At 34.2% G+C, this 57671-nt stretch carries 53 protein-coding genes and 1 tRNA gene (1 of these 54 running past the window's edge); 30 read left to right on the top strand and 24 right to left on the bottom strand.

The window, feature by feature from the left end; genetic code table 11:
- The 8 genes from IJQ68_RS03060 to IJQ68_RS03025 form a co-directional block, all read left to right on the top strand.
- Positions 1-1150, top strand: partial view of an undecaprenyl-phosphate glucose phosphotransferase gene (locus IJQ68_RS03060; protein ID WP_292796800.1) — the 3' portion only. It extends 254 nt beyond the left edge of the window; 1150 of the gene's 1404 nt are visible here — the last part of the coding sequence; its start codon lies off the left edge, out of view; the stop codon is at positions 1148-1150.
- 148 nt (positions 1151-1298) lie between these two features.
- Positions 1299-3914, top strand: a complete 2616-nt coding sequence (locus tag IJQ68_RS03055; RefSeq protein WP_292796797.1) for an OB-fold nucleic acid binding domain-containing protein — start codon at positions 1299-1301, stop codon at positions 3912-3914.
- A 21-nt stretch (positions 3915-3935) separates the two neighbouring features.
- Positions 3936-4871 carry a DNA repair and recombination protein RadA gene (gene radA / locus IJQ68_RS03050; protein WP_292796794.1) on the top strand — a complete coding sequence of 312 codons (936 nt, stop codon included), beginning with the start codon at positions 3936-3938 and terminating at the stop codon, positions 4869-4871.
- Positions 4872-4931: 60 nt separating this feature from the next.
- Positions 4932-5837, top strand: coding sequence for an AEC family transporter (locus tag IJQ68_RS03045; protein WP_292796791.1), 906 nt, complete (start codon positions 4932-4934; stop codon positions 5835-5837).
- A 255-nt stretch (positions 5838-6092) separates the two neighbouring features.
- Positions 6093-8081, top strand: coding sequence for a CoB--CoM heterodisulfide reductase iron-sulfur subunit A family protein (locus IJQ68_RS03040; protein WP_292796789.1), 1989 nt, complete (start codon positions 6093-6095; stop codon positions 8079-8081).
- Positions 8082-8215: 134 nt separating this feature from the next.
- Entirely contained in the window at positions 8216-9376 is a 1161-nt protein-coding gene (locus tag IJQ68_RS03035; RefSeq protein ID WP_292796786.1) for an MFS transporter, read from the top strand.
- 84 nt (positions 9377-9460) lie between these two features.
- Positions 9461-10729 (top strand): serine hydroxymethyltransferase, encoded by a 1269-nt coding sequence (glyA, locus tag IJQ68_RS03030; RefSeq protein ID WP_292796783.1) that lies wholly within the window; start codon positions 9461-9463, stop codon positions 10727-10729.
- Positions 10730-10735: 6 nt separating this feature from the next.
- Positions 10736-11428, top strand: a complete 693-nt coding sequence (locus IJQ68_RS03025; protein ID WP_292796780.1) for a dihydromethanopterin reductase (acceptor) — start codon at positions 10736-10738, stop codon at positions 11426-11428.
- Here the strand turns inward: IJQ68_RS03025 and IJQ68_RS03020 are convergent.
- The gene (locus tag IJQ68_RS03020) at positions 11421-11714 is read right to left on the bottom strand and encodes a DUF192 domain-containing protein (RefSeq protein WP_292796777.1); all 294 of its coding nucleotides are present in this window, start codon (positions 11712-11714) and stop codon (positions 11421-11423) included. The two genes, IJQ68_RS03025 and IJQ68_RS03020, sit on opposite strands and share 8 nt — an antisense overlap.
- A 70-nt stretch (positions 11715-11784) precedes the next feature.
- Positions 11785-12450: a DsbA family protein gene (locus IJQ68_RS03015; protein ID WP_292796775.1), complete on the bottom strand. Its 666-nt coding sequence runs from the start codon at positions 12448-12450 to the stop codon at positions 11785-11787.
- Between the two features lie 161 nt (positions 12451-12611).
- On the opposite strand from IJQ68_RS03015, the gene metK reads away from it, so the two are divergent.
- The 5 genes from metK to IJQ68_RS02990 all read left to right on the top strand — a co-directional run bounded on the left by metK (position 12612) and on the right by IJQ68_RS02990 (position 21720).
- Positions 12612-13778, top strand: a complete 1167-nt coding sequence (gene metK / locus IJQ68_RS03010; RefSeq protein WP_292796772.1) for a methionine adenosyltransferase — start codon at positions 12612-12614, stop codon at positions 13776-13778.
- A 162-nt stretch (positions 13779-13940) separates the two neighbouring features.
- Positions 13941-17180 carry an isoleucine--tRNA ligase gene (gene ileS / locus IJQ68_RS03005; protein ID WP_292796770.1) on the top strand — a complete coding sequence of 1080 codons (3240 nt, stop codon included), beginning with the start codon at positions 13941-13943 and terminating at the stop codon, positions 17178-17180.
- Positions 17181-17190: 10 nt separating this feature from the next.
- Positions 17191-19329: a phosphoribosylformylglycinamidine synthase subunit PurL gene (purL, locus tag IJQ68_RS03000; RefSeq protein WP_292796768.1), complete on the top strand. Its 2139-nt coding sequence runs from the start codon at positions 17191-17193 to the stop codon at positions 19327-19329.
- A 24-nt stretch (positions 19330-19353) separates the two neighbouring features.
- On the top strand, positions 19354-20571 hold the full coding sequence (gene glp, locus IJQ68_RS02995) for a gephyrin-like molybdotransferase Glp (protein ID WP_292796766.1): 1218 nt from the start codon (positions 19354-19356) through the stop codon (positions 20569-20571).
- A 15-nt stretch (positions 20572-20586) separates the two neighbouring features.
- Positions 20587-21720, top strand: a complete 1134-nt coding sequence (locus IJQ68_RS02990) for a site-2 protease family protein (protein ID WP_292796764.1) — start codon at positions 20587-20589, stop codon at positions 21718-21720.
- Between the two features lie 208 nt (positions 21721-21928).
- Here the strand turns inward: IJQ68_RS02990 and IJQ68_RS02985 are convergent, their stop codons facing one another.
- A complete protein-coding gene (locus tag IJQ68_RS02985; protein ID WP_058740194.1) occupies positions 21929-22342 on the bottom strand; it encodes a ferritin family protein in 414 nt (137 codons plus the stop codon).
- A 20-nt stretch (positions 22343-22362) separates the two neighbouring features.
- Positions 22363-23589, bottom strand: coding sequence for an FprA family A-type flavoprotein (locus IJQ68_RS02980; protein WP_292796753.1), 1227 nt, complete (start codon positions 23587-23589; stop codon positions 22363-22365).
- 230 nt (positions 23590-23819) lie between these two features.
- Here IJQ68_RS02980 and IJQ68_RS02975 point away from each other — a divergent pair, with 230 nt between their 5' ends.
- Complete coding sequence (locus IJQ68_RS02975) at positions 23820-24578, top strand: V4R domain-containing protein (RefSeq protein ID WP_292796750.1); 759 nt, start codon at positions 23820-23822, stop codon at positions 24576-24578.
- Between the two features lie 2 nt (positions 24579-24580).
- Here IJQ68_RS02975 and cobI read toward each other — a convergent pair whose 3' ends face one another.
- Positions 24581-25282, bottom strand: a complete 702-nt coding sequence (gene cobI, locus IJQ68_RS02970; protein ID WP_292796747.1) for a precorrin-2 C(20)-methyltransferase — start codon at positions 25280-25282, stop codon at positions 24581-24583.
- 76 nt (positions 25283-25358) lie between these two features.
- On the opposite strand from cobI, the gene IJQ68_RS02965 reads away from it, so the two are divergent.
- Positions 25359-27188 (top strand): helicase C-terminal domain-containing protein, encoded by a 1830-nt coding sequence (locus IJQ68_RS02965; protein ID WP_292796744.1) that lies wholly within the window; start codon positions 25359-25361, stop codon positions 27186-27188.
- 3 nt (positions 27189-27191) lie between these two features.
- On the opposite strand, the gene IJQ68_RS02960 is transcribed toward IJQ68_RS02965, so the two are convergent.
- From IJQ68_RS02960 to hpt, 8 genes are all read right to left on the bottom strand, one after another.
- Positions 27192-27265 (bottom strand) — tRNA-Arg (locus tag IJQ68_RS02960).
- Between the two features lie 13 nt (positions 27266-27278).
- Positions 27279-28253 (bottom strand): topoisomerase IV, encoded by a 975-nt coding sequence (locus IJQ68_RS02955; protein WP_292796742.1) that lies wholly within the window; start codon positions 28251-28253, stop codon positions 27279-27281.
- A gap of 11 nt (positions 28254-28264) precedes the next feature.
- Positions 28265-28576, bottom strand: a complete 312-nt coding sequence (locus tag IJQ68_RS02950) for a transcription factor S (protein WP_292796739.1) — start codon at positions 28574-28576, stop codon at positions 28265-28267.
- Between the two features lie 81 nt (positions 28577-28657).
- Complete coding sequence (locus IJQ68_RS02945; protein WP_292796736.1) at positions 28658-29074, bottom strand: NUDIX hydrolase; 417 nt, start codon at positions 29072-29074, stop codon at positions 28658-28660.
- 36 nt (positions 29075-29110) lie between these two features.
- Positions 29111-29386, bottom strand: coding sequence for a DNA-directed RNA polymerase subunit L (locus tag IJQ68_RS02940; protein WP_292796733.1), 276 nt, complete (start codon positions 29384-29386; stop codon positions 29111-29113).
- A gap of 14 nt (positions 29387-29400) precedes the next feature.
- A complete protein-coding gene (locus tag IJQ68_RS02935) occupies positions 29401-29973 on the bottom strand; it encodes an exosome complex RNA-binding protein Csl4 (RefSeq protein WP_292796730.1) in 573 nt (190 codons plus the stop codon).
- Between the two features lie 75 nt (positions 29974-30048).
- The gene (gene dph2 / locus IJQ68_RS02930) at positions 30049-31047 is read right to left on the bottom strand and encodes a diphthamide biosynthesis enzyme Dph2 (protein ID WP_292796727.1); all 999 of its coding nucleotides are present in this window, start codon (positions 31045-31047) and stop codon (positions 30049-30051) included.
- A 1-nt stretch (position 31048) separates the two neighbouring features.
- Positions 31049-31618 (bottom strand): hypoxanthine/guanine phosphoribosyltransferase, encoded by a 570-nt coding sequence (hpt, locus tag IJQ68_RS02925; RefSeq protein ID WP_292796724.1) that lies wholly within the window; start codon positions 31616-31618, stop codon positions 31049-31051.
- A 75-nt stretch (positions 31619-31693) separates the two neighbouring features.
- On the opposite strand from hpt, the gene IJQ68_RS02920 reads away from it, so the two are divergent.
- The 8 genes from IJQ68_RS02920 (at position 31694) to IJQ68_RS02885 (ending at position 38509) form a co-directional block, all read left to right on the top strand.
- On the top strand, positions 31694-33034 hold the full coding sequence (locus IJQ68_RS02920; RefSeq protein ID WP_292796721.1) for a signal recognition particle protein Srp54: 1341 nt from the start codon (positions 31694-31696) through the stop codon (positions 33032-33034).
- A gap of 7 nt (positions 33035-33041) precedes the next feature.
- Positions 33042-34235 carry a tRNA pseudouridine(54/55) synthase Pus10 gene (locus tag IJQ68_RS02915; RefSeq protein ID WP_292796718.1) on the top strand — a complete coding sequence of 398 codons (1194 nt, stop codon included), beginning with the start codon at positions 33042-33044 and terminating at the stop codon, positions 34233-34235.
- 7 nt (positions 34236-34242) lie between these two features.
- A complete protein-coding gene (gene moaC / locus IJQ68_RS02910) occupies positions 34243-34710 on the top strand; it encodes a cyclic pyranopterin monophosphate synthase MoaC (protein ID WP_292796716.1) in 468 nt (155 codons plus the stop codon).
- 99 nt (positions 34711-34809) lie between these two features.
- Positions 34810-34971: a preprotein translocase subunit Sec61beta gene (locus IJQ68_RS02905; RefSeq protein ID WP_292796713.1), complete on the top strand. Its 162-nt coding sequence runs from the start codon at positions 34810-34812 to the stop codon at positions 34969-34971.
- A 48-nt stretch (positions 34972-35019) separates the two neighbouring features.
- Positions 35020-35844 carry an imidazole glycerol phosphate synthase subunit HisF gene (gene hisF / locus IJQ68_RS02900; protein WP_292796710.1) on the top strand — a complete coding sequence of 275 codons (825 nt, stop codon included), beginning with the start codon at positions 35020-35022 and terminating at the stop codon, positions 35842-35844.
- Positions 35841-36743, top strand: coding sequence for a DNA glycosylase (locus IJQ68_RS02895; RefSeq protein WP_292796707.1), 903 nt, complete (start codon positions 35841-35843; stop codon positions 36741-36743). Before hisF ends, IJQ68_RS02895 begins: the two co-directional genes overlap by 4 nt.
- A 33-nt stretch (positions 36744-36776) precedes the next feature.
- Complete coding sequence (locus IJQ68_RS02890) at positions 36777-37127, top strand: VOC family protein (protein ID WP_292796704.1); 351 nt, start codon at positions 36777-36779, stop codon at positions 37125-37127.
- Between the two features lie 8 nt (positions 37128-37135).
- Positions 37136-38509 carry an MFS transporter gene (locus IJQ68_RS02885; protein ID WP_292796701.1) on the top strand — a complete coding sequence of 458 codons (1374 nt, stop codon included), beginning with the start codon at positions 37136-37138 and terminating at the stop codon, positions 38507-38509.
- A gap of 14 nt (positions 38510-38523) precedes the next feature.
- Here IJQ68_RS02885 and IJQ68_RS02880 read toward each other — a convergent pair whose 3' ends face one another.
- Positions 38524-38955, bottom strand: a complete 432-nt coding sequence (locus IJQ68_RS02880) for a peptidylprolyl isomerase (protein ID WP_292796698.1) — start codon at positions 38953-38955, stop codon at positions 38524-38526.
- A 71-nt stretch (positions 38956-39026) separates the two neighbouring features.
- Between IJQ68_RS02880 and IJQ68_RS02875 the strand changes: the two genes are divergently transcribed.
- From IJQ68_RS02875 to IJQ68_RS02860, 4 genes are all read left to right on the top strand, one after another.
- A complete protein-coding gene (locus IJQ68_RS02875; RefSeq protein WP_292796695.1) occupies positions 39027-40193 on the top strand; it encodes an aspartate aminotransferase family protein in 1167 nt (388 codons plus the stop codon).
- Between the two features lie 596 nt (positions 40194-40789).
- Positions 40790-42355, top strand: coding sequence for a transglutaminase domain-containing protein (locus IJQ68_RS02870; RefSeq protein ID WP_292796692.1), 1566 nt, complete (start codon positions 40790-40792; stop codon positions 42353-42355).
- A gap of 16 nt (positions 42356-42371) precedes the next feature.
- A complete protein-coding gene (locus tag IJQ68_RS02865) occupies positions 42372-42956 on the top strand; it encodes a hypothetical protein (protein WP_292796688.1) in 585 nt (194 codons plus the stop codon).
- Positions 42957-43074: 118 nt separating this feature from the next.
- The gene (locus IJQ68_RS02860; protein WP_292796685.1) at positions 43075-44247 is read left to right on the top strand and encodes a hypothetical protein; all 1173 of its coding nucleotides are present in this window, start codon (positions 43075-43077) and stop codon (positions 44245-44247) included.
- 32 nt (positions 44248-44279) lie between these two features.
- Here the strand turns inward: IJQ68_RS02860 and IJQ68_RS02855 are convergent, their stop codons facing one another.
- A complete protein-coding gene (locus IJQ68_RS02855; RefSeq protein ID WP_292796683.1) occupies positions 44280-44684 on the bottom strand; it encodes an NUDIX domain-containing protein in 405 nt (134 codons plus the stop codon).
- Positions 44685-44822: 138 nt separating this feature from the next.
- On the opposite strand from IJQ68_RS02855, the gene lysA reads away from it, so the two are divergent.
- Together lysA and dapF are read left to right on the top strand one after the other, a co-directional pair.
- Positions 44823-46106, top strand: a complete 1284-nt coding sequence (lysA, locus tag IJQ68_RS02850) for a diaminopimelate decarboxylase (RefSeq protein ID WP_292796680.1) — start codon at positions 44823-44825, stop codon at positions 46104-46106.
- 8 nt (positions 46107-46114) lie between these two features.
- Positions 46115-46975, top strand: coding sequence for a diaminopimelate epimerase (dapF, locus tag IJQ68_RS02845; RefSeq protein ID WP_292796677.1), 861 nt, complete (start codon positions 46115-46117; stop codon positions 46973-46975).
- Positions 46976-46999: 24 nt separating this feature from the next.
- Here dapF and IJQ68_RS02840 read toward each other — a convergent pair whose 3' ends face one another.
- From IJQ68_RS02840 to polC, 9 genes are all read right to left on the bottom strand, one after another.
- Positions 47000-47581 (bottom strand): DUF6434 domain-containing protein, encoded by a 582-nt coding sequence (locus tag IJQ68_RS02840; RefSeq protein ID WP_292796675.1) that lies wholly within the window; start codon positions 47579-47581, stop codon positions 47000-47002.
- A gap of 5 nt (positions 47582-47586) precedes the next feature.
- Complete coding sequence (locus tag IJQ68_RS02835; protein WP_292796672.1) at positions 47587-48168, bottom strand: HemK2/MTQ2 family protein methyltransferase; 582 nt, start codon at positions 48166-48168, stop codon at positions 47587-47589.
- Position 48169: 1 nt separating this feature from the next.
- Positions 48170-49042 carry a 16S rRNA (adenine(1518)-N(6)/adenine(1519)-N(6))-dimethyltransferase RsmA gene (gene rsmA / locus IJQ68_RS02830; RefSeq protein ID WP_292796669.1) on the bottom strand — a complete coding sequence of 291 codons (873 nt, stop codon included), beginning with the start codon at positions 49040-49042 and terminating at the stop codon, positions 48170-48172.
- Positions 49043-49052: 10 nt separating this feature from the next.
- Entirely contained in the window at positions 49053-49682 is a 630-nt protein-coding gene (locus IJQ68_RS02825; RefSeq protein ID WP_292796666.1) for a DUF655 domain-containing protein, read from the bottom strand.
- A 113-nt stretch (positions 49683-49795) separates the two neighbouring features.
- The gene (locus tag IJQ68_RS02820) at positions 49796-50140 is read right to left on the bottom strand and encodes an RNA polymerase Rpb4 family protein (RefSeq protein WP_292796663.1); all 345 of its coding nucleotides are present in this window, start codon (positions 50138-50140) and stop codon (positions 49796-49798) included.
- Positions 50141-50145: 5 nt separating this feature from the next.
- Positions 50146-50436 carry a 50S ribosomal protein L21e gene (locus IJQ68_RS02815; RefSeq protein WP_292796661.1) on the bottom strand — a complete coding sequence of 97 codons (291 nt, stop codon included), beginning with the start codon at positions 50434-50436 and terminating at the stop codon, positions 50146-50148.
- Between the two features lie 215 nt (positions 50437-50651).
- Positions 50652-51200 (bottom strand): hypothetical protein, encoded by a 549-nt coding sequence (locus IJQ68_RS02810; RefSeq protein ID WP_292796658.1) that lies wholly within the window; start codon positions 51198-51200, stop codon positions 50652-50654.
- A gap of 118 nt (positions 51201-51318) precedes the next feature.
- Complete coding sequence (nrdD, locus tag IJQ68_RS02805; protein ID WP_292796654.1) at positions 51319-53637, bottom strand: anaerobic ribonucleoside-triphosphate reductase; 2319 nt, start codon at positions 53635-53637, stop codon at positions 51319-51321.
- Positions 53638-53846: 209 nt separating this feature from the next.
- Positions 53847-57143: a DNA polymerase II large subunit gene (gene polC / locus IJQ68_RS02800; RefSeq protein ID WP_292796651.1), complete on the bottom strand. Its 3297-nt coding sequence runs from the start codon at positions 57141-57143 to the stop codon at positions 53847-53849.
- 214 nt (positions 57144-57357) lie between these two features.
- Between polC and IJQ68_RS02795 the strand changes: the two genes are divergently transcribed.
- Positions 57358-57671, top strand: a 314-nt coding sequence (locus IJQ68_RS02795) for a hypothetical protein (RefSeq protein WP_292796648.1), incomplete at its 3' end; no start/stop codon positions are given.

The following is a 57671-nucleotide window of genomic DNA, read 5'->3' as shown; positions in this document are numbered from 1 at the left end:
TACTCAAATCATTAAAGTCAATATTGTGGCTTTTGTCGTGTTGGTTGCTATTCTGTTTGTTTTAAACCAGCCTGACTTTTCAAGAATCATGCTATTCCTTTTAGGAATAATCGCAACGATATTTGCTATTATAGAAAGGTTTGTTATCAGAAGCTTTCTTAAAAAAATCCGCAGCGATAATAGAAATATAAAACATATTCTGATTGTTGGAGATAATGATTTGGCATTCACTTTCGCACGTAAAATTAGAAACAATCCGTATTTAGGTTTTGATATTAGTGGATTTTTAGGCAGAAGTAACCGTGTGGGTATGGAAATTGAAGGAAGTAAGATTATAGGTTCATTTTCTGATTTGGATACTGTTTTGGAAAATAATGACTATGACCGTGTCGTTCTTGCAATTCCATTAAAATATTACTATAAAATTGATGAAGTTGTGGAAAGCTGTGAACGTGTCGGTATTAAGGCAGAAATCATTCCTGACTATATCAGATATTTTCCGGCTCAGCCATCAGTTGACATGATTGAAGATATTCCGATTATCAATATACGTTACGTGCCTTTGGATGACTCCTTGAACAAAGCTTTAAAATACATTTCAGACTACATTATTGCAATAATAGCCATTATTATAACTTCACCGATAATGATTATTACAGCTATTGCAATAAAACTGACCTCTAAAGGACCTATTATCTTTAAGCAGGAAAGGATAGGTCACAATGGAAAACCTTTTGAAATGTATAAATTCCGTAGTATGAGGGTTCAAAGTCCTAATGATGAAAAATCCGAATGGACCACAAAAGATGATCCTAGAAAAACTAAAGTCGGTGAAATTATCAGGAAAACCAGCATTGATGAGTTGCCTCAATTTTTCAATGTGTTGAAAGGTGACATGAGTGTAGTCGGTCCCAGACCGGAAAGACCATATTTCGTCGATGAGTTCAGAAAGGAAATTCCTAAGTATATGGTCAAGCATCAGGTTAAGCCAGGCATAACTGGTTGGGCTCAAATTCATGGTTGTAGAGGCGATACGTCTATTAAAAAACGTATAGAATATGATATTGAATATGTAGAGAATTGGCATATGGGTTTAGATTTAGGAATAATGATAAAAACTATTGTTAAGAAAAATCCAAATGCGTATTAATAATCATCCCATTTTTATCTATTTATATAATATTTAAGCTATTTTAATAGATTTTTCAAACAGCGAATACTGTTCAAATGCTCTCCCACATCACTTATATTATAAGAAATTACATAATAATAATTAACTTTCTAATGAGGGGTTTGGTATGGAAAAAGAAATTTTAGAACAATACGAAAAAGTCAAAGATATACTCTCTGAAGAAGAATTTTTAGCAGAAATGGAGGAAATACGTCCAAATTACGATGATTTACCTTTTATCAATGATGCAGACATTGCAGCAGATGTTGTAAATAATCATATTGGTGTCAAGGATATTTCATCATCTAAAAATTCCGCTGACGAAAGTGAAGACGACTCATCTTTTGAAGAAGTCGTAATGACAGATGAACTTTTAGAAAAATATGAACAGGTAAAAGATTTTCTTTCACAGGATGAATTTTTAGCTAAAATGAATGCGCTGAAAAAAGAAAATTCCGATGTATCATTTATGAATGAGGAAACTTTTGCAGATCAGATCATCGGTGAATACATTGAAAAAAAAAATGAAATTCTAACAGAAAGAGAAGAGTATTCATCAGATGACATCGGTTTACTTGAAAATGGTGACAAAGAAAAATCATTTACTGGTGTAGTAAAGATTATAAGCAATCCTAAATCTTTCAAAACACGTAAAGGAAACTCCGGAAGAGTCTGTAATGTTGAAGTAGAAGATAAAACAGGCAGTATACGTGTTGTATTATGGACTGAAAATATTAAACACCTTAAAAATATTAATGAAGGAGACATTGTCCATGTAGGTGGAGTTGACATTAAAGACGGCTATTCAGGACTTGAAGCTACAATGAGGCCAAGATCTGTTTTCGAAAAAGTTGTTGATGCAGACCCTGCTGACTATCCAGAATATGTTGAGGAAATCACTCCAATTAAAGATGTTGAAGCAGATACTACAGTTAATATTATCGCAAGAATTACCAGAATCCCACCAGTCAGATCATATACTAAAAATGAAAAAGAGGGTAAAGTCGCATCTTTAGAGCTTCAGGATGAATCAGGTACCATTTCTTACACATTATGGAATAATAATGTTGATTTAATTGAAAGCCTTGATTTGAATGATGGAGATACCGTAAAAATTCTCCAGGCACAAGTCAGAGAAAGAAATGATGAAAAATCTTTAAGCCACTGGGATGGAAGAATAATTAAAGGTGACTTCGATGTCCCTGACTTTGTTCATGAATTTTCAGAAATAGGTGATTTGGATGATGGCGATTCCGATATTGCAATCATTGGTGTAGTAACCAAAATCCAAGACATCAGAAAATTCAAAAGGAAATCTGACAATAGTGAAGGCCAATTAAGAAATTTCAATATTACTGATGATACAGGATCAATTAGGGTCACTTTATGGGGAGAAAGTGCCGATATTGAAATTAAAAAAGGTGATATTGTTAAATTAATCGGTGGAAATGTAGTTTATGATGAATATGCCGCTGAAGGACATTCAATAAACACTAATTTCTCAACCCAAATAACAGTCAATCCTAAAAACCTGTCTGATGAACAGCTATCATTATTTAACTCTATTAAAGAATCATTACAGCCTATGTCCATAGAGCAAGTATTCCTGATTGACGATGATAATGTAGACGTTGATGTTATGGGAAGAGCAATGTCTGTCGGTGATGTAAGATCTTTCGAAAGACCATCCGACGGTAGTGAAGGCCGTGTGCGTTCAGCATCAATTTCCGATGGAACTCAGGTAATTGAAATATCATTATGGGATGATAAAACCGAAATCCCAATGGATGTTGGAGACGCTTACTTATTTGAAAATGCTAGAGTCAGATTTACCATGGACTCAATCAATTTGAATATCGGATCTTCTTCCCGTGTAATCAAATTATCTGAAGATGAAGCTAAATTCCTACCGTCTTTCGAATCATTAGAAAAAATGATTTATGAATACCGTGAAATTACCGATTTGGATGAATACGATGAAAATATTTATGTTGTCGGCAGAATATTTGAAGTATTTGATGTTCGTGAATTAGAAAGAGATGACGGCAGTAAATATTTATTAAGAAATATTGAAATCGCTGATAATTCTTCAGCTGTAAGAGTTTCTTTATGGGGTGACGATGCTCAAAGAGAATTTGACGAAGGCGAAGCCATTAAGATTCAAAATCCTCGTGTAGACTATTACAATGACCAGTTGACTTTAAATGTGGGAAGAAACACTGCAATTGTAAAACCTAGTGATGAAGAGTTATTGAATTTACCTTCTCTTGAAGAACTCAAAGAGTCAATATATGTCCAAAAAGAAATAGAAGCTATTGAAGATGAAGACGTAAATGTGCGTGTCACAGGAACTCTCCAAGATCTTGTTTCAGAACGTTTGCTTATTAGAAAATGTCCAAACTGTGGAAACAACATTGGTGACATTGAAATCGATGGAGAAACCACTTGCGAGTTCTGTGGTGAAGAATTTGATGAACCAAGAACAACAATTATGATTCCAACCACATTAGTTGACGATACTGGTGAGATTGGTATCACATTCTTCGATAATCTTGTTGAAGAACTCCTTGAAATGTCTAAAGACGAAATTGTCAGCATTGTAAATGATGATCCTGGAGCTTTAGATGGAAGAATTGATGATTTAGAAGGATTAACTGTTGAAGTTATTGCAAATGTTCGTTATGATGAATATAATGAAGCCAGAAGGCTTAACCCAAGAAAAATTTTACAAAAATATTATTAAACAAATTAAGGAAGGATTATTATGGTGGAATTAGAAGATTTACCAAGTGTCGGTGAAAAAACTGCAGAAAAATTAAGAGATGCTGGTTTTGCAGATATGATGAGATTAGCTACTGCTACTCCTAAAGAATTATCAGTTAAAGCAGAAATCGGTGAAGGTGTTGCTGAAAAAGTTATTGAAGCTGCACGTAAAGCTGAAGACATAGGATTTGAAACAGCATTGGAAGTTGATGAAAGAAGAAAAGATGTAGGTCATATTTCAGTTGGAAGTAAAGGATTCAATGAATTGATTGCTGGAGGAATAGAAACTCAGGCTATCACTGAAGTGTTCGGTGAATTCGGATCCGGTAAAAGTCAAATTTCTCACGAATTAGCTGTAACAGTTCAATTACCTGAAGAATTTGGTGGCCTTGATGGTGACTGTGTTTTCGTAGATACTGAAAATACATTCCGTCCGGAAAGAATTAAACAAATCGCAAATGGTTTTGAATTGGATGTTGAAGATGTTTTACAAAGAATTCATGTTGCTCGTGCTTTCAATTCCGCTCACCAAATATTAATGGTTGACAAGATTAATGAACTCATTCAATCCGGAACTAATGTTAAATTAGTTATCGTTGATTCATTAATGGCTCATTTCAGAGCAGAATATGTTGGAAGAGAATCTTTAGCTGTAAGACAACAAAAATTAAACCAACATTTACACTCCCTTCAGCAAATTGCTAATACTTACAATGTTGCAGTTTTCATTACAAACCAAGTTCAAGCTAAACCTGATTCATTCTTCGGAAGTCCTACAAAAGCTATTGGTGGTCACGTTTTAGGACACGCTTCCACTTACAGAATTTGGCTTAAAAAAGGACTTGCAGGTAAAAGAATTGCCCGTTTAGTGGACAGTCCTCATTTACCTGAAGGCGAATGTGTATTTAAAATTACTAATGAAGGTATTGTTGACTAAATACCTTCTCTAAATTTCTTTTTCTTAAATTTTATATACTTTAACTGACTATTTATAATAATGAATGCCATAGAAATAACTATTTTGTCAATTATATTAATGATTGCTTTAGGTTATTTTCTTAAGCGAATCGATTTTTTAAGCGTTAAAGACGTTGATTCTTTAAACAACATTGTTATTAATATCTTATTGCCTTGTATGATTTTTTCTGCATTATACATTGCAGACTTATCTTTAATGTCATCTTTGGGTGTTCTTCCTTTTGTTATTTTAGCTTCATCATTTATTACGGGAATAGTCTCTTATGTCATACTTAAAAAAATGAATCTTCCAGATAAGACGTTATGGAGCGTACTGGTTGCAATAATGATTGCTAACACAGCATTTATGGGCTATCCTGTAAATATTGGTATTTATGGCAGTGAAGGTTTTTTAAGAGCTATTTTCTGTGATATTGCTACCAGTGTCATCTTTTTGATTTTATCATTTGTTTTGGTTTTAAAATTTGGGGGATCTCCAAAAATGGCAGTTAAAAAGATTGCACTTTTCCCACCCTTATGGGCAATTATTTTAGGAATTTTATTAAATCTATTAAATATTCCAATTGGGCCTGTTCTTGAAAACACTGTTGATTATTTAGGAAACGGTACTATCCCACTGATTATGTTGTCTTTAGGTATTTCTATTGATTTAAGTGGACTTAAACGTTCCAAATCAATGATTATTTTCACATCTATAATGAAATTGGCATTTTTCCCGTTAGTTGCATTTTTCATTGTTTCATGGTTAGGCTTTGTTGACCTGCAATTCAATGTTTCAATTATTGAGGCTGCAATGCCGTCAGGAATGTTATCACTGATACTTGCAATTACTTATAAATTAGACTATGAATTGACATCGGATTGTATTTTAATTGACACTGTAATTTCACTGATTAGCTTGCCCCTCATAATCATGTTATTATAGCCCAAATTTTCCAAAATTTAAATTATTTAAATTTTTGTTTTCCTAAAAATTATTGATTAGAATTTATTTTATCATAAATAATGCTTATAAATCCTTTATTTTTTAATCAATGTTATTTTTAGCAATATTTTATTTCATCATATATATACTTTACTCCCATATTTTATCAGAAACCTTTATTAATGTGTTCATACTACATATTTAATATCTAACTCTATGTTAGATAATTTCGCACACTTGTACAAGGTGAAAATTATGGCAGAAGAAATAAGAGATAATAATGAAGAATTAAGGATAGGTGTTTACGTCTGTCACTGTGGTGTTAACATCGGTGGAGTAGTAGACTGTCCTGAAGTTGCAGAATATGCAAAGACTTTACCAAACGTTGTTTATGCAACTGACTACAAATACATGTGTTCCGACCCAGGTCAAGCTATGATCCAAGAGGACATCAAAGAGAAAAACTTAAACAGAATTGTTGTTGCAGCTTGTTCCCCTCGTCTTCACGAACCTACTTTCCGTAGATGTGTAGAAGAAGCAGGATTAAACAAATTTTTATTTGAATTTGCTAACTTAAGAGAACAAGACTCCTGGGTACACATGAGCTTACCTGAAGAAGCTACTGCAAAAGCTAAAGACTTAACTCGTATGGCTGTTGCAAAAGCAAGATTACTCGAACCATTAGAAGCTACCAAAGTAGCAGTAGATAACAAAGCATTAGTTATCGGTGGTGGAGTATGTGGTATTCAAACCGCATTAGATTTAGGTGACATGGGATTCAAAACCTACATGGTAGAAAGAAACCCAACCATTGGTGGAAGAATGGGACAATTAGATAAAACTTTCCCAACTCTCGACTGTTCAATGTGTATTTTAGCACCTAAGATGGTAGACTGTGCAAAACACGAAAACATCGAATTAATTTCTTACGCAGAAGTTACTGAAGTAGACGGATACATCGGAAACTTCAAAGTTACTGTAGAGAAAAAACCTAGATACGTAGATGAAGATTTATGTACTGGTTGTGGAGCTTGTCAAGAAGCTTGTCCTATCGAAATACCTAACTACTACGACGAAGGTGTAGGTATGGTAAAAGCTGCTTACATTCCATTCCCTCAAGCTGTACCATTATGTGCAACTATTGATAAAGACTACTGTATCGAATGTAACTTATGTGTACAAGCATGTGGTCCAGACGCAATTGATCACAATCAAAAACCACAAAAAATTGACTTAGAAGTCGGTACTATTATTGCTGCTATCGGTTACGACCCATTCGACCCATCCGGAATTTACCAATACGGATACGGCCGTTACACTAACGTAATTACCGCAATGGAAATTGAAAGAATGATTAACGCATCCGGTCCTACTGGTGGACACGTTATCAAACCTTCCGACGGTATCGAACCTAAACGTATCGCATTCATCCACTGTGTCGGTTCAAGAGATGAGCAAATCGGTAAACCTTACTGTTCCAGAGTATGTTGTATGTACTCCATGAAAAACGCTCAATTATGTATTGACCACGAACCTGACACTGAAGTAACCTGTTACTACATGGATATCCGTTCATTCGGTAAAGGATACGAAGAGTTCTACAAAACTTCCCAAGAAAAATACGGAATTGAATTCGTTAGAGGTAGACCTGCACAAATCTTCGAAAATGATGATTTAACCTTAACTATCAGAGCAGAAGATACTTTACTCGGTAAAGTAACTGAATACACTTACGACATGGTTGTATTAAGTGTTGGACTTGAACACTCTGCTGGTTCAGACGAACTCAGACAAATCTTAGGTGTTTCCAAATCCGCAGACGGATTCTACATGGAAGCTCACCCTAAACTCAGACCTGTTGACACCTTAACTGACGGTGTTTACATTGCTGGTGTAGCTCAAGGTCCTAAAGATATTCCTGACTCCGTAGCACAAGGTTCCGCTGCAGCATCCAGAGCAGCTATCCCAATGGCTAAAGGTCAAGTAGAAATCGAACCTATCGTCGCACGTACTGATGAAGGTATTTGTGGTGCTTGTGAAGTTTGTGTTGAATTATGTCCATTCGGTGCTATTTCAATTGTTGGTGACTCAGGTTCCAACCACGCTGAAATTAACACTGCATTATGTAAAGGATGCGGTACCTGTGTAGGTGCATGTCCATCCGGTGCTATGGATCAACAACACTTCAAAACCGATCAAATTATGGCACAAATCAGTGCTGCTCTTGAAGACATAGGAAAATAGATTTAGAGATTTTTAATCTCTATTTCTTTTTTTACTTTTTTTTAACACTTTTTTTACAGTATTTTTTTCATGATATTAAAGTATTAATACTCATTTTAACATAACTTGTGTTATTAATTAAATAGGTATGAATTATGAAAAATAATCCTAAACTGCTACTTTATATATTAATGCTTTCATCATTGGGTATTAACACACCATTAAGCATTATAGGCATTATTTCACAAATTTCACAATATTTCAATACTTCAATTGCAATATCCGGACTATATGTTAGTTCATTTACTTTCACTATTGCGATATGCGGACTATTTGTACCTACACTATTTTCAAGGTTTGAGAGAAAGAAAACTTTCGTTTCAATTTTGGCTGTCTTTGCAGTTTCTAATTTTATAATCATATTTACAGATAATATTCTCATCGCTTCATTTTTCAGAATAATGTCTGCAGTATTCTATCCTGCATTTATTTCAATTGCATTGACAGTCTGTGAGGAAATTGCTCCTGAGGGCCAAAAACAGGATTATATCACTAAGATTCTTCTTGGAATTTCTGTCGGAAGTATTGTGGGTTTGCCAATAACAACCGCTCTCGGAACAATTTTTGGATATCAGACAGCCATGTGCTGGATTTTTGCAATCAATTTTTTAACGCTGATTCTGATAGTGTTATTTTTCCCAAAGATTGCGGGCAAAGCAACAAGCTATAAAATGTCATTTTCAAGTTTAAATTCAAAAGAATTCATTTTAGCATCTGTGGGAATTGTCATGATGCCGATTGGCGCAAGCATAGTCTATAACTATCTTCCATATTTCCTGCAGACGGTCAGCCATATCTATACCTATAAGTTGAGCATTTTCCTGTTTGTCTATGGAGTATTTTCCATTTTTGGAACATGGCTGGGTGGAAAGCTGATATCAATGAAAGATAAGCTCACATTAATTATTTTCCAGATTGTCTGTGCTTCGGTTTTTGTTGCATTGTACTTTTCAGTTGATTATCTGATTCCAGTATTGGCATTAATTTTAATTTTTGGAATATTGGATGGAATGGGATACAATTTGATTCAATATATCGAAACTTCAGTACTCTCAGATAATCTTGAGCTTGCAAACGGCATATTTTTAAGCATTTTAAACGGTGGAATCGCCATAGGAATTGCAATCGGCGGATTTCTCGTCGACGGTTTTGGAGTAATGTCCATATTTCCAGCAGGTACAGTATTTTTACTTTTGGCATTCATCCTGCTTTTTTATGTAATCTACATTTTGAAAATCAATTTGAAATATAGTTAAAATAACTCCTATTTTCATAAACATTATATTTGATTATCAATATAAATTAAAACATAATTTTTAATTTAATTTTAGGTGTAGTAAATGACTAATTATCATGACGAAATTTTAAAATTTGAAGAAATTGCAAAAGAACATACTCAATATATGAGAAACAGTATTAATTTGATTGCTTCTGAAAATGTAACCAGTGTAGAGGTTACTGAAGCTTTAGCAACTGATTTTGCTCACAGATACGCTGAAGGTCAGGCATTCCAAAGATTTTATGAAGGATGTCAGTTCGTTGACCAGGTCGAAGATATGACCAAAAAACTTTCATGCAAAGTTTATGACTGTGACTATGCTAACGTTCAGCCTGTTTCAGGTGTAACCGCAAATCTAGCAGCATTCTTTGGATTTGCAAAACCTGGTGAAAAAGTAATGGCTTTGGAAGTACCTTCCGGAGGACATATTTCCCACGCAGATGTAAGTGCAGCAGGTATCCGTGGATTAAAAACCGTATTCCATCCTTTAAACAAAGATATCATGAACATTGATATCGATGCAATGAACAAAAAAATCCTCGAAGAAAAACCAAAAATAATCTTGTTCGGAGGAAGTTTATTCTTATTCCCTCATCCTGTTAAAGAAGCTCGTGAAGCAGCTGATGAAGTTGGAGCAACTATCATGTACGATGGAGCTCACGTATTAGGTCTTATTGCCGGAGGCCAATTCCAGCAACCTCTTAAAGAAGGAGCAGATGTAATGATGGGAAGTACCCACAAAACATTCCCTGGTCCACAGGGAGGAATCATCCTTTCACACAAAGAAAATGAAGAATTAATCGACAATGCAGTATTCCCTGGTGTTGTAAGTAATCACCATTTACACCACTTGCTCGGATTAGGTATTGCAACTGCTGAAATGCTGGAATTCGGTGAAGCTTACGCAAAACAAACCATTAAAAATGCTCAGGCATTAGGTCAGGCAATGTATGAATTAGGATTCGATGTATTATGTGAAGAACAGGGATTCACCCAATCACACCAAATTGCTGTTGATTTAAGTTCCATTAGATCAGCATCTGATATTGCCCGTGAATTGGCTGACAATAATGTTATCTTAAATAAAAATCTCCTTCCTGGTGATGACAGAGACAATTCCGATGATCCATCAGGTATCAGAATCGGTACTCAGGAAATTACCAGAAGAGGTTTAAAAGAAAAAGAAATGTCTGAAGTTGCTGAATTCATTAAACGTGTTGCTGTTGACAAAGAAAACATCGCTGATGAAGTTGCTGAATTCATGAATCAATACGTAACTTTAGATTATGCATTTTCCGATAAAGACGCTTATCAATATCATAAATTATAGATTACTATGAGAATAGGGTTTGCTTTTACTGGAGCAGGTCATTTACTAAATGAATCTGTTCAAGTTGCTGAAAAACTGGCTCGAGACCATGAAGTAACCATATTTCTTTCAGGTGCTGCGGAAGAAGTATTGAAAATGTATGGCCTTTACGAAAGGGTTACCAGACTGACTGGTGGCAAATACAGAGAGCTTGCTACAGATTCCAACCAAAAGTTTTCATATCCAATAACAGGCAGACTCTCACTTGGTAAATATGATTTACTGATAGTATCGCCTGCAACGGCAAATACGGTTTCCAAAATCGTTTATGGTATTGCAGACACATTAGTGACAAATGCTGTTGCACAGGCAGGCAAAGGTGCTGTTAAGACATTCATGGTCCCTGTTGATATCCATCCGGGACCAATTGACACTGTTCTTCCATCCAAAATGGAAGCCAGCAAATGTCAAAAGTGTGATGAGTGTGTTGCGGCTCTTGTATGTCCTGAAGGAGCGATTATTCCTCATGATGAGATTGATTTGACAAAATGTGTCGGATGTGGACAATGCAGGAATTCTTGTCCCTATGATGCAATTTCAGAAGGAAAAATCATTACAATCTACATGAGAGACATCGATATTGAAAATACAAGGAAATTATCTGAAATTGATGATATTCAAATTTTCGAACATCCTGAAGATGTTTTGGAGTTTATCTAAACTCAATTTTTTCTCCTTTTTTTAAATTTAAAAAGTTTTCTTTAGTTTCCAAAATATATTTTGCTTTTTTTGATGGGCTATAGAATTTCCAGGGTTTCAGTGTGGTCTTATCAATAATGACTTTATTTTCATCTAAAAAATAAGCATCAATTGTAAATCTCATAAAACATGTATGGATGCTTGATCCGTATTTTAAAATGAATAACAATCCGTAATCAATGTCTTTTTTAAACATCAGTCCAAGTAATCTTTTGAAATAGCTGTCTGCATATTTTATCCTAATCATGGAATATAGCTTTTACGGAACTTTATAATAAATTTAACTCATTTTTAAAAGCAATATTGCTTTGAGGAGGTTATTCTAATTTATCTTCAATGTCTCCACTTATCAAATCTTTTAAGGCATTTTTAAATCCTTCAATAGTTAATGCGCCGGGAATTGCAAGGGTTTCATCACCTTTTTCAATGAAATAGAATGGAACGGAATTAACGCCATTTAATCTGGCATCATCTTCATCAATCTGGACTTCAACTTGGTATTTATCACTGTTCAACATTTCTTCGATTTCATCTTTGTTTAGACCTTCAGATGTTCCGATTTCAATCAGAACTTCTTTATCTGACAAAGTTTTTCCTTCACACAAAAAAGCCTGGGACAATTTTTCACAAATATTATCAACTAATTCATCATCCATTTTGCTTGAAGCCAGCTTCACTAATCTGTGAGCATTTCTTGAAGATGTAATTTTGCTGTTGGAATAATCATAATTTAAGCCTTCCTGTCTTCCAATCTCATCAATTTCTTTAAGCTCATCTATAGCTTCAAACTCAGGAATACCATATTTTCTCGCATAATGGTTTTTCATGGGAGTAGCTATTTCATCACTTTCTTCCGGTTCAAGTTCAAAAGCTTTCATCTCCATTTTGATATCCAAATTCAGTTCATCTATTGCCTTTTTAAGTCTTGTATTTCCTATATAGCAATATGGACAGTTGAAGTCGCTCCAATATATGATTTTCATATTTAATGTTTTGTTATTTTTCTTATTAAAAAATTAGTTTTTTTCTATTTTTTATCTCTTCAATTTTAATAATTTTTATATAATATTTTAGATATAACTTATAGTGACTATTTGATTTGTTAATAAAACACTGAATTAAAATTGAATATTGGTGATAAAATATGAATGAACTAGGTAGAACATTTACATCAGAATCAGTAACTCAGGGACATCCTGACAAGGTTGCGGATATTATTTCTGATGCTATATTGGATGCATATATGGCACAGGATAAAAATTCACATGTTGCATGTGAAACTTGTGTAACAACTGATTTTTGTATGGTATTTGGTGAAATAACCTCATCAGCTCATATCTCAGAAGATGAAATTGAAAAAATCATTAGGGATACAATCATTGAAATTGGATATGACAATCCCGATTTAAAATTTGATGGTCACACATGTAAAGTTGAAAATAGACTTCATGAACAATCTGCGGACATTAATCAAGGGGTAGACCGTGGAGAAGAAGAAACCGGAGCTGGAGATCAGGGAATGATGTTCGGTTTTGCAACTAACGAAACCGATTCATTAATGCCTTACCCAATTGATCTTGCCCGTAAATTAACTAATAAATTAACTGAACTCAGAGAAAGCGGGGAAATCCCATATTTAAGGCCTGACGGTAAAGCACAAGTCTCTGTAAATTATGATAAAGACGGCAACGTCGTTTCACTTGATGCAGTGGTATTGTCAACCCAGCATGATGAGACAATGTCAGAAAATCAGGAACAGTTAAAAGAGGATATTCGTGAAAAACTCTTCAAAGCTGTTATTCCTCAAGAATTAATGACTGAAGATACTAAAGAGCACATCAATCCGACAGGTAAGTTTGAAATTGGAGGTCCTCACGGGGATGCAGGCCTTACAGGCCGTAAAATCATTGTCGATACCTATGGAGGATATGCCCGCCACGGTGGAGGAGCATTTTCAGGTAAAGACTGCACTAAAGTAGACAGAAGCGCATGTTACATGGCAAGATACATTGCTAAAAACATCGTAGCTAGCGGACTTGCAGAAAAATGTGAAATCCAATTATCCTATGCAATTGGAGTTGCAGAACCGACTTCAGTTATGGTGGATACTTTTGGAACCGGTGCAGATGTTGACTTTGAAAAAATTGTACGTGAAAACTTCAGATTAACACCTGATGGAATCATCGAAACCTTAGGTTTAAGAGATGTTACCTACAAACAAACCGCTAAGTACGGTCACTTCGGTATTGAAGGTCTTCCATGGGAAGAAACCGACAAAGCTGAAGATTTAAAAAAGTATATTAAAAACTAAATCTGACTTTCCTCTTTTGAGGATAAGTTTTCTATTTTTTTATTTCTATTTTTCGTTCAAAATCTTTTAATTTTTTAAAATTTTAAATATTGCAATAAACTTTATTTAATATTTAAAACAAAAATATAAGTATTATAAATTATTAATTTTTGAGGAGTTACAATGCCAATAAAAGAGGCAGAAAAATCATACGATCATGATAAAATAGAAAAGAAAGTTCAGAAATTCTGGAATGAATTTGAAACTTTTAAAAAAGTTAATGAACTTAGAGCAAGTGGTCCTAGATACTCATTTCTGGACGGTCCACCTTACTGTAGTGGTAGAATACATTTAGGTACAGCATGGAATAAAACAATTAAAGATACATACCTACGTTTTAAATCCATGAATGGTTTTAGCCTAAGGCGTCAGGCTGGATGGGATATGCACGGACTTCCAATCGAAAATAAGGTAGAGCACCTAATGGATATCCAGTCCAAACAGGAAATCGAAGAGACAATTGGAATAGCTGCTTTTGTAGACAAATGTAGGGAATTTGCTATGGAAAACAAAGTTGCAATGGAAGAGCAGTTTGACCAGTTGGGTGTCTGGATGGATTGGGATGACCCTTACATGACTTTGGATCCGAAATATATGGAATCCTCATGGTGGACACTTAAAAGGGCAAATGAACAAAACCTGCTTGTAAATGACCAAAGGGTAATCAGCTGGTGTCCTCACTGTGGAACAGCTCTTGCAGCAGCAGAAATTGAATATGAAGAAAAAGTCGACCCTTCCATATTCATTAAATTCCCGGTAACCGGTGAAGAAAATACATATTTCCTTGTATGGACAACAACTCCATGGACATTGCCGGCAAACCTTGCAATTTGTGCAAATCCTGAATTTGATTATGTTTACGTTTCAAAAGACGGTGAAACTTATATTTTGGCTGAAAACCTGATGGAAGCGGTTTTAGGAAAACAGGTCAAAATCCACAGAACCAAAATTCCTGCAGAAAACGAAGGCGAAGAAGATAAAATCATCGAAGAAAAAGAAGTAATGTATGAAGTCATTAAAACAGTAAAAGGTGAAGAATTAATTGGAATGGCTTACGATTACATTTTAGCTGATGAAATTCCAAAACAGATGGAATTTGACTCAGAAATTGAAAAAGTCCACACAATATTGCCTGGAGATCATGTAGAACTTGGTGAAGGTACCGGTTTGGTACACACTGCACCTGGACACGGTCCTGACGACTTTGAAGTCGGTCAAGCTAACGGTCTTCCAATATTCTGTCCTGTAGGTGAAGACGGATGCTTTACCGAAGATGCAGGCAAATACGATGGAAAATTCACAAAAGATGAAAATCAGCAAATCATCGAAGATCTGCAGGCTAAAAATTTAATGTACAGGGTTGAAACTATTGAGCACAGATACGGAGTATGCTGGAGATGTAAAACTCCAATCATATATCGTGCTACCAAACAATGGTTCCTGAAAGTCACAGAAATCAAACAGAAAATGTTGGATGAAATTGCAAAAGTCGAATGGGTACCTAAATGGGCTGGAGAAGGTAGATTCCATGATTGGGTAGACAATGCACGTGACTGGACAATTTCAAGACAAAGATACTGGGGTATTCCAATTCCTATATGGGAATGTCCTGACTGTGGCGAGCTGAAAGTAATCGGTTCTCTTGACGAGCTCAAATCCGAAGCATTAAATGAAATTAATGTAGATGATGCTGAACTTATTCACAGACCATACGTTGATGAAGTTGAAGTAAAATGTGATTCCTGCGGAAAAGCAATCAAAAGAATTCCTGATGTGTTGGACGTATGGATTGACTCCGGTGTAGCCGGGTGGGCTTCACTGTACTATCCTGAAGAAAAGGAAAAATTCGAAGACTGGTATCCATATGACTTCATTACTGAAGGTCACGACCAAACAAGAGGATGGTTCTATTCACAACTCGGAACAGGGGTAATTTCAATGGGCAGAAGTCCATATCAAAAAGTATTAATGCACGGTTTCGTTTTAGATGAAAACGGAAACAAAATGTCCAAATCTTTAGGTAATGTGGTATCTCCTGAAGAAGTGATTGAGAAATATGGAGCAGATGTTTTAAGATTCTATTTATTATGGGCCTCAAAACCATGGGATGACTTAAAATTCGTATGGGACGAACTCCTTAACATCAACAAGATGTTCAACATTTTATGGAATGTATATGTATTTTCAACAACTTACATGTCTTTAGACAACTTCAATCCTACAGAAATAACTGAAGATGATATTATTCTAAGGTCTGAAGACAGATGGATTATTTCCAAGGCCAATACTTTAGTCAAAGAGGTTGGTGAAGATTTCGATAAACTATTCTTCCATAAAGCTACTCGAAAAATTAATAATTTCATATTGGAAGACTTAAGCCGTTGGTATGTAAGGCTTATTCGTGGCAGAACCTGGGTTGAAAGTGACGATCCGGATAAATTGGGTGCTTATTACAGTTTATACACTGCCCTTACTAAATTAATATACGTATTATGTCCTATAGCTCCTCATGTATCAGAAGAAATCTATGAAAATCTTGTAAAAGGCGTCAATCCTGATGCTCCTGAAAGTATTCATATGAATGATTGGGCATATGATGAAGATGCAATAGATGTGGAACTTGAAGCTAAAATGGATGTTGTGCGTGAAGTAATTGACGCATCAATCAGGGCTCGTGACATTGCTCAATATAAACTCAGATGGCCTGTATCTGACATCACTGTCGTATCTCAGGATGAAGATGTTTTAAAAGCTATTGAAGAGTTAACTGATATTATTAAAGACCAATCTAATACTAAAGATGTTTTATGCGCCAGTGAATTTGAAAAATTATCCTTCAATGCAAAACCTAACCTCAAAACTTTAGGTCCAAGACTTAAGGGAGATATGGGCAAGGTAATGGCTACATTAAAACAGGGTGACGGCAATCAAATCAAAGCTGACCTTGAAGCCAACGGAAGCATAACAATTGAAGGCCATGAACTGTCCGGTGATGACGTATTGTTCGATTCAGAACTTCCGGATGATTTCGTTTCATCAGAGTTTGAAGGCGGAAACGTATTCGTAAATACAAACATTACTTTAGAAATTAGACAGGAAGCAATGGCTCGTGAACTTATAAGAAGAGTTCAGGACATGAGAAAAGATTTGGATTTGGATGTTGAAGCAAACATTGACGTATGTGTCGAAACAACATCAGAATTTAAAGATTTAATTACTCCTCAATCAGAATTCATTTCTCATGAAGTCAGGGCCAGAAGTTTAACTATTACAGACAGTGAAGTTTGCGATAAAGCTAGTGATTATGAAAAAGAATGGGATATAGAAGGCGAAAAAGTAATAATATCCATAAAAAATATCTAAGGTGTTTAAAATGACTTTAACAGATTCTGAAGTAGAATATATTGAAGGTATTCTTGGTAGGAAAATGAATGAACTGGAAGAAGGAATGTTGGATGTAATGTTCTCCGAGCACTGTTCATACAAAAGCAGCAGACCAATTTTAGGTACTTTTCCGACTGAAGGAGAAAATATTATTTTAGGTCCCGGTGACGATGCAGGATTAGTGTCCGTCACTGACAAATATGCTCTTGCAGTAGGTATGGAATCTCACAATCACCCATCAGCTATTGAACCATACGGTGGAGCTGGAACCGGTATCGGTGGAATTCTAAGAGATATTATTTCAATGGGTGCAATGCCTATAGCTCTTCTTGATTCATTAAGATTCGGTCCTCTGGAAGATGAAAAATCAAGATACTTATTTGAACATGTTGTAAAAGGAATTTCAGATTACGGTAACCGTGTCGGAGTTCCAACAGTTGCAGGTGAAATAGAATTTGATGAATCTTTCAGAACAAATCCTTTAGTTAATGTAATGTGTGTGGGACTTGTTGAGAAAGATAAAATCGTACGTGGTCAGGCACCTTATGTCGGAGATGTATTCTTCCTTATGGGAGGAACCACAGGCCGTGACGGTATTCACGGAGTAACTTTCGCATCTGAAGAATTGACATCTGACTCTGAAACTGAAGACAGACCTGCTGTACAGGTAGCAGATCCTTTCACTAAAAAAAGAGTATTGGAAGCATCACTAGAAATATTGGAAGAAATTGATGTAAGTGGTGTTAAGGATTTAGGTGGTGGAGGTCTCACCTGCTGTATTTCAGAGCTTGTAGATGAGTCTGACAATGCGGCATTTGTTGACTTACGTTCAATTCCATTAAGAGAAACCGGAATGACTCCATATGAGATAATGTTATCCGAATCACAGGAAAGGATGGTTTTCGTATTAAATCCAAAAGATGTTGAAAAGGCAAAAGAAATCTGTGATAAACATGAAATTGTCTCAGCGGTAATCGGTGAGGTAAGAGAAGGCAATAACATGATTATTTCCGATGAGGGCGATGAAATCGCTAACTTACCTACAATTTTACTTGCAGACCCACCATCCTTAAACAGGCCATTAGAAGAAATTCCGGAAGATTTGGAACCTGTTGTTGTAGAACATCCTCCAGTTAAGGAATCCTTACTTAAATTATTGTCTTCACCTAATATAGCTTCAAAAAGCTGGGTTTACAAACAATATGACCATGAAGTTCAGGTCAGAACTGTTGTAAAACCGGGTGATGATGCAGCTGTTTTAAGAATTGATGATACAACAGCTATTGCTCTTACAACTGATTCAAACACAATCCATACCAAATTGTCTCCATTTGACGGAGCTGCAGGTTGTGTTGCAGAAGCTATCCGTAATGTTGTCTCAATGGGTGCAACCCCATATGCGGTAGTTGACTGCCTTAACTTCGGAAATCCTGAAAAGCCCGACATATTATGGCAATTCAAGAGAGCTATTGAAGGAATGAGTTTGGTGGCTGAAAAATTTGAAGCACCTGTTATCAGCGGTAACGTAAGTTTCTACAATGAAACTGAAGGTATTAAAATCAATCCAACTCCTGCTGTAGGTGTTATTGGAGTGGAAAATATTGAAAATATCAGAACCATGGACTTTAAAGATGAAGGAGATAAAATTCTTCTGATTGGGGAAACATTTGATGAGTTAACAGGTTCTGAATATCACAGAACTATCCATGACATTGAAAAAGGTGTTGCTCCAAGAATCAGAATTGATGATGAGGTTGCTAATGCAAAAACAGTATTAAACTTATTGGATGAAGATTGCGATAAAAATATTTCTGCGATTCACGATGTATCTGCTGGAGGTTTGGCTATTGCACTTTCTGAAATGGTAATGTCTTCAGGTATCGGTTGTGATGTTGAATTGACATCTGATGAGCTTGATGAAAATCAGCTACTTTACTCTGAAAGTCACGGCAGATATTTAATGACTGTTAAAGCTGATGCGGCTGATGATATTTTATCAAAAATAGATGTTCCTGTAACTGTTATAGGGGAAGTTAAAGGTAATGTCTTAAAAATTAATGAAAATGAATTTACTATCGATGAATTAAAAGATTCATATTACGGAGTCATTGAAAAATATATGGCGTAAATAGATTAGTTGGCTGGTGTTTATATGTTTTTATCAAAATTAGACTCTTTAGGAAATGCTTTAAAACTTATTGATGAAAATCAAAAAGTAATGGATACGGAGATTATTCCATTGGTTGAAGCACATAAAAGAGTATTGGCTGAGGATATTATAGCATATCACAACTCACCTCCATTTGATAAATCTGCAATGGATGGTTTTGCACTTAAAGGGGAAAATACATTCGGTGCATCTCAATCCAATCCTAAAACATTAAAAATTGTTGATGCTATAGGTGCTGGAGATTTTTGCGACAAGACAATTAATGAGGGGGAAGCAATTGTCATCGCTACCGGCGCACCTGTCCCTGAAGGGGCTGATGCTGTTTTAATGAAGGAGTATACTACAACAGATGGTGATGAGTTAACTATTTATTCTCAAGTTACTCCTGGAGAAAATGTTTCTCCGAAAGCTGAAGATATTGAAAAAGGAAATCAGATTCTATCTAAAAATACTTTTATTAGGTATCAGGAGATGGGTTTAATAGCTTCAGCGGGATATGCAAATGTTGAAGTTTATAAAAAACCTAAAATTAAGTTAATTATTACAGGTAATGAGTTAGTTGAACCTACAAAAGAAGAAATGGACAAAGCTAAAATCATTAACTCTAATCAATACACTATTAAAGCTATGATTGAGGATGCTGGAGCTACTGTTAGCATTTCTCATGCTGGAGATACTTTTGAAGAAGTAAGGGATGAAGTATTGAAAGCCAGTGAAGAGTATGATGTTATCATGACTACTGGCGGAACAGCTATCAGTAAAGGTGATGTGGTATTGGATGTTGTGGATGATTTAGGTGAAATATTGTTCCATGGTGTTGCAATAAGGCCTGGAAAACCGATTGGTGCAGGAATTATTAATGGAAAAATGATATTCACATTTTCTGGTCAGCCTGTGGCTGCAATGACACAATTCGATATATTTGCACGTAAATATCTATTTAAAATGCAAGGAAGAGATTTGAATTGGCATGTCGTTAAAAGGGAAGCTAAACTGAAAATTCCTTCTCAACTTGGAAGGACTGATTATATTCGTGCATTTTCCGATGATGACTATGCAAGGCACATCCTTAATAGAGGTTCCGGCATCATCCGTTCAATGGTTGAAGCTAACAGTTACATAATCATAGATGAAAATGATGAAGGATATCAGAAAGGTGATATAGTGGATGTTGTCTTTTTCGATTCTTTACTTTGGTAGGGTTGTGGTGTTTAAATGAATGGAATTTATTATTATTTGGTAGCTTTCTTTGTCATCTGGACAGTGGCTTTAATATTTAATAATAGATTATCCACTCATGGTTTTTCAATAGAGTTTCCGGTGATAATGTGGAGAACAGAAAGGCTTAGGGGACTGATTGCCCGCATTGCTAATATATCTCCACGCTTTTGGAAATATTTCATGACTCTAGGTATTTTTGTATCGTTCGGAGCAATGATATTCATGGCATGGCTTCTTGTGTCATCCCTGGAAACTGTTACAACGGCTCCTTCGGTGTCTCTTGTTATTCCTGGTGTAGAAATGCCGGGTTCATCAATTTATGTTCCTTTGGGATATGGACTGATAGGACTTGCAACGGTTCTTATAGTTCATGAATTTTCACATGGAATTTTGGCTACTGCTGAAAAGATAAGCATTAAATCTATTGGACTTTTATTGTTCCTAATTATTCCAGGTGCTTTTGTAGAGCCTGATGAGGCTGAATTAATGGCTTCTAAAAAAATATCTCAATTAAGGGTTTATGCTGCAGGTTCAATTGCAAACATGTCACTGGCGGCAATAGCTCTGGTATTGTTTTTAGTAATATCATCATATGCTATTCCTGCTAATTTTCAGGAAAACGGAATTGAAATCAATCGTGTTGTAAGTGATTCTCCTGCAAGCGAATATTTGAAAGAGGGCATGATTATAGAGTCTATTGACAATCATACCGTCGACAACTCAGATAGTTATCTGGACATTGTTGGATCATTCAAACCGGGTGATAATGTAAGTGTCGGCACTAATGAGGGTACTTATTCGCTGACATTGGATAAAAATCCTAATAATGAGTCTGTAGGATACTTTGGTATTCAGGCTGGAAAACATTATGAATTAAAAAATAATGCTTTCGGTCCGCTTCCATGGATTTACTTTAATTTGCTTGAACTGTTCCAATGGATGTTTATTTTAAACCTGGGAATCGGTACATTCAATCTGCTTCCTATGAAACCTTTGGATGGGGGTAAGATGCTTGAAATACTGCTCAGCTATAAACTTCCGGAAAATCAGTACAAACCTCTTGTCAATTCAATTTCAGTGATAATGGCAATGATTATTATTTTCAGTTTAGTTGCAAGTTTCATCTAATTTTGTCATCACATGTATGGCAAGTAATTTTTTATTTATTTTATTTACTCACCTTTTTATTATTTTATAGTTAGCTTTAATAATTTACTTAGTTTTCATATTATTCTACAAAAATATTAATCGTTATTTTAAGTAAATTATATTCTTTTGGCGAGTGGTTTTTTGGTTAAAAAAATAAAAAAATTGAAAGATAAATATTTCTTTCAATTTAGAAGTATCTTTCTAAGATGCCTTCTAAGATTTTGTAGTGACGACCTTCGTCTTTGGAACTTTCTCTGAAGAAATCAGCAGCGGTTTCGATTCCAGCTTCTTGAGCTTTTTCGGAAGCTTCTCTTTTTTCAGCGTTAGCCATTTTTTCTCCGCCCATCATCCATTCGATGTTAGCTTTGAGGTCATCTTTGATGATTCCGTTCATTTCACAGAATCTTGCTGCATGTTCAGCTTCTTCCCATGCTAATCTTTTGAATACTTCAGCTAATTCTCCATAGCCTGCTCTGGAAGCTTGTCTGGACATTGCTAAGTAGATACCTACTTCGTTTGTTTCTCCTTCAAAGTTTCCTGCTACAAATTTTTCTACAGGGGTTCCTTTTGTAATACCAATTTCATGTTCGTATTTTACCATATTAATACATCTCCTTTTAATTATAATTCTTTACAAGCTTGTGCTAGTTTTTTACCTAATTCATAGCTTGCTTCGTTTTCGTCATCGGTTGGTACGAAATAAATTTCTTGAGTGTCAATTATATCGAATCCGCAGTTACCTAATTCTTCAGCGAGTTTATCAGGAGCTCCTCCTCTTCCACCCATGGAACCGAAGGTAACAGCTTTTCTTTCAATGCCTGTTCTGTTGAATAAAAGACCTTTCAGGTAGTACATGATGTCTCCGATACTTGGGTATGGAACATCGTTAATGGTTGGGTCTCCGATTGCAACTCCTTTACTGGTTAGGATACTTTTAACAATTTCTGATCTTTCATCTTCGTGTAAGAAGAAGATTTCAACATCGTATCCTTCAGATATTGCACCTTCAGCAATTTCGTGAGCCATAGTTTGGGTTGAGTAGTGCATTGTGTCGTAGATGATTGTGATTTTGTCTTCACATACACCGGTTGCCCAGTTTTGGTATGCTCCAATAATTTGCATCGGGTCAGTCCAGATTTGACCGTGGGATGGTGCGATTACTTTGATTTGTTCGAGTAATCCTAATTCTACTACTTCATTTAATTTTTTAAGCACTAATTTGGAAAGTGGGGTAATTAAGTTTGCGTAGAATTTTTGAGCAGCATCCATTAATACGTATTCAGGGATTTCGTCACTGAATCTTTTGGTGTAACATAAATGTTGACCGAATGCATCGTTAGGGAATAGAATTCCGGTATCGTCTGCAAGTAAGGTAAACATACTGTCAGGCCAGTGGAGTAAGAATGCATCTAAGAATGCTAAGGTTCTTCCGCCAACATCTAATGTGTCTCCGGTTCCTACAGTTATGAATTCAGCACCTTCTAATTTAGGATAGTGTTTTAAAAGTCCTTTTACTGCAATTTCGGTACAGTAAATCGGTGCTTCAGGGAATCTTTTGTGTAAGTCATATAAAACACCGGAGTGGTCTTTTTCAACGTGGTTTTGAATGATGTAGTCAACTTTTACGTCTCTGCCTTCTTGTGCAAATGCATCATCAATACGTGCCATCATTTCAGCTGTTTTTCCAGGGTAAGCATTATCAATAATTGCTGCTTTATCTTCTCCAAATACAATGTATGCATTGTATGTGGTTCCATCTAAGGTGTATCCGTGGTAGCTTCTTAAATCCCAGTCAAGAACACCGATCCAGTATACTCCTTCAGCTATTTTTTGAGCATTAGCTTTCATAATATATTCCTCAATTAAATTTGTTTGAATCCATACGAATGACATATGAATTTATTATATTTATGTTAAAGAAAATATATATAGATTATGTTTTTCTGAACTGTTCGTTTTTTGTAGTGAACATTAAATAATATTCATCGCTTTTTTTATGGATTTACTATTATTTTGTATATTTTTTTAGTTAATTTTATTAACCTTAAAAATTAAAATTTTCTATTAAGAGGTGCAAAATGGCAGATGAAAAACCAATACAAATTTTCTCTAATCCCGAAAAAAATATTGGCGTAAATGTTGTAAAAAGTCCAGTAAAACTTACAATTCTAGAAATGCTAAGAGATAGCGAAATGGAATTTGATGAAATTGTCTCAAATACAGGTAAATCAAAATCTACTGTTTCTGTCCATTTGAAAAGTTTAAGAGAATCAGGTATTGTATCATTTAAAATGCATCCTGAAGATAATAGAAAAAAGATTTTTTATATTAATTCCAAATATTTGGGTTCCGTTAACTTATCAGAACAAAAAGAAATTGAAGAAACCCAAAAAGATTATTTAATTGACAATATTGTTAATGATGATGGTGACTTCACAGTTTTATTATTCCACACATTAAGATCCATGCTCATTCAGGAGGGCATAAATATTGACCCTGTCCTTCAGGCAACAGGTGTTCGCATAGGCAAATCTATTTTTGATTCATTGTATGATGACGATTTGGATGTATTTTTAGAAAATATCGCTTCATTCTGGGAAGCCAAAGGTTTAGGCAGAGTTTTCTTTGAAGTTGGAGATATTATAAAAATCACTGCCCTTGACTGTTTTGAATGTCAGTTATTGCCAAAAACAGGTAAACCGGCATGCTTTTTGGATACCGGAATTTTTGAAGCACTGTTTTCAGAATACTTCAATTCACCTGTCAGTGTCATTGAAATTCAATGTTATACTATGGGTGATGGTAAATGTGTTTTCGAAGTTGAACCGTTCAACTGAACTCAATCATCCAATTTTATGATTGTGGTTGTAAGATAAGGTTTATCTTTTGAAAATCCATCGATTATTTTTTCATTTTCACGAGTACAGTTTTGAACAGAATAAATGTCGGTTGTACGTTTGTTGTTTTCTATTTTTAGCTCTAGTTTTCTCATATTTCTTGATGCTTTCATTAAAGCTATTGCATTACTGTATTCCATAACATCATCCAATCTGTCGTCAATTTTTGGAACAACTGATAAAATATTGTTCTGCTCCACTAATGCTTCATTACGGGCAGCTGCGCAGGCGGTGAATGATGTAATTCCTGGTACGGTTTCTATTTCATAGGCTCCTTTTAATCTCTTTTGAACATATGAGTATGTACTGAATATTGAAGGATCTCCAAGAGTTATGAATGCAACATCACGTCCGCTGTCCAGATATTGAGCAATTAACTCAGAAGCTGAAGTCCATACCTTTTCAAGTTCATCTTTATTTTCTATCATAGGAAATATTGGTTCTACAAGCATTAATCTCTTGTAGTCTTTTCTTTTTTCGATTATTGGCTTGACAATTGAAAGTGCTATACTTTCATTTTCTTTTGATGATTTCGGTGAAAAAATAACCGGAACACTTTCCAGAATTCTTGCGGCTTTTAAAGTTAATAATTCTGTGTCTCCTGGTCCAACACCAATTCCAAACAATTTTCCTCTTTCAGTCATATTATCACTTATAAATATTTCTTTTCAAATGCTCTTATATAATTTATTTATAGTATACTATACTAATATATTTTTGATGTCAAATTCAATGTTTTGTCCAAATTGTGGTATGCTTAAAAGCAATTGTATCTGTAAACATAAAACCTCTGTTGAAAATGAGGGTTCTACTAGTCTGTTTAGTTTTTCCAAGCCTCAGACATCTTCAATATTGGATGATGAGATACAGGAATCCTATTCGATTGAAGACCATAAGATGCAAGTCAACAGATTTCTTGAACTTAAGGATTTATATCCGAATATAGATGACGAAATCATTGAGAATTTTCCGTTTTATGAACCAAGATTTGGACAGCTTGAGATTATTCAAAATATTGATGATGCAATTAAGCAGGGATATAAATATATTATTCTGGAGGCCGGTACCGGTACAGGCAAGTCTGCAATCGCAACAACACTGGCTAAGATGTATGGTTCAGCTTATATTCTAACAATGACAAAGCAATTGCAGTCACAATATAGTGATGAATTCGAATTCCCATTAGTTAAGGGAAGATCCAATTTTTCATGTTTGCATGATGGTCTGGATGTGACCTGTGATATGGGGGCCTGTAAAACTTCTCCTACTTCCAGCAACTTCTTCTGTGAGTTTGGGGTTGCTAAAAATCCGACATTGGATGCTGAGCTTGCTTTTGAAGATTCCTTTGGAGGAGCTGTATTTTATCAGTCACCTGTACATTGTCATTATTGGGAACAGAAAACCAATTCCGTCAATTCTCCAATAACTTTGATGAATTATGACTATGCTATAGCAGAACTGAACTATGTGAAGCATTTTGGTACCCGTTCATTACTTATACTGGACGAGGCTCATAACATAGAATCTAAACTGATGAATACGATGGAAGTCAATATCTATAATCACCGTTTGGAAAAGGATATCAGTAAAGTAATTTCCAAAGAAACTTTAAAGGATGGGGAACTTCAGGATTGGCTCATGGAAATTTCAGCTATTTCCGAGTCATATGAAGACATTGACATTAAGGATTTATCAAAAAATAAAGCTGACAGGATTCGGTCTACTATATCAAGACTTAAAACACTTAAGAAAAACCTTGAAAGCGAGCCTGAAAATTGGGTTATTGACAGTGATGAAAATGGAGTTTCATTCAAGCCGTTAAGGGTTCATCATTATGCCAAAGACAGCTTACTTAAATATGGGGATGTTGTCATATTCATGAGTGCGACTATCCTGTCAAGCAATCTTTTCTCTAAATGGTTAGGCTTATCTCCTGATGAAGTTTATCATATCAAAGTAGACAGTCCTTTTACAAAAGAAAAAAGGCCGATTATTTTAAATTTGGCAGGAAAAATGTCTAAAAACAGAATTGCCAAAACGGCTCCTAAAACGATTCCTATTTTAAAGGAAATTCTAGAGAAACATAAGGATGAAAAGGGGCTCATTCATACTAACAGCTATAAATGTCAGCATTTCATCAATAATAATCTGATTAACTCAAGATTAATATCTCATAATTCAGAGAATAGGGAAAGGATTCTTGATTATTTCGAAAAAGATGAAAATCCTTTAGTTTTGGTTTCTCCTTCAATGAGTGAGGGTGTTGATTTGCCTTATGATAAGTGCAGATTCCAAGTAATTTATAAAATACCTTTCCCATATTTGGGAGATAAACAGATTAATATGCGCAGAAAAAAGGACCAGAAATGGTATGCTTATAAAACAGTAATGACTTTAATGCAGGCATATGGTCGTGGAATGCGTGCTGAAGACGATTATTGTTACACTTATATTTTAGATTCTGATATTAATATGGTGCTAAAAAGTCCAATTTACAGATCATTAGTCCCGGACTTTTTTAAAGAAGCTGTTGTTCGAGTTAAAAAGTAAAAACGGACCTGGAGGGATTTGAACCCCCGATTTCAGGATCCGAAGTCCTGTGTCATTCCTGACTAGACCACAGGCCCATATGAATATTATTTATTTTTTATTATCAAGCTCTTCAACATCGGCAAAGATTTCATCAATAGATTCTCCGTCAAGTTGGGCTTGTTCATAGTCTTTTTCTTCAATTTCTTCTTTTATAAGACCTTTTTCATCATCAGATTTTTCACGTGCTGGAGGAAGGTCTTCAACATTAATTTCTTCTTCAACAATTTCTTTTTTATTATTGGATTTGTCGATGGTTTTTGAAAATGAGTTTTTTAGGTTATTTTTGAGTTCGTTCATGTCGAACTCGCCAATCTTATAAGATTCTTTGTCTAATGGAATATTGCTTTTTGGGATGGTTGGTTCTTCTTTTTTAGTTTCAACTTTATTTAAAGTTTCTCTTTCCTTTTCAATATCGTTTATAGACTCCATCATAGAATCAAATGGAGTTTTAAAGTTAAATATTTTAAATAATCCATAGATAAGTAATAATATTCCAATAATTAATAAAATAACTACTAAAAAGTTGTTTTCACCAGAAACAACATTATCGATAATTCTATCTGTACCTGAATTGTAAACTATTACTGAGGCAATAATAAATATGATTCCAAGAATTGAACTAATAATGGCTAAAATTGGTTTTTCACCTATTTTAATGTTAACTAGATTATCAAAGTTCTCACTGATGTCATCATCAAAACCTGATGGTTTATTGATGATTTGTGATTTTTCGTCTAATTCCTCATTAATGTCTGCTTGAATAATAAAGTTTTCATCAATTTCAGCATCATCTTCTAAATTCAGTGCATAAGGAGTATCTTTTCCTGGGCGATAAATGTATTCATCATCAATTTCGAATTCTTCATTGTTTTCATTTAAGAAGTTGATTAATTCTTCATCTTCTTCGAATTCCTCTTGATTACCCATAATTTCTAATTTTTCTTCATTATCTTCTTCGGACATATGGTCAATCATGTCCCTTAAATTAGAAATCCTTTGCTCTTTTTCTTTAGAATCTTTCATATCAGTTCCTCTTAATCATAATCTCTCCACTTATGACCGCAGCTGGCACACTCAAAGAATCTTGTAGGTGCTTCATCTGCACTACGGGTTTGTTTGAGCTCATAATATGCTTTTTTATGACCACATTTTGGACATACTTCATTAATTTGTGATCTTAAATCTTCAGCTTCACCCATATTAACTACACCTTGTGTCTCGTTTAATTTTGCTGAAACAGAATATTCACTTTTATTTGCGGATAAATCTTTAGTATATCCACATGAACATTTAAGTTTATTATCGGTAGGAAGTAACATTGCTCCACATTCTGGGCAAAATTCCATTTTATCAACCTCTTATTTTTCTTTATTCTAATTTTAATTTTTTTTTTAAATTATTTAAAGTTATACTTTTTTAATTTAATTTCACCTAGAAATTGAATTTAGGCAATCATTTATAATTTTTTCATGATCAAAAGCAAGATTTATTTTTTCTAAATCTTTTTTTGAAAAAATATTTATATCACATGCATCGTCTGCCGCTTTCATCTCTTCCATATTTCCTTTTGCTGCATATGCAATGGATATGGTATGTCTTCTTGGATCTCTGTTAGGGTCTGAATAAACGCCAACCAAATGTTTTAACTCAACTTTTATACTGGTTTCTTCCAGGGCTTCTCTTACGGCAGCGTCTTCCACACATTCATTATAATCTACAAATCCTCCAGGCAACGCCCAAAAATCCTTATAAGGATCATTTTTTCTTTTGATTAATATGAAATTCAAATCATCATCAAAAATAAAAATGTCTGTCGTTACACTGGGATTTTTATATTTTCCCATAATATCACATAAAAAATAGAAAATAAAATATTGAAGTTATAAGTTTTCTTCAATAAGTTGTTTGAAAGATTCACTTTCTTTTTTGAGCTCTTCAGCAGCTCTTTTTAATGCAGCTTTTGGATCTGCACCATTTGTCTTAATGGTCATTATTGGTTTTCCTGTTAAAGGGTGGTCTATATTATAAACTGCAAATTCAACGTCTTCATCTTTCATTAGGATGTGTCTGAGGGCATTACATACGCCGTGACTTTCATCTTCAATTTCAAATTCTATTTCGGTTGCAGTTTGTTTAAGAATTTTGATATCATTCATTTTATCTACCTTATTTATTCGTTAACATAGTTTATTGAAACTTTACGTTTTTCTTTTCTATTACAAGTATTACATTGAACTTCGTTTTTCTTTTGGGTGGTGTGCATATAATCTCTGCAACGTGTACACATTGCTTTTAATACACCGCAATCTTTATCTACAGTACTTAAATCAACATTATCTCCAGTTATTTTAACTACTTTTGCTTGCACGATATCTCCTATTCTGAATGCATCACCTAATTTTTCCAAGTAGTCTTTTTTTGCTTGGGATATGTGTATCGCTCCCATGTAAGGTAATGCTAATGGTCTAGGGTTATCTTTAATACACTCAATGTTAAAATTTGCTCTTTGTGGTTTTATATCGGTTATCTGACCATATACAATATCTCCTTTCTTTAAAAGAGCAGGTTTACCAAATTTTGAGTCTACAGAGATAATTCTTCTTTTTTGATTAATCTTAACGTTTCCTAGTACTGATGATTTAATTTCTCCGTCGTCATCATAAGTACCTTCTCCAGGCACATATTGTTCAATTATTCCTAATTTATCTCCTGGCATTACAATTTGTTCTTTTTCTTCGCCCATATTAAATCACCAAAGTAAGAAAAAATTTTTATTAATATAATAATTTTATTCAAATCTATATTTATATTTAGTGTACTATCTTCTTCTAAAAAGTATTTCATCCAGCTGATAATTCTCCCATTCTCTCTTATTCAGAACAATTTCAAGTTCTTGAGGTGTTATTAACGGTTTTTTATACATTTGAGAATCATCAATAGCTATTCTAGGACATGCTGTTACTATGAACGCATCCAAATCAAGATATGGTAATAATACGTCAGGATTTACATTGTCCAACATTATTATGAACCCTTCCATTCCACTGTCCTTTAGCAGTTTTTTTATTTCACGTGCAAGTTCCATTCTGTATTGTCCTTCTTTTGAGGATACTATAATTCCCCATTTTCTTGCTTCACGTGCTTTCACGATTCTTGCAAAACGGATTCTTAGGATTCTATCTGCGTATTCGGTCATTTCCCGCAATTCATTGTTGTAGGGGTCAAGTGCAAATACGGGTGCTTTGGTGAAGAGATATATTCCTAACGGGTGAAAATTTCCGCTTCCTATAAATAAAAATACTTCAGCATCCAAATTTTTAATGGAAGAAAAATTACAGCCCAATACCTGACCTTTTCTAGTACTTTTAGAAGACCCAAGAACAACCTCTTTTCCATTGTCCTCAAGAAAGTCTTTCATTTCATTCAGTAAATGTAAATGCTGGGTTGTGGTAACAAGTCCGATTCTGGAATAATCTTTGAGACTTTCAAGACACTTTTTCAAGTCATCTCTAACATCTATATTTGCAAATGCTTCAATGAATAATGTGGGAGTTTCATATCTTATTGGGAGAGGAGTATGGCCAAAGTGAATGATTAAATCAACGGAATCTTTCATTTTGTAGTCGCTCACATCGCATGCTCCGAAACATGGATCTCCGGATATTATAACATTAACATCGCATTCTTCCTCAATTGTGCGTGCAATATTGACTGCCTGCATTTTTAAGCCTTCCGGAAACTGAAGGCCAACATTTTTAATATTTTTGGAATTGATTTTACGGATTACTCTGTCCAAATCCATATTGTAAAGTGACATTTTAATCTTCAATTGTTTTTTCAATTACTACTTTTCCATCAATCACGTCAAGTTTTATTATTGATAGAACTTCAATGCCTGTTTCTTTTTCAACGATTTCTTTTCCTTTTCCTTTTTCAATAACGGCAACTGTTGATTTGATTTCCAAACCTAAATCCTCTAATGTTTTAATTAGAGCAATTAAGGTTCCACCAGTACTTACGACATCATCGATGAGCAAAATCCTTTCAGTGGCATGCAGATCATTAATATAAAGGTTTGATGAGCCGTATCCTGTTTTTTGATATACCTGCTGTTCTCCTTCAAGTCCATATTGCCTTTTACGGATAACCACAAAAGGAATATCAGTTGCAAGGGATAATGCAGTAGCCAAATGGATTCCCATGGCTTCAACAGCAACAATTTTATCAATATCCAAATCAGCATATTTATAAACTGCTAGAGACAGTTCACGCAGCATTTTAGGATCCATTGCTGGAACACCGTCACTTATAGGATTAACAAAATAATTGTAATCTCCTTTCTTAACAATTGGGGATGCTTCCAAAGATTTTTTCACTTCTTCTAACATAGTATCACACAAAAATTTTAAAACTTAATATAAATATAAATATATCTTAATAGATTAATAAATTTAAGTGGTATTATGCTTGGAAATTTAGGTGAAAATCTCACTAATACAATGAAAAAATTAGTGGGAATGTCAGTAATTGATAAAAAAACAATAAAAGAAGTTGTTAAAGATATTCAACGTGCATTAATTCAATCTGATGTTAATATCGCTTTAGTGTTAGATTTATCCAAAAAAATTGAAAGTAGGGCTCTTGAAGAAGAACCTCCAAAGGGCATCACGCCAAGAGAACATGTTATAACAATTATTTATGAAGAAATGGTAAATCTTTTAGGCAGTGAAGCTGCCGGTTTGGATATTAACGAAAGACCTTACAAAATATTATTCTTAGGTCTTCAGGGTAGTGGTAAAACAACCACCATTGGTAAATTATGTAGATATCTGCAGAAAAAAGGTTTCAACCCTGCTGTAGTATGTACAGACACATGGAGACCTGCTGCTTATGAACAGTTAAAACAATTGACCGAAGAAATGGATGTTCCGCTTTATGGTGATCCGGAAAATAAGGATGCGCTTGATTTAGCCGAAAAAGGTTTAAATGAATTTAAAAATCGTAAAGTTATTATTTTCGATACCGCAGGTAGACATAAGGAAGAGTCTGATTTGATTGCTGAAATGGACCAATTGGATGATATAATTAATCCTACTGAAGCTATTCTTGTCATTGATGGAACAATAGGTCAGCAAGCCGGTGAACAGGCAAAAGCTTTCTCACAGGCAACCGATATAGGTTCTATCATTATTACAAAATTAGACGGTTCAGCTAAAGGTGGGGGTGCAATGTCTGCTGTAGCTGAAACCGGAGCTCCAATTAAATTTATCGGTACTGGTGAGAGAATTGATGACTTTGAATTGTTCGATCCGGAAAGATTCATTTCAAGACTGCTTGGAATGGGAGACATCAAGAGTTTAATTGAAAAAGCCGAAGAGAACATCGACGAGGACATTGCAGAAAAAACCATGAATAACATGTTAAAAGGTAAATTCACCCTTGTTGACATGAAAAATCAGTTTGATATGATGAACAAGATGGGTCCTATGCAGCAAGTGCTGAACATGATTCCTGGAATGGGCAATAAAATCTCAAAAGAGGCTTCTCAGATGACTGAGGAAAAAATTGAATCATATAAAATCATGATGTCTTCAATGACTCAGGAAGAGATGGAAAACCCGAAAATCATAAAACAGTCCAGAGTCCGAAGAATTGCACGTGGTGCCGGTGTTGACGAATCAGAAGTTAAGGAGCTTCTAAAATATTACAATAACACTAAAAAGACCATGAAAGGACTTGGAAAACGTGGCGGACGTTTAGGCGGTGGAGCAATGAACCGTATGATGGGCCAATTCATGAGATAGGATTAACATGCAGTTAGTTACAGAAATTCTTGAAAAGACTGATGGTAAAATTTGTAAGCATTGCCTTGGAAGAATGTTGTCTAAAACAATTGACGGTGAGGACAACGTTTCAAGAGCAGAATCATTAGACATTGAATTCAGTCCGGACGAATGTATGATTTGCGGCAATATTTTTGATAAGATAGATGATGAATTATTCGATAAGATTTATGATAAACTGGACTTTTTAAAAGTAGAATTCGATTCATTCATTGTCGGTTCACGCATTGATAAAGAAATCCAAAAACGTGATGAAGACATTATAAGCCAGCTAAATTTGGACGTGGAGCCAATTAAAAAGGAAATAAACAGAATTATAGGCAAACGTTTAGAAAAAGAATTGGGTAAAGAAGTTAATTTTGAAAAGCAGGATATCATTGTCAATGTGAATTTAATAAAAGATCCAAAGGTCAGGGTGCAGATTAATCCATTATTCATAGAAGGCAAATACAATAAGCTTGTCCGTGGAATCCCACAAACCAAATGGCCTTGTGGCAAATGCAAAGGCAGGGGATGTGAGGAATGTAATTTCACAGGCAAACAATATCCGTGTTCAGTTGAAGAGCTACTTTCCGAGCATATTTTAAAAGCTACTGACGGATATGAAGCCAAATTCCATGGGGCAGGAAGAGAAGACATTGATGTTTTAATGTTAGGTTCTGGCAGACCATTTGTTTTAGAAATAAAAGAACCTAAAATCAGAAAAATTGATTTGAATAAATTAGAAACTGAAATTAATGAAATTAATAAAGGTAAAACTCAATATCATAATTTAAAATTCACTTATAGAAATAGAAAAGCCGAAATTAAGGTATCCTCACCTGATGCATATAAGGTTTATAAGGCATTGGTCGAGTGTGAAGATGCATATGATACTGAAAAATTGGCTGACTTGTCACAGTTGAGGGAAATTCATCAGCAGACTCCAATAAGGGTCTCTCACAGACGTGCAGATAAAGTTCGCATTAAGCATGTTTTGGACTTGTCCTGTGAAGTTATAGATGAAACCCATTTTGAAATGACAATCAAAACTGAAGGCGGATTGTATATCAAAGAGCTGATTTCAGGTGATGAAGGAAGATCACAGCCTAATGTGGCCGATAAATTAGGCGTTAAAGCAGTTTGTAAGCAATTGGATGTAATTGAAGTTAGTGAAAAGTAGTGATAATATGGCAGAAGAATTTACACATTTAACAGACAGTGGAGTACACATGGTTGAAGTCGGTGCAAAACCGGATCAGAAAAGAAGGGCAGTGGCTTCTGGAAAAATATTTCTTGATGAGAATACAATTAAAATGATTCAATCAGAAGAAATCAAAAAAGGAAACGTTTTAACTACAGCTCAAATCGCCGGAATTCAGGCGGTTAAAAACACTTCATCAATCATTCCTTTATGTCATCCTTTAAGCTTAACCGGAATTGAAATAGATTTCGACGTCAATCCTAATTTTATCACTTGTACCTGTGCAGTTAATACTTTAGGTAAAACTGGGGTTGAAATGGAAGCTATTACTGGTGTCAGTGTAGGTCTTTTAACAATATGGGACATGGTAAAAGCCGTTGAAAAAGATGAAGACGGACAGTATCCGGATACAAGAATAAGTGAAATTAAAGTAATTAAAAAAGAAAAAATCTAAATTTTTTCATTATCATTGAATTTTTAACAAACATTATATACTATGAATGAAATAATTATTATCAGTTATTTTTATTAATTAATTAAAAAGGAGATTACTATGGCAAAAAAAGATAATAAGATTAGTATGCCTCAAACCGGTGCAGGTTTGGTAAGGTACTTTGATGAAGAAAGTGTAGGTCCAAAACTTTCTCCTGAGCATGTTTTAATTTTAACAGTTATTTTAGCTATATTCTGTTTTGTTTTAAGATATTCAGCTTAATTTTATTGTTTTAAAAAAACAATAACTACTTTTTTTCTATTTGATATTATGTTAACTAAAAGAATTATTCCTTGTCTAGATTGTGATTTACAGGTTCCGGAAGGACGTGTTGTAAAGGGCGTTGAATTTAAAGAAATCAAATATGCAGGCAATCCTGTAGAGCTTGCAACCCGCTATTATGAAGAAGGCGCTGATGAGGTTGTTGTACTTGATATCACAGCTTCTCATGAAAGACGTGCAACTATGGCGGATGTTATTGATAGATTAACTGAGAACGTATTCATGCCAATCTGTGTTGGCGGAGGAATAAGAAAAGTTGACGATTATATTAAAATGTTAAAGGCAGGAGCGGATAAATGTTCAACAAACACTGCAGCCATTAAAAATCCTGAATTATTAACTGAAGCTTCAAAGGTTGTCGGATCTCAAGCTGTTGTAATAGGAATCGATGCAAAAAGAAGATATGTTTCCCATCCGGACGATGCCAAAGACAAAAACGTAATCGAAACTGAAAACGGTTACTGCTGGTTTGACTGCAGTATTTATGGAGGAAGGGAATTTACAGGCATTGATGCAATAGACTGGGCATGCAAATGTCAGGATCTTGGTGCGGGCGAAATCCTTTTGACAAGTATGGATGGGGATGGAACTCAAGCAGGATATGATATTGAACTAAACAAAGCCATTAATGACGCTGTTGACATTCCGGTCATTGCTAGTGGTGGTGTTGGAGAACCTAAAGATATTTTGGATGTCTTTGAAAAAACTGATGTCAGTGCAGCTCTTGCGGCAAGTATTTTTCATTTCAACCAATATTCCATCGGTGAAGTTAAGCAATACCTTAAAGAAAATAATGTGGCTGTCAGATTATGATTATTGAAGCTCCCATTGATTTGGAATTAACTCAGATTTCCGGTCAAACGTCACAACCGCCTTGGAATAAAATTAATGACTCCTATAATGATTTGGTTTATGTAAACGGTGAACCTTCTATTTTTTCCGTAAAACAAACGGGCGAAAACATTGATTTCAGTTACACTGGAAACGTATCTCAATCATCAGCTGTTGAAAAAGTCAAAAAAATCTATGATTTGGACTTTGATTTGGACAAGTTTTATAAATATCTTGACAGTTATGATGAGCTTAGGGATATGTCTAAATTCTGCAATGGATTAAGACTATTTCAAGCTAAAGACCCGTTTGAATGTATAATATCATCAATTTGCTCTGCAAACAATTCAATTAAGAGGTGGACTAACTCCATATCCGATATGAAAGAAAAATGGGGTCGCAACTTCAATAACTTTTATTCTTTTCCCGATGCGGATTCTTTAAAAGAATTCTATTTGGATGACGAAGAAGAACTTTTAAAAGAAAATGTTGTTAAAAACAATAATCTAAAAGCTTGTGGTGTAGGTTACCGGGCACCATACATGAGAAAAGCAAGCGAAATTTTTTCACTTGAAATGGACCTTTCAGACATATCAGAAATGTCTTATGATGAAGCCTTTGAAACTGTTTTAAAAGTTCCTGGTGTCGGCCCAAAAGTTGCTGATTGCATTCTACTTTATGGATTTGGATTCAGACAGGCTTTTCCAAGTGATGTGTGGATTAAACGTATAGTGTCCTATTTATATTTTGACGGAAAGGATATTAAAGTTGAAAAAGTCAGGGAATTCGGAATGGAAGAATTCGGTGACTATGCAGGTTATGTTCAGCTGTACATGTTTCATTATGCCCGAAAATCAGGCCTAATGGAAAAATTGAAATAACAATTATATATTTTCATTTATATACTATTTTTCATGAAAATTAGATATGCTACAATGATTGTCAATGATATGGAAGAAAGTGTAAAGTTCTATACTGAAACCTTGGATTTTACACTGGATGAGGTTTTCGATGTTCCCGGAGGAAAAATCACCCTGCTTGACGGTGACGGATTTGCAGGTCTGGAACTGATTGAAAGCACTGCTTTTGAAACCGGTTTGTATTCAATCGGAATGGATGTGGAGGACATTCACAAGGAAATTGAAGATTTAAAAGAAAAAGGTGCAAACATTGCCATGGAGCCTGTTGAAACGCAAGTGGGATACATGGCAAGAGTAATCGATCCAAATGGAATCAATATTGTATTGGTTCAGCACACCAGATAATTGATAGTATGAATCTTAAGCCCGAAAACATTGTTTTGGTTGTTGCAACGCTGACTTCATTTTTCACTGTATTTTTATCATCAGCAGTCATGGTTGCAGTTCCAAGTTTAGCTCAGGAATTTGGAATGAGCAATATTGTCCAGAATTGGGTTACAATGCTATTTTTCCTGGCAGTAGCTATTTTTACAATTCCCGCAGGACAGCTGTCTGCCAAATACGGTCTTAAAAAGGCAATGGTTCTTGGTTCCATAGTTTATATTCTAAGTTCTATCATCGCAGTTTTCTCTATAAACTCAGAAATGTTTTTATTATGCCGTCTGTTTCAGGGAATTGGCGTATCCTTTTTAAATGTTGCTTCAATGGCAATGGTTGTATCAGCATTTAAAGTTCAGGACAGGGGAAAGGCTATCGGTATTAATGTCACTGGAGTTTATCTTGCAACATCAACTTCTCCGGTAATAGGTGGATTTTTAAACTTTCACTTCGGTTGGAAATCTATCTTTTTAACTTCCGTTCCGTTTTTAATATTGATTCTTGTCCTGTTAATTACCAAAGTCAATAAGGAATGGATTACTATGGGTGATGTTCCTATTGACTGGAAAGGCTGTATCGTATATTCATTAGGAATATTGCTGTTTATTTACGGTTTTACAAGGTTAAGTGAATTAATGGGAGTAATCTTAACAATTGTTGGAATTGCCGTTCTTTCAGTTTTCGTAATAATCGAATTGAGAGAAAAATTCCCTGTATTTGATGTGGGATTTTTTAAAAATCCTAAATTTTCTTCAGCCAATTTTGCCGCTTTATCCGCATATCTGGCAACGTTTGCAGTCATTACAATAGTTAATTATCATTTGCAGTATATCAGAGGTTATGACTCCCAAATGGCAGGACTGATACTTCTCGTAGCTCCTCTGATACAGGTAATCATGGCTCCAATTTCAGGAAGATTGTCTGATAGGATCAATCCTCAAAAACTTGCTGCTGTTGGAATGTTTTTCGGAGCGATATCACTTGCAATGCTTGCAATGCTGGATAATAACACTTCACTAGTATTTTTAATTGTAGCAATGATTTTCCACGGATTGGGTTTCGGAATATTTTCATCCCCAAATACAAACGCCATTATGAGCTCAGTTCCACCAAAGGACACTTCCATAGCATCAGCTTCAGTTGCAACAATGCGTGTGATAGGTCAAACCATGAGTATGGGAATGTTAACGTTGGTATTTGCATTTGTTATGGGTGATGTTCCTATGGTAAGCCAATACTTCCCGCTGTTAATCAAATCATCTCAAATAACTTGCTTTATTTGCATGATATTATGTATAGCGTCAGTATTTGCTTCACTTGTGGGTATTAAAAGTAAAAATAGAATTTAAAGATAGTTAATTAACTATCTTTCTTCAACATGTAATTTGTTCATGTGGTCGCCTTGCTGGATTGCATTAACCACATCCTGGCCTTTGATTACCTGACCGAATACGGTGTGCACTCCGTCTAAGTGAGGTTGTGGGGAGTGGGTAATGAAGAATTGGCTTCCGCCAGTATCTTTACCTGCATGTGCCATTGATAAAGCACCGGTTCCATGTTTGTGAGGGTTTCCTTCGGTTTCACATTTGATGGTGTAACCTGGTCCCCCAGTTCCGTTTCCAATAGGGCATCCGCCTTGAATTACAAAGTTTGGGATAACTCTGTGGAATGTTAATCCGTCATAGAATCCTTCTTTTATTAATTTTTCAAAGTTAGCTACAGTTCCTGGAGCTTCATTTGGGAATAATTCTAATTCAATTACTCCTTTATCTGTTTCGATTATTGCGACTTTCATTTTATCACCTATTTTTAAATAATATTAATAATATAAGTATTATTGATTAAATAGTTTATGGAGATTAAAATATGAATACTCAAGAATTAATAAAGATTGAAGATGATTATTTTATTAACACTTTCACAAGACAACCAATTGTTTTAGATCATGGGGATGGTGTTAAAGTAACTGATATTGATGGAAATGAATATATAGATATGTTTGCAGGTATTGCAGTTAATGCTTTGGGCCACAATAATCCTAAACTTGTAAAAGCAATTCAGGATCAGGCTGAAAAGCTCATACACATCTCAAGTATCTACTATAATGAACCTGCATTAATATATGCTAAAAGATTAGTTGAATTAACCAGTTTTGACAGAATATTTTATGCAAACAGCGGTGCTGAAGCAAATGAAGGAGCTATTAAGTTAGCTATTAAATACACTGGAAAAAGTGAGGTCATCTCAACTGTCGAATCCTTCCACGGAAGAACAATAATGACTCTTGCAGCAACAGGCCATGAACATTATCATGAACCATTCAAATCAGTATTGCCTAATGGATTTATAAATGTCCCATACAATGACATTGAAGCCATTAAAGAAGCAATCACTGAAAACACTGCAGCTATTATTGTTGAACCTATCCAAGGTGAGGGTGGAGTCAACATCCCTGATGTCAACTACCTTAAAGAGATTTCCAAAATCTGTAAGGAAAATAACATTGTGTTCATCGTTGATGAAGTACAGACAGGTTTCGGAAGATGCGGCAGCTTATTTGCTCATGAATTATTTGATGTTAAACCTGATATAATGACAATGGCTAAAGGAATAGGTGGAGGAGTCCCAATGGGCGGAATCCTTGCAACAGAAGAAGTTGCCAGCGCATTCGTACCTGGAGATCATGGAACTACATTCGGTGGTGGACCGTTAGTCTGTGCAGCAGCCAATGCTGTCTTGGATGTTATTTATGAAGAAGATTTACTTGCTAATTCAAAAGAAGTTGGCCAGTATTTAAAAGAAGAATTGGAAAAACTTCAGGAAAAACATGATATCATTAAGGAAGTAAGAGGCTGCGGATTAATGGTAGGTATTGAATTAACAACACCTGGTGCAGAATATGTTGATAAACTCAGAGAAAAAGGATTCTTAATTAACTGTACCGCAGGAAGCGTTTTAAGATTAGTTCCACCATTAATTATTAAAAAAGAAGAAATTGATGAATTTGTAAAAGCTTTAGATGAAACACTCTAAAGTTTATCATTCTTTTTTAATTTTATATTTTTTCCAGATAAAAATCACTATTTTTGATTCTTTTTATCCTTTCCAGATCTTTTTTGTATTCTCTAGAAATACGATAGAAAATATCTCATTTCCTGTGTCTAATAAACTAATAATTACACTACAAAAAAGAGCTAATCTAAACGAAATCACTTAGAATCGCTCAAAAACATATACAATTTCCAAAAACTAAAAGAACTGGATGAAAATGCAAAGAACTAATCATGCTTAATGTAGATAACATTCAAAAAATACATGAAAAAATAAATGCACATTATTTAAACAAAAAATAGAAAAAACAAGCAACAATTTAAGCAGAACATTCTTAAACAACTAAGAATATTTAAAAAAGTAACAAAGTGAAATTTAAGTGTAAACTATTTTCTAAAATTCACTAAACTATTAAAAAGGTCATTATATTAAATTAAAATTTGACTTATTGGAGAAAATTATTATTAGATTTTTTAAGTTTTATTTCAAAATGGAAACTTTTTTATACTATATGTATTATATTTTTATCTATGTTTAATAAAATATATTTTAAAAATGTTTTTATTATTCTTATAATTTTGGGTTTATTTTTAAATATTTCTGCAATAACAGCTGATGATTCATTTGATTATACGAATGATGAGGATGTTGATATTGTACAGATTTATGGTGAAAAGGTTATTTATAAAGGAACTGATGAAATGGATGTTCCAAATACTAATGAATTAAATCCAGAGAATTTTACTAATGAAATGTTTGAAAAAGAAGTTTATGTTTATGATGATACTCCATTAGATTTAAATAGATCTGTTAATTCAAATTCTAATTTTAAAATCGTATTCAATAGTCAAAAAATTCATCAATCTTCAAAGTTAACTGTTCATTTAGAAACATTGAATAATAATTCATTAATTCAATTACCTTCAAACACTCCATTTTATTTTTTAATAAATGGTGTTGGTTACACACGTTATACGGATTCATATGGTCTTTGTTCAATTAATATTAATTTGCAGGCATCTTCAACTGAATATCCAGTACAGGTTACTTTCAGCGGTAATAGCCAATACTCAGCAAAATCCATTACTAAAAATATAACAGTATATCAAAAAAATGTGGTATTAACTCCTATTACTTATTATGTTCAACAACATACTCCATTTTGTATTAAATTAACTGATGATACTGGAGTTCCAATTGCTAATAAGGATGTAACTTTCAATATTCATGGTGTTCAATATAATAGAACAACTAATTCTACAGGAGTTGCTCAGCTAAATATTAATTTAAATCCATACACTTATCAAATAACATATGAATTTATCACACAAAATGGTTATTTATCATTGACTCAAAAATCATTAAATCTTGTAGTTAATACTGATGTTATTAATACTAATACTAAATTAAATTCATTATCAACTTTTGTTCAGAGGAATAATTATTATTATGTTAAATTAACAACAGCTGCAGGCACAGTTTTATCCAATCAACAGGTTAAAATATCTATAAATGGTGTTGATTATGATAAAACTACTGATTCTAATGGTATTGCTAGTTTAAGAATTACCTTAAGTAAAGGTACTTATTCTATTGTTGTTAATTATGCTGGAACATCATCATATCATTGCTCTTCATTATATCACTTGATTCATACAAGTAATTCCACATTAAATGATGTAAATACAGAATCTGATTTAACTATTTATAGAATTGACAACAATTCCCAATGTGATTATTCTCAGAGTTATATACAGACATTGAGTTCAGCAATAACTTCTTCTTGCACGGGTGATTTGGAAAAAGCTATTGCTATATACAACTATGTTTATAATTTTAGAAAAGACAAGGGATATGTAAATGCAAGATATGGTGATTTAAAAGCAATTTTAGTAAATGATGGAGATTGTGTTAATCATACGCATGCTTTTGTTTCATTAGCTAGAGCTAGTGGTCTAGCTGTTCAATATGTTCATGGTATAAACAATCCTAATTATATTAATCATCTTTGGGCTCGAGTATGTATTGATAATGAATGGATAGTCGCTGATGCAACAAATACAAAATTGTTTGGTAATTATAATTCTATTACTTATCCAACAATGAATTCATATTCAATTATATTTATTAATTGGTATGATTAATTTAAGAGGTGATAATATGAAAAAAATCTATGTTTTATCTATTGCGATAGTAATATTGTTATTCACTGCGGGAATATATGCCATATCAAATGATGTGGTTTTTTCAAGTACTCAAGATGTACAAGATAATAATGGCAGTGAAAAAACTACTGTCACGGATTTAGAAAAAAATACAACAACGGATGGTTCAAGTAGTTCAGATAGCTTAAGTATTTCTAAAGATTTATCTAGTTCAATAACTCCTTATAAAATCATTAACGGAGTCGCTGCAATATATAGGGATTCTTCTATTCCATTTACAGATAGTGATGTGGGAATTGTTTATGTTGATGATAATGGCGATTTGTATATGTATGGTGGCGATAGGGATACTACTTACTGGGGCAAACCTGGTGAACCAGATGTTTTCAATCCAAGTTTAAATAATTTCTCAGAAAATGATCTTCCTTCTCCTCCAAAAATAATTGGAATGAAAAAATATTATTCTATGGATAGATTATCTTCTGAACAAATAGAACTCTATAATTCTGGAGCATATGATTCTTATTCTGATGAATCAGGTAATATCTATGTGGCAGTTGATAATATGGAAGATAAATAAATATCTGTAAAAAGTGAAATTTTATTTTTTTAATGAAGAGTCTGCCAAAAACTAATTTTGGTGGACACCCACTTATTTTTAAATAATATATTAAATAATTTAATTATGGAGGTTTTTAATGAAATACAAATATCTGTTATTTTTTTGCATAGTTATTATTCTATCTATTTCTGCGGTTAGTGCAGCGGACAATACTTCAGAAAATATTCAAACCGTCGATTCAACAGGTGATTTAACTGACTTACAGAATTTAATTAATGAAGCAAATGATACGGTTACTTTAAAAAAGAACTATGTTGGTGATTTTAATAATAAGACTATTGTGATTAATAAAAACATCACGATTAATGGAAATGGATTTTACATCGATTATTTGAGTAATAGGCATATATTTGACATTCAATCAAGTAATGTTACACTTAATAATTTAAAGGTAATAAGACATCATACTACAAACGGTTCTTCAGATGTTTACATAGGCAATCCCGTAAAATCTGTGATTAGTATTATTGATAAAAAGGATATGCCGACTGTTATTGGGAATGACATTACTAAAATATATAAAAATGATACACAGTATTATGCAACATTTTTTGATTTAAATAATGAAACATTAGTAAATACAACAGTTACTTTTTATATTAATGGGGTTCGCTACAACCGCACAACTGATTCCAACGGTTGTGCAAAATTAAATATTAATTTAAATCCAGGTTCTTATATTTTGACGGTAATAAATACTGTCACCTGTGAACCAAAAGTAAATAAAATTGTAGTTTTACCAAAAATTGTTGAAAATAAAGATTTAGAAAAATACTTCCGTAACAACTCACAGTATGTTGTAAAAATATTAGATGATAATGGAATGCATGTAAAAGCAAACGAAACAGTAATATTTAATATTAATGGTGTATTTTACAATCGTACAACAAATGAGACGGGGCATGCTAAACTCAATATTAATTTAAGACCTGGGGACTACATAATCACTGTAGAATATGGGGGATGCAAAGTATCCAACAATATAAAAGTAAAACCAATTTTATTGGCTGATGATTTAACAAAAAAATATGGAACACCTGATCAATTTAAAGCAAAATTACTTGATGATGAGGGGAATCCTTTAACAAATACTGATGTAATGTTTAATATCAATGGTATATTCTACAATCGTTCAACAGACAGTGAAGGCATTGCTAAGTTAAATATAAGATTAATGCCTGGAGAATATATAATAACATCTAGCTATAATGAATGTTATATCTCTAATAGAATTACTGTAATAGATTAAAGAAGTTCATGCTTCTTTTTTCTTTTATTTTTTTAAATATCAAAATTCTTTTTTTCAATTATTTTTTCAAGTGAAGAAGTAATGTCCATTAATCTAATTTCTTCAACGCTAGCCCACTTCCAGTCATCATGCTCATCACTAATTTTAACTTCACCGGAAATGTCATTTGCATACATGATTAACTGAACAGTCCTTTTGTGGGGATAATCGTCCTGTACGGCTTCTCCAAAGTCTCCAACTTTCACATCCAAATTAGTTTCTTCTTTGATTTCACGAACCAGTGCATCATCAAAATATTCGCATTTTTCTATTTTTCCTCCAGGCAGTTCCCATTTGTGGGGATTGGTTTTTGATTTTGGATGTCTTCTCAATATTAAAATTTCGCCTTCACTATTTTTCACTATTCCTCGCATTGTCAGTCCGTAGGGTTTTTCCATTCTTTCACCTTTATATTTATTTTAATTTATAAATATAATAAGATTTTCATTTGTTGGCAAAATGACTTCCTTCACTACTTTTAAATAATATTTAATACATAACTATATTTATAATGAAACTTTTTTAGGAGTTATATTATGGATTTAAATATTAAAGTCAATGAGAAAAACCATTTAGATATTGGAGGGGCTGATGCAGTAGATATTGCAGAAGAATTTGGAACTCCAACATATGTTATTGATGAAAACAGAATTAGAGATAATTATAACAGATTTTATAGTGCATTTTCTAAATATTATCCTGATTTCAAAGTATTTTATGCATGTAAAGCTAATACAAACCTTGCTGTAATGAAAATATTGGAAAGTGAAGGATGCTGCATTGATGCAGTTTCTCCAGGTGAAGTCTACACTGCTAAAAAAGTAGGCTTTGACGGCAGCAGAATTCTTTTCACTGGAAACAACATTACCAATGAAGAGTTAAAATTTGTTTATGATGAAGGAGCAGTTTTAAACATTGATTCAGTTTCAGCACTTACCAGATTAGCTAAAATCATCGATCCTGAAGGAGTTAAAATTTCATTCAGAGTAAATCCTATGGTTGGTGCAGGACATCACGATCACTGTATCACTGGTGGGGTCATGAGTAAATTCGGTATAATGGACTCTGAAGCCAGTGAAGTTTATCAGCAGGCAAAAGACTTAGGTTTCAATCCTATCGGTATGCATTCCCACATCGGTTCAGGTATTTTAGACCCGGAACCGTTCAAATTGGCTATCGAATCCACAATGGATATTGCAGGTAAAGTCCATGAGGATGTTGGAATTGACTTCGAATTCGTTGATTTCGGTGGTGGAGTAGGTATTCCTTACACTCCTGATGAAAATATCGTTGATTTGGATAAATTTGCGCAGGTAAATGTCGGACTGTTCAAAGAAAAATTAGATGAATACGATATGGGCTCACCAACAATGTATCTTGAGCCTGGAAGATATTTGGTCGGAGATGCAAGTGTGCTTTTAGTAACAGTCAACAGCGTAAAACAAAGTTACAGAAAATTCATCGGTGTAGATGCAGGTTTCCATACTCTTTTAAGGCCGGCAATGTATGATTCATATCACCATATCGTTGATGCAAGCAAAATGGACGCTCCAAATACTCAGGAAGTAGACATTGCAGGTAACGTTTGTGAATCAGGAGATTTATTTGCACGTGACAGGCCTATGCCTGATGTGGAAGAAGGAGACATCTTAGGAATATTAAACGCGGGAGCTTATGGATTTACAATGTCTTCAAATTACAATTCAAGACCGTTAACATCAGAAGTATTAGTGACTGATGGTAATTGTGAAATTGTACGTGAAAGACAAACTTTTGAAGATTTACACGCTCAACAGATTATTCCCGATCATTTAAAATAAGTGATATCATGGTTGATTTAAAAGGATTAAAATTTTCAAAAATGCACGGAATTGGAAATGACTTCCCTATAATTGACGAATCAAAAGGGGAAGTAATTCCTGAAAGCGATAAAGCGGAAGCATGCAGAATCCTATGCCACAGAAACTTCGGTGTTGGTGGTGACGGAGTATTATTCGTAGAGCCATCTGAAGTCGCTGATATCGGATACAGAATGTTCAATCCTGATGGAAGCGAAGCTGAAATGTGTGGTAATGGTATCAGATGCTTCGGTGATTTTGTTTACAGAAAAGGTATCTTAAAGCAAGAAAAAATGACTGTTGAGACTAGAGCTGGAATCAAAACCATAGAAATAACATTAGAAAATGATGAGCCTGTTTTATTCAAAGTGGATATGGGCACATCAACTTTCAAAACTCCTGAAATTCCAATGACCAGCGATAAGGAAGAGTTCATTGACGGTGAGCTGGAAGTTCTTGACACTACATTTAACGTTACAGCAGTTAGTGTAGGCAATCCTCATGCTATAATATTCGTTGATGATGTAGAATCCATTGACATTAATAAGTATGGTCCAGCTATTGAAGCTCATGAAGTTTTTCCTGAAAAAATCAATGTACACTTTGTTGAAGTTATAAGCAAAAATGAAGGTAAAATGATTACATGGGAACGTGGTGCAGGTGTTACTCTCGCATGCGGTACCGGAGCAACATCAACAGCGCTTGCTGGTGTTAAACAAGGTCTTTTTGACAATGAAATTCTTCTCCATTTGCCTGGGGGTGACTTAGAGTTTGAAGTCTATGAAAAAGATGGAGAACTCGGAGCATTCATGGAAGGACCTGCAACTTTAGTCTTTGACGCTGAAATTTAATGAAATTTATCTTTTTGATAAATTTTATTTTCTTATTTTTTTTAATATTTTCAAATCTGATTTTTCGTATTTGTTGTGTCCTTTCAGGCTTTTTTTGTAATTCCAACATTTGATCGCATCATCTAATGTTTTATTCGCATTGTTTTCAAAGAAATCTCTGATGTATTTGTTATATTGGAATTGTTCGCCGATTTTAGTTTTTTCTTTTGAGCCTTGAATTTCGTAGTAAGCATTGATGGCGTCCTTGTATGTTTTGTTGGGGTTTTCCTTTAGCCATTTTTGGAATTTAACCTTGAATTTAAATCCTTTTCCGATTTCTTTTTCAAAAAATTCTCTTTTATCTTCACTGCATCTGAAATTTTCGCCTAAAACTGTGTCTAAAGTAATATTTTCAGGTTTTTCTAGGTTATTTTTTCTAGCTTTTGAATTATCAAGAGATTTGCCCGTATCCAGATAATGTATTATTCGCTCTTCCAATTGATTTTTGTTCCCGCTTATTTTCAAGCCTTCATTTCTGCAGAAATCTTTCAGTTCCTCTTTTAAAAAATAGTATTCAATAAATTCTTCACTTTTCAGGTCTTTAGTTAACGGAGGTCTTGAGGTCATGTTATCTAAATCAAATAAGCATTAATAAGCACGATATCTTCAAAAAAATAATGTTCCTTTTTTGCAATTTCTGCTATGAAGCCAAGTTCATCGAGCATATTCAATGTCTCATCATTGTCTGAAAATGAGGACTGTATCAGCTGCACAATTCCACCATCATTTAAATGATTTTTCACTTCATTTAAAAAAAGATCAATAACTTTCCTTCCATTTAATCCACCATCGAATGCATAATTTAAATTGCTGTCTATAACATCACCTTCTTCGGTAGGTAGATATGGAGTATTGAATAAAATTACATCAAACTTTCTATTTTTCACAGGCTCAAACAGGTTTCCGAAGAGCAATTCAATATTTTCAATATTATTTGCTTTAAAATTCGATTCTGCCAATGTAATCGCATCAAAATTAATGTCTGTAGCAGTGACTTTGTCCGTTAACTTGGATGCATACATTGCAACAATGCCTGAGCCAGTACCAATTTCTAAAACGCTTTTTCCAGCTTCAATTTCCAAATTTTCAGCAAGCAGATAACTGTCTTCCGCAGGAATGTATACATTTTCATGAGTGTTAATTATAAAATCCATATTAATCATTAAAAATCGGGTTAAGCTCTTTTGAAATAAGCAGAATTTCTTCAGGAGTCAGCACAATAACTCTTTTGGTCAAATAGTCAAGCAGTGGTTCATTATCTATGGCATTCAATCTTTTTTTCATTTCCTTTTTATCCAGATTGCTTACAATATGTCTTGAATCAATCAATGCATTTCTGATTTTTTTATTTCTATGCTGGAACAGGGCTTTTGTAAATTTGGAATAGGCTTCAAAATCTTCACTGTCCAAACCGGATTCTTTCGGAGTTAAACTGATAACCATAGAGTCGACCTTAGGCTTTGGAATAAAGCTTTCACAGCTGACATCAGTTAATTTATCAACATCACATTTAAAATACAGCATTGCAGCAAGTCTTGAATAGTTCTTACTTCCAACCTCACCGTTCATTCTTTGAGCAAATTCCTTCTGATACATCAATACGGCCAAATCAAAATCATAATCTAGGAATTTAAATGTAATGGGTGATGATATTTGATAAGGTAGATTGGACACTATCTTATTGAATTTCGGGAATTCAATTTTCAATGCATCTTCATTAATAAGCTCTACATTATCAATTTTTTCATTTTTCAAACGCTGATTCAATATCTCACAAATATTGGAATCCTGTTCGATAGCTATTACTTTTTTAGCTTTTTTGGCTAACTCTATTGTAAGTGTACCGATTCCAGAACCTATTTCCAAAACAGTGTCTTCTTTTGAAATATCGGCAAAATTAATTATCTGATTTCTTTTATTCACATCAATCAGATAATTCTGTCCGAGATTTTTATTTAATCGTATTCCATATTTTGACAGAATAGATTTTGTTGTTTTAGATAGGGATTCGCTACCTTCACCATTCAAGTTATCACTTTTATCTTTTATTCCTGTTATTTCTAGGAATAGGGGTAAATAAATAATATTTTTGTTTACCTTTTTTAACAGTTGTCGTGTCCAGTTCCTGTTTTACACGATTTACAATCATTCCAACAGGATCGGATAATGCCGGAACTCTTTGAGAAATGTCTTCAAAGCTTTCAAATTCTTTTTTCTTACGTTCTTCAATGATTTCCCACATGTATTTTTTACCGATTCCAGGAATCAATTCTAATTTATGCAATCTTGTATTAACAGGACCTGCAGTATTGAAAAAGTCTACGAATTCTTCTTCTCTGGCTGCCACAATATCTTTAATTGCATATTCTAGCTCTATTCTACTTGTAGCAGTTAAGTTTTCGAAGTCTAATTTTCCAAGAACTCTATATATTTTATCTCTTTTTCCTTTTCCAATGTAAACTGTGTCTTGAATTTCTAAATCAACACCTTTTTTAGGTGCTAATTCTAGTAAAGTGAAATAATCAGTACCAATAGCTTGAGCAATAGCTTTTCCTTTAAACTTAGACATGTCAGACTGCACATATCCTAAACTAAGATAATCTAATATAACTGCATTGTCTTCAGTTTTTTGAGGTGGGTTTTTTCTATTATTATTTCTTTTATCCATAATTATCACTTCACTATTTTTAAAAATCTATTATTAAATTTAAAATTCAATAGTAATAAATATATCTAAAATAAGCTAGTTTAAAAAAAGTTAAAAAAAGGAATAGTAAAAAACTATTCGGATACAAAATATTGATTTAAGATTTCAAGAATTTCTTCCATTTCCTCTTTAGTGATTTGAGTTGGTTCTTTTGCAAATATTAATCTTAAATCAGATAAATCTTGTGGAATTAAATCTACGATGTGGACAGCAACTTTATGTCTTAAACCGATTTTGCTTTCAAGCTCTTCAATGATTTTTTCTGTATCTTCAACTGAAAATCTTGGGAATCTTGCAAGATGGTTTAAAGTTACGTTCTGTTCGTAATTTAATTCATAATCTTGAGAGAATTCTTCAAGAGTCTCTTTAACTACAACTCCAGGAATTTCCTCTTTTTTTATGATATTTTTACCAATCATTTAAATCAGTTTTGTAATTTTAAGTGGTCAGGTCTAACAATCAATTCTTTTGCTTTGTTTCCTTCTTTTAAAGCTACTAAGTATGCTTTACCTTTTTGACCTACGATTTTACCAGTTTTTCCGTGGAATCTGGAATGTGGCTGACCTTTTTGAATACTTGGGTTAATAATAATGTGAACTAAATCTCCTTCTTCAAATTTTTGGAATCTGTTAGTGATAGGGTTAGTTCTTCCTTTTCTTTCAACTTTAGTCATTTTTTTTCTTGATCTGCTTCTAAATCCTCTTGATCTTTGCATTTTATTACCTCGATATTATTAATGCACTGGGTATTAATTAAGTCTATGTTATCAGCTACCTAGTATCAAAAAAGCCCATAAATACTAGTAACATAGAGTGTGAAAATAATTTATCATCAGTGATATGATAATAGTATAATTTATATTTGAAGATATTAATATACTTTTAGTTTTTTACTTTCATTGGGATAATTATTAAAAAAATGAAAAGGTAATTAATCAATTTCTACCCATTCATTATTACCTAAGTGTTTCCAATAGTGACCATCCGGACCTAACTGAACTTCTCCTGTATAAATTGTTCTTCCAGCTTGTTCACTGTAAAATGCACCATCATCAATATCAGTACTGTTATCATCGGAAGATATTGTATCGACTACATCTTCAACTATTTCTAAATCTTGTTCAACAGTACATTCTTTAAATTCGTCATTTCCTTCAAAAGTAACATTAACAGTATAATTTCCCTCTGAAACATTGGTAAGTTCTATAGATGCTTCACCATACTCATTGGTCTTTACTTCTTCATCAATAACAGTATTTGATTCGTTATCAAGAATTTCAATGGAAATACTTTCATTTGCAATTGATGTATTATTTAAGTCAGTTGATTTGACTAAAAAAGTAGTATTTGTATGAACAGTACCATTAGTTACAATATTAAGTTTAGGCTCTTGTTTGAAAGCATTTGTCAGGGACAATCCTCCTACAACAAGAATAATTGCTATGATGGCTATTAATACTAAGATTATTTTTTTATTCATGTTAACACCTATTTAATAGTATTAATACTTAGGATTATTAAATTTTTTTAATGAATATGTCAACAAGTTTAGTGATGATATTGATGGTGTTAAAAAAATGGTGTGGAAGATAACGTGTTTAGTTATCTTCAAATCTTCTTCTGTCAATTAATTCTTGACGTTTACCTGGGTTCCAACCACCGGATGCGGATTTTGCACGACCTACTTGTTGTACGTATCCGGTAATTCTGTCGTACCATTCTACATCTTCACTTTCACCGCAGGTAGGACAAACATGGTTTAGTCCTTTCATTAAAGTTTTACATTTTAAACAGAAACTTAGTGCTGAGCTGTAAGCCCAGAAACCGATATCTGATTTTCTTGCGATTTTATTGGTTAAACTCATTAATGAATCCGGATCGGAGTATGATTCACCCATGAATGCATGGAAGATGTGTCCACCAGGAGTTAATGGGTGGTATTGTTCTTCAATTTTGATTTTTTCAATTAATGATGCGGAAGTGTCTACTGGCACGTGAGATGAGTTGGTGTAGTAGTTTGCATTTCCGTCTCCCTGAACGATAGCTTGGTCTCCGAATTGTTTTTTATCGAGTGTTGCAAATCTGTAAGCTGTTGATTCAGCAGGAGTTTGAAGTACAGACCATCTGAGTCCAGTTTCTTCTTTTAATTGATTTGCTCTTTCGTTAATGTATTCAAGACATTTGATACCGAATTTGTTTGCATCAGGGTTTTCAATACCTTCTCCGAATAAGGATAATAACATTTCGTTAAGTCCTACAAAACCAAAGGATAATGTTGAGTTTTGGATTCTGTAGTAGGAATCTTCAGCTACTTTTTGTTTTAAGAATGGTAAAATGTGGAAGTCATTTAAACATTTTAATCCTTGTTCTCTTCTAAGCATTAATGTTTCGGTAGCTAAGTCCATGTATTCATCTAAGTATTCGAATACTTGGGTTTCATCTTTGGATTGGTATCCGATTCTTGGGAGGTTTAAGGTTACGTATGCGAGGTTACCTGTTCTTAAACAGTCTTGATCCCAGTCACCGGTCCAGTTGTCTTGTAAACAGGTTCTGCAACCCATGTAGTTAGCCATGTCTCCTCTGTAGTCAGCTAACATGTTTACGAAGTAAGATGAACCATATTTGGCAGATAATTCATGTACTAAACGAATGTCGTCTTCATATTCGCTGGTCATAGTTTCTTCACGTAATGTGTAAATGGTATTTGGGAATAAATGAGGTTTTCCTTCGTTATCTCCTTCAAGTAAAGTTTCAGTAAATGCTCTTTGGATTAATCTGGTTTCTTCTTCGAAATCAGCGTAGGTTCCAACTACCTGGCCTTTTGGTCCGTATGCGGTTTCATCTTTTAGGAAGTTAGGAACTCCGAATTCCAATGCCATACTTGTGAAAGGTACCTGTGATCCACGTGCTGCGTAAGCCATGTTTAGGTTGTATACAAGCATTTGTACGGACTGTTTGATTTCATCATAACTTCTTCCTCTTGCAAATGGTGCTACAAATACGTTCCAGAGAGACATTCCTTGTCCACCGGACATGTTCTGCTGTGCTGCAAGCATGATTTCACCAGTGTGGTTCATTAAAGTTTCCATGTGGTTTGGTGCACCTGCGATTGAAGTGTGGTCACCGGTACCGTCTACTTTAAGTCCGTATTTGATGAAAGTTCTGATATCGTGTTGCATACAGTTTAATGGTCTTCCTGCGAAGAATTCTAAATCGTGAATGTGGATATCTCCGGACATGTGTGCATCAGCTAAGTTTGCCGGAAGCATTTTTAATAATGCGTATTGTTTTAATGCTTCGTCTGCTACATGTTTGTGGATACTTTCCGGGTTGTGAATCATGTTTGCATTATCTCTGTTACCGTTTTCGATTAAAGAGGTAATGTTGTAAACAGGAATACCTAAACGGGTGTAACGGCTTCTTAAGTCTTCAAGTCCGTATTCAACTAATTTGGTGTTGACTATTTCCCTGATCATTGGAGCGGTTAAGTATTCTACGTTTAATTTTTTGAGTTCTTTCCAGGTTTCGGTTGCTATTTCAAAAGCGGTTTCTTGGCTAGCACCGGTTTCTTCAATTAATGTATTTGCAATTCTGGATAAGTCGAATGCTTCGATTGTGTCTCTTGAAGTACGTACTTTTAATTGGGTACTTGCTAAGTATTTGTTGGCGATTTCACCGTCGATGTCTTCTAAACATTCGTGAACTATTTTTTTGATTTCTTTTGTAGTGATTCCATCGTATAATGAGGATACTACAGTAGCTACAATTTTATCAGATTCAAAGAATGGGGTTTCAACCATTACTAATGATTTTAATAATTTTTCATAACTGAATCTTTCTTTAATTCCGTTATTTTTTTCTACATTGATTTTAACGGATTTATTTAAGTTATTTGCAATTTCTGAACTTTTTTCCATTTAACACACCATTTTCCATTTAATTTCGATTAGTAAAATAAGAGATAGAGCAATCTATCTACTACTAATCACTTAATTATAATATTAGTTTACCTTGTATATATATTGTTCGTATTGTTACGAACAATTTTCCAGTTAGTTTACAATAATATATTATTAACTTAATATACTATCAGAATTGTCCTAGAGCATTTGAACAGTATTTTGCTTTAGAAAAATACATCTAAAGAACTTTGTTTTGACTTGTCACTTTCAAACAATGAATTAATTCCAAATTCCTGAATTTCCAAACGCTGTTTCAGGTATGGTGATACAGGGTATCTGTTAACAAGGTCCTGGGAGATTCCAAGATATTTTTGAACAGATCCTTTTGAAACTGAAAGAATCAGATTTCCTCCACATTTGCTGCATTTTCCGGACAATGGAATTCTTCTGTATTTTGAATTGCATTTTGTGCATCTCACTTTCTGTTTGGAAAATGCTCTGGAGTTACCCATAATGTCCGGCAGGAAGTGGGAAGACAGTACTCTTTCCACAACGTCTCTCTGGTCAACAGCTCTAATCTTTTCGGCAAGCTCGATTTGGGCTTCAACCTTTTCTTTCATTGACGGCAGTCTTTTGTAAAGACATAATGTAGGTCCCGCATGAATGCTTGAGGTATGGTGGGAAAACATCAGTCCCTCATACTGCTCAGGAGTTCCCAGATGCATCTCGACATTATCAATATAATCCAATACGTCAGCAGGTTTTAAAGGATCTTTTGTCTTTTCATAAAACTCGACAGGGAAGCGCTCATAAATGTCCAGGTTATGTGATTCGTCATCGATTTCCTCAGGGTCAATTCGTGAAGATAAAACCAATGGAGCATCCATACTTCCTCCTCTGGTATTAGGCAAGTATGTTTTTGAAAAGTTAATTAAAGCATCCAAAAGAAGCATTATCGCATCTTCGTCACTGTCACAATTTCTACGTTTTGCAGAATGGAAATATGGGTGGGCATAACATCCTAATGCCTTTGTAAATCCTACAATACGACCCAATACTCCTGCTGATGTGTGGGGAGCAAGACCAGCTATCAGATGACCTATCAGATCTGTTTTTGTTTTAACATTGTAAAAGCTGTCCATTCCATAAAATCTTGTAAGTTCATCGTCAATGAATTTTGCTGTATTTACCAAATATTCTGCACAGTTATTTGAAATCACGACATCCTGCACCTTAAGCTCTATAATCTGGTCTTCATTTTCTATAGGTTTGCCGTAACAGTCATGTTCATATCCCATTTCCAGGAGCTTTTCAACACTGACTCCTATTTCTTTAGGGATAAAATGTGTCAGCGGCAAGTCTGTGGAATCGTGACGGATTGTACCGTCCTTAAATGTGAACACTTCATTTTTACATCTTAATATTCCTTTTTCCAATGGTTCAGGAAGCTTTGACTCTGAAATCATACCTACAACTGCTTTGAACTTGTCGACTTTTCTGACTCCAACATTATCTGATGCCTTCTTAAGCATTGATGAGATATTAATCTTTTTATGCTCAGGTTTTCCCATTTCAGTAGGTGAGCCGCATTTAGGGCATATTGAGTTAAATGTCATTAATCTGCAATCCGGGTTTGAACATTTCCTTCTTGACAGGTCAACGTCAATTTTGCCTTTTTTAGCTGCATTGGCAACTAGCCTTTGAGCTCCTCCATAGTTTCCGATTGGGAATAAACCGTGTGGTGCAGGTTTCATCAGTCTTTCTTTTGATTTTTCAGGCCTTCCTACACGGGTACCGATGTATGCCGGAGCTTTGTTTTTGATTTCTATATTTGAAACCTCATTTAAAGCCTCAATAGTGGAATCCCTTTTAGGCAATCTGTCGACTATTGTTGCAAGCAGCGCATAAGAGTTATCTGCATCAATAATTATTTTATCATCACGGACAATATGAGGAACACCAATTATTTCAAGTGTTCTTTTTGCATATGTTAAATTTAATTTTATTCCTTCATTGAGACTATATGTATCCTTGCATTCCATTAACAAATCATATAATGCATTTAAATCTTCAATTGTCACGTCATTATAGCAGTATGTGTATTTCGGATGAAGGGGTAAATCATATTTTTTGGATAATTCAAAAGCTTCTTTTGCCGGAAGATAGTCATATTCCAGACGGCCTAAATCAAGGTCATCATCTTCAGAATAGTTTTTGCTTTCCTTTAAAAGCCCAATCCACCATTCTTCACACCATCCTGATGGATACAATGGTTGGTTGTTTCTTAAAAATTCTCCAAAAGCAACCAGCATGTCTCCTAAGAATAATATTTCAACAACATCCTTTTTAAGCTCTCTGGCCTGTTTTACACTGTTGATTATAACTACGTCACCATTTTTGAGTTTAACAGTCGGACCTTCAATAGAATCAACCGGAACAACACAATTTCCCTTACCCGGATATTCAATTTTAAGCTGTGTTCCGACGGCTAAAAACTCAAGCAATGCCATTGTTGCCGGATGAACTCCCATAGTTGCAAGGCCGGTATTTCTGGAGCGTCCATATCTTAATCTGAATCCTCCCTTTTCGGAAGGATGTCCTAAAACAGGTCTTCCTCCAATAATATCCTGAATATATTTAGGTTCATGGACAATTTCGCTTTCATCGGATGAATCCGATGATTCTTCCTTTTTAGGTTTTGAGTATTCTGTAAGCCATTCCCAATTCAAGCCTAATTTATTTGAGATTTTGTGGATTTTTTTGGATTTCTGGATAACTCCTTCAACCATAGCCAGCAAAGCTCCACCGCGTATGTTGTTTGTTTCTACACGTTCCAGATCTCTGTGTGATACTTCAACAGCATCAGTCTGTTCACCTGTAACTTCAACAGGAATGTGATTTGCCGCAAAACGAACCTCTTCAGGAGTAGGTGAATACTGAAGATTTGTAACTTCTGATTCGTAAAGCTCAACTTCTTCAACATAACGTTCGATTTCATCTTCGATTGGTTTGAACTCATCAATATTGATTGCCCTTCTGATTTTGTCTCCAAGCAATACTGCAAGTGCAGCAGCAGTACCTCCTGCGCTTCTGATAGGTCCTGCGAAATATACGGCGATATATTTTGTTGAATCGAAATTATTTTTAATTCTTACCTGGGATATTCCTTCCAGTGGGGCTGCTACTACTCCTTCTGTTAAGATAGCAAGTGCTGTTCTTAATCCCTGGTCGCATCTTTGCTCTTCATCATATTCTGCTTTTTCACCAGTCAATTCAAATTTGCCAGAAGCAATTTCTGCAGCTATTTCAAAAGCCACTTCTTCTCTTGTCAAATCTTTTTCCAATTCCTTGATACGCTTAGCTACACCTTCAGGACCGACAAGCCCTTCAACTCTTTCAGCTAAATCCTTTGCTAATGGAACCTCGGTTTTAGTTTCTACATCTAAACCTTTTGAGCGAGCTTCATTAGCTATTTCGTATAATGCATGTGTTTCAGCTTCTAATCTATCAAAATAATCCATAATATCGCCGTGGTTTTTTAAAATCAGTTAGTTATTATATGTATATTTCGCACTATATTAAATTTAGGGAAGTGCGTTTGTGTGAAAAAATTAATCCTTTATATATAAAATCGTTGAATTTAAATAAGGTTTAAATATTTTAAAAAAGAAATGTTTATGTTACATAGACTGTCGAACTTATAAAAATTTTTCATTGCTTTTAGTGGTGATAAAAATGGCTGATGAACCTGTAAATAAATTATATGGTAACAAAGTGAAATTGGATTTTACTAAACTTGGTAAAAAATCTAATAAAGAATCTTCACCTAAGGTTGAAGAAGTAAAAGAAGAAATTAATACAATTCCTGATGCAGAACCTGTTGAAGTTGTTGAAGAAACTGAAGAGATTGCTGTAGAAGAAGTTGTAGAAGAAGTTGTTGAGGCTGCTGAACCTGTTGAGGAAGAAGTGGTTGAGGAAGTTGTTGAGGCTGCTGAACCTGTTGAGGAAGAAGTGGTTGAGGAAGTTGTTGAGGCTGCTGAACCTGTTGA

The organism is Methanobrevibacter sp. (assembly GCF_017447225.1).
Taxonomy (GTDB): domain Archaea; phylum Methanobacteriota; class Methanobacteria; order Methanobacteriales; family Methanobacteriaceae; genus Methanocatella.
The sequence above is the reverse complement of the archived record's forward strand: the minus strand, read 5'-3'. Positions and strand labels throughout refer to the sequence as shown.

Coding starts and splice junctions, on each gene's coding strand:
- IJQ68_RS02820 (WP_292796663.1), bottom strand. CDS start 50,140: ATGATTGGTAAAAATATCATAAAAAAAGAGGAAATTCCTGGAGTTGTA.
- hpt (WP_292796724.1), bottom strand. CDS start 31,618: ATGTTAGAAGAAGTGAAAAAATCTTTGGAAGCATCCCCAATTGTTAAG.
- hisF (WP_292796710.1), top strand. CDS start 35,020: ATGTTAACTAAAAGAATTATTCCTTGTCTAGATTGTGATTTACAGGTT.
- IJQ68_RS03020 (WP_292796777.1), bottom strand. CDS start 11,714: ATGATTAGGATAAAATATGCAGACAGCTATTTCAAAAGATTACTTGGA.
- IJQ68_RS02965 (WP_292796744.1), top strand. CDS start 25,359: ATGTCAAATTCAATGTTTTGTCCAAATTGTGGTATGCTTAAAAGCAAT.
- IJQ68_RS02875 (WP_292796695.1), top strand. CDS start 39,027: ATGAATACTCAAGAATTAATAAAGATTGAAGATGATTATTTTATTAAC.
- metK (WP_292796772.1), top strand. CDS start 12,612: ATGAATGAACTAGGTAGAACATTTACATCAGAATCAGTAACTCAGGGA.
- purL (WP_292796768.1), top strand. CDS start 17,191: ATGACTTTAACAGATTCTGAAGTAGAATATATTGAAGGTATTCTTGGT.
- IJQ68_RS03045 (WP_292796791.1), top strand. CDS start 4,932: ATGAATGCCATAGAAATAACTATTTTGTCAATTATATTAATGATTGCT.
- IJQ68_RS02885 (WP_292796701.1), top strand. CDS start 37,136: ATGAATCTTAAGCCCGAAAACATTGTTTTGGTTGTTGCAACGCTGACT.
- IJQ68_RS03035 (WP_292796786.1), top strand. CDS start 8,216: ATGAAAAATAATCCTAAACTGCTACTTTATATATTAATGCTTTCATCA.
- IJQ68_RS03025 (WP_292796780.1), top strand. CDS start 10,736: ATGAGAATAGGGTTTGCTTTTACTGGAGCAGGTCATTTACTAAATGAA.
- glp (WP_292796766.1), top strand. CDS start 19,354: ATGTTTTTATCAAAATTAGACTCTTTAGGAAATGCTTTAAAACTTATT.
- IJQ68_RS02940 (WP_292796733.1), bottom strand. CDS start 29,386: ATGAATGATATCAAAATTCTTAAACAAACTGCAACCGAAATAGAATTT.
- IJQ68_RS02860 (WP_292796685.1), top strand. CDS start 43,075: ATGAAATACAAATATCTGTTATTTTTTTGCATAGTTATTATTCTATCT.
- lysA (WP_292796680.1), top strand. CDS start 44,823: ATGGATTTAAATATTAAAGTCAATGAGAAAAACCATTTAGATATTGGA.
- IJQ68_RS02815 (WP_292796661.1), bottom strand. CDS start 50,436: ATGCAAAGATCAAGAGGATTTAGAAGCAGATCAAGAAAAAAAATGACT.
- IJQ68_RS02905 (WP_292796713.1), top strand. CDS start 34,810: ATGGCAAAAAAAGATAATAAGATTAGTATGCCTCAAACCGGTGCAGGT.
- IJQ68_RS02890 (WP_292796704.1), top strand. CDS start 36,777: ATGAAAATTAGATATGCTACAATGATTGTCAATGATATGGAAGAAAGT.
- IJQ68_RS03015 (WP_292796775.1), bottom strand. CDS start 12,450: ATGAAAATCATATATTGGAGCGACTTCAACTGTCCATATTGCTATATA.
- IJQ68_RS03055 (WP_292796797.1), top strand. CDS start 1,299: ATGGAAAAAGAAATTTTAGAACAATACGAAAAAGTCAAAGATATACTC.
- IJQ68_RS03040 (WP_292796789.1), top strand. CDS start 6,093: ATGGCAGAAGAAATAAGAGATAATAATGAAGAATTAAGGATAGGTGTT.
- glyA (WP_292796783.1), top strand. CDS start 9,461: ATGACTAATTATCATGACGAAATTTTAAAATTTGAAGAAATTGCAAAA.
- IJQ68_RS02855 (WP_292796683.1), bottom strand. CDS start 44,684: ATGGAAAAACCCTACGGACTGACAATGCGAGGAATAGTGAAAAATAGT.
- IJQ68_RS02810 (WP_292796658.1), bottom strand. CDS start 51,200: ATGAATAAAAAAATAATCTTAGTATTAATAGCCATCATAGCAATTATT.
- polC (WP_292796651.1), bottom strand. CDS start 57,143: ATGGATTATTTTGATAGATTAGAAGCTGAAACACATGCATTATACGAA.
- IJQ68_RS02880 (WP_292796698.1), bottom strand. CDS start 38,955: ATGAAAGTCGCAATAATCGAAACAGATAAAGGAGTAATTGAATTAGAA.
- radA (WP_292796794.1), top strand. CDS start 3,936: ATGGTGGAATTAGAAGATTTACCAAGTGTCGGTGAAAAAACTGCAGAA.
- IJQ68_RS02935 (WP_292796730.1), bottom strand. CDS start 29,973: ATGGGCGAAGAAAAAGAACAAATTGTAATGCCAGGAGATAAATTAGGA.
- ileS (WP_292796770.1), top strand. CDS start 13,941: ATGCCAATAAAAGAGGCAGAAAAATCATACGATCATGATAAAATAGAA.
- IJQ68_RS02920 (WP_292796721.1), top strand. CDS start 31,694: ATGCTTGGAAATTTAGGTGAAAATCTCACTAATACAATGAAAAAATTA.
- IJQ68_RS02915 (WP_292796718.1), top strand. CDS start 33,042: ATGCAGTTAGTTACAGAAATTCTTGAAAAGACTGATGGTAAAATTTGT.
- IJQ68_RS02985 (WP_058740194.1), bottom strand. CDS start 22,342: ATGGTAAAATACGAACATGAAATTGGTATTACAAAAGGAACCCCTGTA.
- IJQ68_RS02895 (WP_292796707.1), top strand. CDS start 35,841: ATGATTATTGAAGCTCCCATTGATTTGGAATTAACTCAGATTTCCGGT.
- nrdD (WP_292796654.1), bottom strand. CDS start 53,637: ATGGAAAAAAGTTCAGAAATTGCAAATAACTTAAATAAATCCGTTAAA.
- IJQ68_RS02945 (WP_292796736.1), bottom strand. CDS start 29,074: ATGGGAAAATATAAAAATCCCAGTGTAACGACAGACATTTTTATTTTT.
- IJQ68_RS02975 (WP_292796750.1), top strand. CDS start 23,820: ATGGCAGATGAAAAACCAATACAAATTTTCTCTAATCCCGAAAAAAAT.
- cobI (WP_292796747.1), bottom strand. CDS start 25,282: ATGACTGAAAGAGGAAAATTGTTTGGAATTGGTGTTGGACCAGGAGAC.
- IJQ68_RS02955 (WP_292796742.1), bottom strand. CDS start 28,253: ATGAAAGATTCTAAAGAAAAAGAGCAAAGGATTTCTAATTTAAGGGAC.
- IJQ68_RS02990 (WP_292796764.1), top strand. CDS start 20,587: ATGAATGGAATTTATTATTATTTGGTAGCTTTCTTTGTCATCTGGACA.
- IJQ68_RS02980 (WP_292796753.1), bottom strand. CDS start 23,589: ATGAAAGCTAATGCTCAAAAAATAGCTGAAGGAGTATACTGGATCGGT.
- IJQ68_RS02840 (WP_292796675.1), bottom strand. CDS start 47,581: ATGACCTCAAGACCTCCGTTAACTAAAGACCTGAAAAGTGAAGAATTT.
- IJQ68_RS02835 (WP_292796672.1), bottom strand. CDS start 48,168: ATGGATTTTATAATTAACACTCATGAAAATGTATACATTCCTGCGGAA.
- IJQ68_RS02865 (WP_292796688.1), top strand. CDS start 42,372: ATGAAAAAAATCTATGTTTTATCTATTGCGATAGTAATATTGTTATTC.
- dph2 (WP_292796727.1), bottom strand. CDS start 31,047: ATGTCACTTTACAATATGGATTTGGACAGAGTAATCCGTAAAATCAAT.
- IJQ68_RS02950 (WP_292796739.1), bottom strand. CDS start 28,576: ATGGAATTTTGCCCAGAATGTGGAGCAATGTTACTTCCTACCGATAAT.
- IJQ68_RS02825 (WP_292796666.1), bottom strand. CDS start 49,682: ATGGATAAAAGAAATAATAATAGAAAAAACCCACCTCAAAAAACTGAA.
- dapF (WP_292796677.1), top strand. CDS start 46,115: ATGGTTGATTTAAAAGGATTAAAATTTTCAAAAATGCACGGAATTGGA.
- moaC (WP_292796716.1), top strand. CDS start 34,243: ATGGCAGAAGAATTTACACATTTAACAGACAGTGGAGTACACATGGTT.